Annotated in this window: 54 protein-coding genes, 3 tRNA genes and 1 pseudogene (2 of these 58 cut by a window edge); 30 read left to right on the forward strand and 28 right to left on the reverse strand. The window is 60.8% G+C overall.

Going from position 1 to position 56,700, the window contains the following annotated elements; translation table 11 throughout:
* The 3 genes from ACSQ17_RS04085 to ACSQ17_RS04095 form a co-directional block, all read right to left on the reverse strand.
* Window positions 1-4 carry the 5' portion of a spinster family MFS transporter gene (locus ACSQ17_RS04085; protein WP_436067695.1) on the reverse strand. 1,328 nt of this gene lie to the left of the window's left edge, so the window shows 4 of its 1,332 coding nt (coding positions 1-4); the start codon lies at window positions 2-4; its stop codon lies off the left edge, out of view.
* A 156-nt stretch (window positions 5-160) separates the two neighbouring features.
* Window positions 161-1,183 (reverse strand): ferrochelatase, encoded by a 1,023-nt coding sequence (gene hemH, locus ACSQ17_RS04090; RefSeq protein WP_436067696.1) that lies wholly within the window; start codon window positions 1,181-1,183, stop codon window positions 161-163.
* Window positions 1,184-1,195: 12 nt separating this feature from the next.
* Window positions 1,196-2,098, reverse strand: a complete 903-nt coding sequence (locus ACSQ17_RS04095) for a TIGR01777 family oxidoreductase (protein WP_436067697.1) — start codon at window positions 2,096-2,098, stop codon at window positions 1,196-1,198.
* Between the two features lie 190 nt (window positions 2,099-2,288).
* Between ACSQ17_RS04095 and ACSQ17_RS04100 the strand changes: the two genes are divergently transcribed.
* The 12 genes from ACSQ17_RS04100 (at window position 2,289) to ACSQ17_RS04155 (ending at window position 12,452) form a co-directional block, all read left to right on the forward strand.
* A complete protein-coding gene (locus ACSQ17_RS04100) occupies window positions 2,289-3,281 on the forward strand; it encodes an NAD(P)/FAD-dependent oxidoreductase (protein WP_436067698.1) in 993 nt (330 codons plus the stop codon).
* Window positions 3,278-3,523 (forward strand): TIGR02450 family Trp-rich protein, encoded by a 246-nt coding sequence (locus tag ACSQ17_RS04105; RefSeq protein WP_257778852.1) that lies wholly within the window; start codon window positions 3,278-3,280, stop codon window positions 3,521-3,523. The genes ACSQ17_RS04100 and ACSQ17_RS04105 overlap by 4 nt, the downstream gene beginning before the upstream one ends.
* Window positions 3,524-3,648: 125 nt before the next feature.
* On the forward strand, window positions 3,649-4,614 hold the full coding sequence (locus ACSQ17_RS04110; RefSeq protein WP_436067699.1) for a YbgA family protein: 966 nt from the start codon (window positions 3,649-3,651) through the stop codon (window positions 4,612-4,614).
* Window positions 4,611-5,552, forward strand: coding sequence for a MerR family transcriptional regulator (locus ACSQ17_RS04115; RefSeq protein ID WP_233686383.1), 942 nt, complete (start codon window positions 4,611-4,613; stop codon window positions 5,550-5,552). The genes ACSQ17_RS04110 and ACSQ17_RS04115 overlap by 4 nt, the downstream gene beginning before the upstream one ends.
* Before the next feature lie 14 nt (window positions 5,553-5,566).
* Window positions 5,567-7,006, forward strand: coding sequence for a deoxyribodipyrimidine photo-lyase (gene phrB / locus ACSQ17_RS04120; RefSeq protein ID WP_436070426.1), 1,440 nt, complete (start codon window positions 5,567-5,569; stop codon window positions 7,004-7,006).
* Window positions 7,003-7,425, forward strand: a complete 423-nt coding sequence (locus ACSQ17_RS04125; RefSeq protein WP_436067700.1) for a nuclear transport factor 2 family protein — start codon at window positions 7,003-7,005, stop codon at window positions 7,423-7,425. The genes phrB and ACSQ17_RS04125 overlap by 4 nt, the downstream gene beginning before the upstream one ends.
* A complete protein-coding gene (locus ACSQ17_RS04130) occupies window positions 7,422-8,189 on the forward strand; it encodes an SDR family NAD(P)-dependent oxidoreductase (RefSeq protein WP_436067701.1) in 768 nt (255 codons plus the stop codon). Before ACSQ17_RS04125 ends, ACSQ17_RS04130 begins: the two co-directional genes overlap by 4 nt.
* 9 nt (window positions 8,190-8,198) lie before the next feature.
* Window positions 8,199-9,446, forward strand: coding sequence for an NAD(P)/FAD-dependent oxidoreductase (locus ACSQ17_RS04135; RefSeq protein WP_436067702.1), 1,248 nt, complete (start codon window positions 8,199-8,201; stop codon window positions 9,444-9,446).
* A 17-nt stretch (window positions 9,447-9,463) separates the two neighbouring features.
* Window positions 9,464-10,264, forward strand: coding sequence for a DUF1365 domain-containing protein (locus tag ACSQ17_RS04140; protein WP_233686409.1), 801 nt, complete (start codon window positions 9,464-9,466; stop codon window positions 10,262-10,264).
* On the forward strand, window positions 10,251-11,525 hold the full coding sequence (locus ACSQ17_RS04145; protein ID WP_436067703.1) for a class I SAM-dependent methyltransferase: 1,275 nt from the start codon (window positions 10,251-10,253) through the stop codon (window positions 11,523-11,525). Before ACSQ17_RS04140 ends, ACSQ17_RS04145 begins: the two co-directional genes overlap by 14 nt.
* Entirely contained in the window at window positions 11,518-12,045 is a 528-nt protein-coding gene (locus ACSQ17_RS04150; RefSeq protein WP_436067704.1) for a DUF2878 domain-containing protein, read from the forward strand. The genes ACSQ17_RS04145 and ACSQ17_RS04150 overlap by 8 nt, the downstream gene beginning before the upstream one ends.
* A gap of 95 nt (window positions 12,046-12,140) precedes the next feature.
* Window positions 12,141-12,452: a YkgJ family cysteine cluster protein gene (locus tag ACSQ17_RS04155; RefSeq protein WP_392540339.1), complete on the forward strand. Its 312-nt coding sequence runs from the start codon at window positions 12,141-12,143 to the stop codon at window positions 12,450-12,452.
* A gap of 110 nt (window positions 12,453-12,562) precedes the next feature.
* Here the strand turns inward: ACSQ17_RS04155 and ACSQ17_RS04160 are convergent, their stop codons facing one another.
* The 6 genes from ACSQ17_RS04160 to hemA form a co-directional block, all read right to left on the reverse strand.
* Window positions 12,563-13,078, reverse strand: a complete 516-nt coding sequence (locus ACSQ17_RS04160) for an acyloxyacyl hydrolase (protein WP_436067705.1) — start codon at window positions 13,076-13,078, stop codon at window positions 12,563-12,565.
* Window positions 13,079-13,177: 99 nt separating this feature from the next.
* The gene (murI, locus tag ACSQ17_RS04165) at window positions 13,178-13,966 is read right to left on the reverse strand and encodes a glutamate racemase (RefSeq protein ID WP_436067706.1); all 789 of its coding nucleotides are present in this window, start codon (window positions 13,964-13,966) and stop codon (window positions 13,178-13,180) included.
* Entirely contained in the window at window positions 13,959-14,717 is a 759-nt protein-coding gene (locus ACSQ17_RS04170) for a molybdopterin-synthase adenylyltransferase MoeB (protein WP_436070427.1), read from the reverse strand. Before ACSQ17_RS04170 ends, murI begins: the two co-directional genes overlap by 8 nt.
* A gap of 19 nt (window positions 14,718-14,736) precedes the next feature.
* Window positions 14,737-15,570, reverse strand: coding sequence for a peptide chain release factor N(5)-glutamine methyltransferase (prmC, locus tag ACSQ17_RS04175; RefSeq protein ID WP_436067707.1), 834 nt, complete (start codon window positions 15,568-15,570; stop codon window positions 14,737-14,739).
* 118 nt (window positions 15,571-15,688) lie between these two features.
* A complete protein-coding gene (prfA, locus tag ACSQ17_RS04180; protein WP_436067708.1) occupies window positions 15,689-16,771 on the reverse strand; it encodes a peptide chain release factor 1 in 1,083 nt (360 codons plus the stop codon).
* Between the two features lie 9 nt (window positions 16,772-16,780).
* A complete protein-coding gene (gene hemA, locus ACSQ17_RS04185; protein WP_436067709.1) occupies window positions 16,781-18,076 on the reverse strand; it encodes a glutamyl-tRNA reductase in 1,296 nt (431 codons plus the stop codon).
* Between the two features lie 185 nt (window positions 18,077-18,261).
* On the opposite strand from hemA, the gene ACSQ17_RS04190 reads away from it, so the two are divergent.
* The 11 genes from ACSQ17_RS04190 to ACSQ17_RS04240 all read left to right on the forward strand — a co-directional run bounded on the left by ACSQ17_RS04190 (window position 18,262) and on the right by ACSQ17_RS04240 (window position 26,778).
* Window positions 18,262-19,992 carry a tetratricopeptide repeat protein gene (locus tag ACSQ17_RS04190; RefSeq protein WP_436067710.1) on the forward strand — a complete coding sequence of 577 codons (1,731 nt, stop codon included), beginning with the start codon at window positions 18,262-18,264 and terminating at the stop codon, window positions 19,990-19,992.
* Window positions 19,989-20,609, forward strand: a complete 621-nt coding sequence (gene lolB, locus ACSQ17_RS04195) for a lipoprotein insertase outer membrane protein LolB (protein WP_436067711.1) — start codon at window positions 19,989-19,991, stop codon at window positions 20,607-20,609. Before ACSQ17_RS04190 ends, lolB begins: the two co-directional genes overlap by 4 nt.
* Window positions 20,606-21,481, forward strand: a complete 876-nt coding sequence (ispE, locus tag ACSQ17_RS04200) for a 4-(cytidine 5'-diphospho)-2-C-methyl-D-erythritol kinase (protein ID WP_436067712.1) — start codon at window positions 20,606-20,608, stop codon at window positions 21,479-21,481. The genes lolB and ispE overlap by 4 nt, the downstream gene beginning before the upstream one ends.
* Before the next feature lie 42 nt (window positions 21,482-21,523).
* Window positions 21,524-21,598: transfer RNA gene (locus ACSQ17_RS04205), tRNA-Gln, on the forward strand.
* Between the two features lie 51 nt (window positions 21,599-21,649).
* Window positions 21,650-21,724, forward strand: a tRNA-Gln gene (locus ACSQ17_RS04210).
* Between the two features lie 46 nt (window positions 21,725-21,770).
* Window positions 21,771-22,712 (forward strand): ribose-phosphate pyrophosphokinase, encoded by a 942-nt coding sequence (locus ACSQ17_RS04215; RefSeq protein WP_090251437.1) that lies wholly within the window; start codon window positions 21,771-21,773, stop codon window positions 22,710-22,712.
* Between the two features lie 114 nt (window positions 22,713-22,826).
* On the forward strand, window positions 22,827-23,429 hold the full coding sequence (locus tag ACSQ17_RS04220; RefSeq protein WP_436067713.1) for a 50S ribosomal protein L25/general stress protein Ctc: 603 nt from the start codon (window positions 22,827-22,829) through the stop codon (window positions 23,427-23,429).
* A gap of 69 nt (window positions 23,430-23,498) precedes the next feature.
* Entirely contained in the window at window positions 23,499-24,089 is a 591-nt protein-coding gene (pth, locus tag ACSQ17_RS04225) for an aminoacyl-tRNA hydrolase (RefSeq protein ID WP_436067714.1), read from the forward strand.
* Between the two features lie 31 nt (window positions 24,090-24,120).
* On the forward strand, window positions 24,121-25,221 hold the full coding sequence (ychF, locus tag ACSQ17_RS04230; RefSeq protein WP_436067715.1) for a redox-regulated ATPase YchF: 1,101 nt from the start codon (window positions 24,121-24,123) through the stop codon (window positions 25,219-25,221).
* A gap of 77 nt (window positions 25,222-25,298) precedes the next feature.
* Window positions 25,299-25,375 (forward strand) — tRNA-Met (locus ACSQ17_RS04235).
* A 167-nt stretch (window positions 25,376-25,542) separates the two neighbouring features.
* Entirely contained in the window at window positions 25,543-26,778 is a 1,236-nt protein-coding gene (locus ACSQ17_RS04240) for a tyrosine-type recombinase/integrase (RefSeq protein ID WP_436067716.1), read from the forward strand.
* Between the two features lie 147 nt (window positions 26,779-26,925).
* On the opposite strand, the gene ACSQ17_RS04245 is transcribed toward ACSQ17_RS04240, so the two are convergent.
* A protein-coding gene (locus ACSQ17_RS04245) for an IS3 family transposase (RefSeq protein WP_436067717.1) occupies window positions 26,926-28,076 on the reverse strand; the annotation gives its coding sequence in 2 pieces (ribosomal slippage) (window positions 26,926-27,833 and window positions 27,833-28,076; 1,152 coding nt in all).
* 62 nt (window positions 28,077-28,138) lie between these two features.
* A pseudogene (locus tag ACSQ17_RS04250) lies at window positions 28,139-28,729 on the reverse strand (type I restriction-modification system subunit M N-terminal domain-containing protein); the annotation flags it as partial.
* Window positions 28,730-28,975: 246 nt separating this feature from the next.
* On the opposite strand from ACSQ17_RS04250, the gene ACSQ17_RS04255 reads away from it, so the two are divergent.
* Genes ACSQ17_RS04255 through ACSQ17_RS04270 form a run of 4 tightly spaced genes read left to right on the forward strand, consistent with a single transcriptional unit; the run spans window position 28,976 to window position 30,577 of the window.
* Window positions 28,976-29,182, forward strand: coding sequence for a hypothetical protein (locus tag ACSQ17_RS04255; protein WP_436067718.1), 207 nt, complete (start codon window positions 28,976-28,978; stop codon window positions 29,180-29,182).
* 48 nt (window positions 29,183-29,230) lie between these two features.
* Window positions 29,231-29,560 (forward strand): hypothetical protein, encoded by a 330-nt coding sequence (locus ACSQ17_RS04260; protein ID WP_233686595.1) that lies wholly within the window; start codon window positions 29,231-29,233, stop codon window positions 29,558-29,560.
* Window positions 29,561-29,597: 37 nt separating this feature from the next.
* Complete coding sequence (locus ACSQ17_RS04265) at window positions 29,598-30,050, forward strand: hypothetical protein (protein ID WP_436067719.1); 453 nt, start codon at window positions 29,598-29,600, stop codon at window positions 30,048-30,050.
* Entirely contained in the window at window positions 30,047-30,577 is a 531-nt protein-coding gene (locus ACSQ17_RS04270) for a hypothetical protein (protein ID WP_436067720.1), read from the forward strand. The genes ACSQ17_RS04265 and ACSQ17_RS04270 overlap by 4 nt, the downstream gene beginning before the upstream one ends.
* A 299-nt stretch (window positions 30,578-30,876) precedes the next feature.
* Here the strand turns inward: ACSQ17_RS04270 and ACSQ17_RS04275 are convergent, their stop codons facing one another.
* From ACSQ17_RS04275 to ACSQ17_RS04340, 14 genes are all read right to left on the reverse strand, one after another.
* Entirely contained in the window at window positions 30,877-31,785 is a 909-nt protein-coding gene (locus tag ACSQ17_RS04275) for a DMT family transporter (protein ID WP_436067721.1), read from the reverse strand.
* A 3-nt stretch (window positions 31,786-31,788) separates the two neighbouring features.
* Window positions 31,789-32,433 carry a carbonate dehydratase gene (gene can, locus ACSQ17_RS04280; protein WP_436067722.1) on the reverse strand — a complete coding sequence of 215 codons (645 nt, stop codon included), beginning with the start codon at window positions 32,431-32,433 and terminating at the stop codon, window positions 31,789-31,791.
* Between the two features lie 61 nt (window positions 32,434-32,494).
* On the reverse strand, window positions 32,495-33,739 hold the full coding sequence (locus tag ACSQ17_RS04285) for a C69 family dipeptidase (protein WP_436067723.1): 1,245 nt from the start codon (window positions 33,737-33,739) through the stop codon (window positions 32,495-32,497).
* Window positions 33,740-33,757: 18 nt separating this feature from the next.
* Window positions 33,758-35,674: a bifunctional metallophosphatase/5'-nucleotidase gene (locus tag ACSQ17_RS04290; protein WP_436067724.1), complete on the reverse strand. Its 1,917-nt coding sequence runs from the start codon at window positions 35,672-35,674 to the stop codon at window positions 33,758-33,760.
* Between the two features lie 91 nt (window positions 35,675-35,765).
* Window positions 35,766-37,103 (reverse strand): flavin monoamine oxidase family protein, encoded by a 1,338-nt coding sequence (locus ACSQ17_RS04295; protein WP_436067725.1) that lies wholly within the window; start codon window positions 37,101-37,103, stop codon window positions 35,766-35,768.
* Window positions 37,104-37,211: 108 nt separating this feature from the next.
* Window positions 37,212-37,664, reverse strand: coding sequence for a ribosomal protein S18-alanine N-acetyltransferase (gene rimI, locus ACSQ17_RS04300; protein ID WP_436067726.1), 453 nt, complete (start codon window positions 37,662-37,664; stop codon window positions 37,212-37,214).
* A gap of 56 nt (window positions 37,665-37,720) precedes the next feature.
* The gene (locus ACSQ17_RS04305) at window positions 37,721-38,536 is read right to left on the reverse strand and encodes an energy transducer TonB (RefSeq protein ID WP_436067727.1); all 816 of its coding nucleotides are present in this window, start codon (window positions 38,534-38,536) and stop codon (window positions 37,721-37,723) included.
* Complete coding sequence (locus ACSQ17_RS04310) at window positions 38,533-40,080, reverse strand: 2-isopropylmalate synthase (RefSeq protein ID WP_436067728.1); 1,548 nt, start codon at window positions 40,078-40,080, stop codon at window positions 38,533-38,535. The genes ACSQ17_RS04305 and ACSQ17_RS04310 overlap by 4 nt, the downstream gene beginning before the upstream one ends.
* 258 nt (window positions 40,081-40,338) lie before the next feature.
* Window positions 40,339-41,583, reverse strand: a complete 1,245-nt coding sequence (locus ACSQ17_RS04315; RefSeq protein ID WP_436067729.1) for a saccharopine dehydrogenase family protein — start codon at window positions 41,581-41,583, stop codon at window positions 40,339-40,341.
* A gap of 135 nt (window positions 41,584-41,718) precedes the next feature.
* Window positions 41,719-42,816 carry a carboxynorspermidine decarboxylase gene (locus ACSQ17_RS04320; RefSeq protein ID WP_436067730.1) on the reverse strand — a complete coding sequence of 366 codons (1,098 nt, stop codon included), beginning with the start codon at window positions 42,814-42,816 and terminating at the stop codon, window positions 41,719-41,721.
* Window positions 42,817-43,067: 251 nt separating this feature from the next.
* Window positions 43,068-45,389 carry a DUF6160 family protein gene (locus ACSQ17_RS04325; protein WP_436067731.1) on the reverse strand — a complete coding sequence of 774 codons (2,322 nt, stop codon included), beginning with the start codon at window positions 45,387-45,389 and terminating at the stop codon, window positions 43,068-43,070.
* 11 nt (window positions 45,390-45,400) lie between these two features.
* Entirely contained in the window at window positions 45,401-46,006 is a 606-nt protein-coding gene (locus ACSQ17_RS04330) for a DUF6160 family protein (protein WP_436067732.1), read from the reverse strand.
* Window positions 45,996-47,042 (reverse strand): hypothetical protein, encoded by a 1,047-nt coding sequence (locus ACSQ17_RS04335; RefSeq protein ID WP_436067733.1) that lies wholly within the window; start codon window positions 47,040-47,042, stop codon window positions 45,996-45,998. The genes ACSQ17_RS04330 and ACSQ17_RS04335 overlap by 11 nt, the downstream gene beginning before the upstream one ends.
* Before the next feature lie 2 nt (window positions 47,043-47,044).
* Complete coding sequence (locus tag ACSQ17_RS04340) at window positions 47,045-48,103, reverse strand: DUF6160 family protein (protein WP_436067734.1); 1,059 nt, start codon at window positions 48,101-48,103, stop codon at window positions 47,045-47,047.
* A gap of 277 nt (window positions 48,104-48,380) precedes the next feature.
* Here ACSQ17_RS04340 and mksB point away from each other — a divergent pair, with 277 nt between their 5' ends.
* The 3 genes from mksB to mksF are packed head-to-tail and all read left to right on the forward strand — an operon-like array spanning window position 48,381 to window position 53,151.
* Window positions 48,381-49,628 carry an Mks condensin complex protein MksB gene (mksB, locus tag ACSQ17_RS04345; RefSeq protein ID WP_436067735.1) on the forward strand — a complete coding sequence of 416 codons (1,248 nt, stop codon included), beginning with the start codon at window positions 48,381-48,383 and terminating at the stop codon, window positions 49,626-49,628.
* Window positions 49,625-50,320 carry an Mks condensin complex protein MksE gene (gene mksE / locus ACSQ17_RS04350; RefSeq protein WP_436067736.1) on the forward strand — a complete coding sequence of 232 codons (696 nt, stop codon included), beginning with the start codon at window positions 49,625-49,627 and terminating at the stop codon, window positions 50,318-50,320. The genes mksB and mksE overlap by 4 nt, the downstream gene beginning before the upstream one ends.
* Complete coding sequence (mksF, locus tag ACSQ17_RS04355) at window positions 50,317-53,151, forward strand: Mks condensin complex protein MksF (protein ID WP_436067737.1); 2,835 nt, start codon at window positions 50,317-50,319, stop codon at window positions 53,149-53,151. Before mksE ends, mksF begins: the two co-directional genes overlap by 4 nt.
* 52 nt (window positions 53,152-53,203) lie before the next feature.
* Here mksF and ACSQ17_RS04360 read toward each other — a convergent pair whose 3' ends face one another.
* The 3 genes in view from ACSQ17_RS04360 to ACSQ17_RS04370 are tightly spaced (each overlapping or abutting the next) and all read right to left on the reverse strand, a layout consistent with a single transcriptional unit that may run on beyond the window.
* On the reverse strand, window positions 53,204-55,507 hold the full coding sequence (locus ACSQ17_RS04360) for an MlaD family protein (protein ID WP_436067738.1): 2,304 nt from the start codon (window positions 55,505-55,507) through the stop codon (window positions 53,204-53,206).
* The gene (locus tag ACSQ17_RS04365; RefSeq protein WP_422910068.1) at window positions 55,500-56,123 is read right to left on the reverse strand and encodes a paraquat-inducible protein A; all 624 of its coding nucleotides are present in this window, start codon (window positions 56,121-56,123) and stop codon (window positions 55,500-55,502) included. The genes ACSQ17_RS04360 and ACSQ17_RS04365 overlap by 8 nt, the downstream gene beginning before the upstream one ends.
* Window positions 56,110-56,700, reverse strand: the 3' portion of a protein-coding gene (locus ACSQ17_RS04370) for a paraquat-inducible protein A (protein ID WP_436067739.1). Its footprint extends 69 nt past the window's final position; the window shows 591 of its 660 coding nt (coding positions 70-660); its start codon lies beyond the right edge, outside the window; its stop codon occupies window positions 56,110-56,112. The genes ACSQ17_RS04365 and ACSQ17_RS04370 overlap by 14 nt, the downstream gene beginning before the upstream one ends.

Below are 56,700 nucleotides of genomic sequence, written 5' to 3' on the forward strand. Positions count from 1 at the left end.
GCACTGGCAGTCTCCTCGGCACCGCTGGTGCGGTGCACGACGGTTGAAAGAGCTGCCAGCTTAGGCCGAGTTGCAGGGTGCTGAGTATCGCTCGTAGGTGTTATCAGTCAGGCGAATGCGCGGCATCCTTTTGGGCGAATAACCGTCACAGCATATTTCTCTAGAGCTGCAGCGGCGCACGTTCGCTGAGGGTTTTCAGGGCAGCGACCCAACTGGGATGATCATTCAGACACGGCACCAGCTGCAGGCTTTCGCCGCCAGACTCAACAAACTGCTCGCGGCCACGGTCGCCGATTTCTTCCAGGGTTTCGATGCAGTCGGCGACAAAAGCCGGGCACATCACCAGGAGCTTCTTCACGCCCTGTTTGGCCAGCTCATCCAGGCGCGTTTCGGTGTAGGGCTCGATCCACTTGGCGCGACCCAGGCGCGACTGGAACGACACTGACCACTGCTCGGGCTTGAGGCCCATACGTTCGGCAAACAACTCGGCGCTGCGCAGGCACTGAGCGCGGTAACAGCTTGCGAGCACTTCGGGCGAGGCCGTACGGCAGCAATCGTCACCCTTCAGACAATGGCCAGTGGCGTCCAGCTTATGCAGGTGACGCTCCGGCAGACCGTGGAAACTCAGCAGCAGGTGGTCGAATTCCTGCTCAAGATAAGGCTTGGCGCTGTCGACCAAGGCATCCAGGTATTCCGGCTGATCGTAGAACGGCGGCAGGATGGAAAAGCGAATGGGCAGCTGTTGCTCACGCACCACACGCTTGGCCTCTTCAATCACCGTGGTGGTGGTGCTATCGGCAAACTGCGGATACAGCGGCGCCAGGGTGACTTGCTTGATGCCCTGCTCAGCCAGGCGGGTCAGTACGGTTTGCAGTGACGGCTCGCCATAGCGCATCGCCAGTTCCACCGGGCCGTGGGTCCAGGACGCCTGCATCGCCTTGTGCAGGCGCTTGCTCAATACCACCAGCGGCGAGCCGTCTTCCCACCAGATCGAGGCATAGGCATGCGCCGACGCCGCCGGGCGTTTGATCAGAATCAGCGAAACCAGCAGACGCCGCAGCGGCCAGGGCAAGTCGATGACGTAGGGGTCCATCAGAAACTGATTGAGATAACGGCGCACATCGGCGACTTCAGTAGAGGCTGGCGAACCCAGGTTAACCAGCAGCAATGCGTGATCGGTCATGCAAAGTCCTAATCAGTGATGGCCCAGCAGGTCTGCCAGGGCCACATCCAAATGAGTAAAACGAAAACTGAAGCCAGCCTCCTGCAAGCGCGTCGGCATCGCCCGCTGGCCACCAAGCAGCAGCACCGACAGCTCACCCAGCAGCACGCGCAGGGCAAACGCCGGGGCCGGCATAAAGGTCGGACGGTGCAGCTCGCGGCCCAGAGCCTGGCTGAAGGCGCGGTTACGCTCCGGCGTCGGCGCGCAGGCATTATAAGGACCGCGCGCGGCGTCCTGCTGCAGGAGAAAATCAATCAGGGCGATTTGGTCAGCCAGATGAATCCATGGCATCCACTGCCGACCATCGCCCAGCGGCCCACCCAAACCGAGCTTGAACGGCAGCAGCAGACGCTTGAGCAACCCGCCGTCACTTGCCAGCACCAGCCCGGTACGCAGCAGCACCACACGGATGCCCAGCTCTTCGGCGCGCAGAGCGGTTTCTTCCCAGGCGCCGCACAGCTGCGCGGCGAAATCCTCACTCACCGGCGGCGAGTCTTCATGCAACTCGCGCTCGCCACTGTCGCCATACCAGCCTACCGCCGAGCCGGACAAAAGCACATGCGGCTTATCCGCGCGGCGCTCCAGCCAGGCCAGCAGTTGTTCCGTCAGACCGATCCGGCTGGCCCACAGCAGCGCCTTGCGTTTGCGCGTCCAGGGGCGGTCGGCAATTGGCGCGCCGGCCAGGTTGACCACAGCATCCAGCGGCTCTTCAGCCAGCTCATCGAGCCGACCAATACCGCGCACCGCGTCGCCACAGAGGGCCGTGACCTGTTCAGGCCGACGGCTCCACACTGTCAGCTGATGGCCTTGCTGCAGCCAGTGCCGACACAGTGCGCGCCCGATCAAACCCGTTCCACCGGTCAGAAGAATGTGCATGCGCCTGTCCTCATATGTGCCCTGGTTAAATCGCCGCCCATTGATTTGTGCCTGTGTGGCTTCAATCCGGCTGCAGGTTGTCTTAACTATAGAAAGGCAGGATCGACTCCGACATAGCTTATACACAAAAACAATATTGTATAGCTTTTGTCTAAAGCGTAGCCTAACGCTTGAAAACACGAGGTAGACCATGACCACTCTTCACCCCATCGCCATCATCGGCACCGGCATCGCCGGGCTGTCTGCCGCTCAGGCGCTGCATGCCGCCGGCCACCCGGTGCAACTGTTCGACAAGAGCCGCGGCAGTGGCGGCCGCATGGCCAGCAAACGCAGTGATGCCGGCGCGCTGGACCATGGCGCGCAATACTTCACCGCTCGCGACCGCCGCTTTGTCGAGGTGGTGCAGCAGTGGCAAGCGCGTGGCTGGGTCGCCGAATGGACGCCCAGCCTCTACAACTTCAATAACGGCCAGCTCAGTGCCTCGCCGGATGAACAGGTGCGCTGGGTCGGCAGCCCGCGCATGAGTGCGATCACCCGCGCCATGCTCGGCGCACTGCCGGTGACCTTCTCCTGCCGCATCACCGAAGTGTTTCGCGGCGAGCAGCACTGGCACCTGCAGGACGCCGAAGGCAACAGCCACGGCCCGTTCAGCCATGTGATCGTCGCCACCCCGGCGCCGCAAGCCACAGCACTGCTCTCCAGCGCACCCAAGCTGGCCGGCGCGGCAGCGAGCGTGGCCATGGACCCGACCTGGGCCGTCGCCCTGGCCTTCAACAACCCACTAGAAACCCGTGTCGAAGGTTGCTTCGTGCAGGACAGCCCGCTCGACTGGCTGGCACGTAATCGCAGCAAACCCGGACGCGACACCCAACTCGACACCTGGGTGCTGCATGCCACCAGCCAGTGGACCAAGCAGCACTTGGATATGCCCAAGGAAGCGGTGATCGAACACCTGCTCGGTGCCTTCGCTGAACTGATCGGCTGCGCTGTGCCGGCCCCGGCTTTCAGCCTGGCGCACCGCTGGCTCTACGCGCGCCCCGCCAGCGCGCACCAGTGGGGCGTGTTGGCCGATGCTGACCTGGGTATCTATGCCTGCGGCGACTGGTGTCTGTCGGGTCGGGTTGAAGGCGCCTGGCTCAGCGGCCAGGAAGCCGCCCGCCGCCTGCTTGAGCACCTGCAATGAGCGCGCCTGCGCACAAAGCACCTGGCAGGCATCGGCTTAATCCGCGCAAGCTGCTGCTGTCAAAGTGGACGGCGACAAAGCCGCAGAATCGCGAGAAGCACTTTCTCGTCACCGAACTGTTCTGCGATGAAGAAGGCACGGTACTGCAGATCGAACTGCAGGCCGTGCTCAGCCAACGCTGCCAACGGCTGGACTGGCGCGCACTGGAAAACCCCGAGCAGTGGCGCATGGGCTGGACGTAACACCCTCACACACAAAGCCATACAGTAGTTGTACAAAAATATTGACTTGTACAATTACAAACCTATGATGAACTCAAGTTGTACATCCACCAGGATCTGTACAAGTCGTACATCAGAGGTTATCCATGAGCCCATCCGCCAACGCCGTCGCTAAACCCAAACTGGGTATCAGTGCCTGCCTGCTGGGCAATGAGGTGCGCTACAACGGCGGGCACAAGGAATCGCGCCTGTGCAGCCGTATCCTCAGCGAGCATTTCGACTTCGCCCCGGTGTGCCCGGAAGTGGCCATTGGCATGGGCACGCCGCGTGAGCCGATCCGCCTGGTTGGTGATCCGCAAGCGCCGCGCGCCGTCGGCACGGTTAACCGTGCCGTGGATGTGACCGCGCCGCTGGCTGCATATGGCGAGCAGATGGCCGCTGAACTGACCGATATCTGCGGCTACATCTTTATGCAGCAGTCGCCGTCCTGCGGCCTGCATCGGGTCAAGGTCTACCAGGACAACGGCCGCCCCAGCGAGCCGGGCCGCGGCCTCTTTGCTCAGGCCTTCTGCGCCCGCCACCCGAACCTGCCGGTAGAAGAAGACGGCCGCCTGAACGACCCGATCCTGCGCGAAAATTTCATTACCCGCGTATTCGCCTATTCCCAGTGGCAACATCTGCTGCGTGATGGCCTGACGCGCAAAAGCCTGATCGACTTCCACTCGCGCTACAAATACCTGCTGATGGCCACCAACCCCATGCAGTACAAGCTGCTCGGGCGCATGCTCGGCAACCTGGGCCAGCACGACATCAACGAACTGGCGCCGCGCTACTTCAGCGAGCTGATGAGTGCACTGAAAAGCTGCGCCACACGCCGCACCCACAGCAACGTGTTGCAGCACCTCAGCGGTTACCTCAAACAATCGCTGAGCAGCGAAGAGAAACAGGAAATGCAGCAACTGATCGGCCAGTACCGCCATGGCGTGGTGCCGCTGGTGGTGCCCATGACCCTGCTCAAACACCACTTCCGCCGTCATCCCGACCGTTACATCGCGCAGCAGGTCTACCTGCAGCCGCACCCGGAAAACCTCAGCCTGCGAAATGCCCTATGAGCCTTGAACCGATCAGTGACAGCCAGGCCGCCGACGACTATCAAGCCGCGATCGCCCAGGGCTTTATGCCGATTCGCGATGTGGCGCGCATCACCGGGGTCAACGCCGTCACCCTGCGTGCCTGGGAACGCCGCTATGGGCTGATCGTGCCGCACCGCACGCCCAAAGGTCATCGTCTGTATTCCGAGGAACATGTCACGCGCATCCAGGCGATTCTGACCTGGCTGGACCGTGGCGTGTCGGTGAGCCAGGTCAAGGGCCTGCTGCGCTCCAATCAACCGGCCTTTGCCGAAGCCAGCTCGCAGTGGGAGAGCAAACGCCAGCAGTTGCAGGAAGCCATCTGCAACCTCAACGAGCGGCGTCTGGACGATTGCTTCAACAGCGAGCTGGCACTCTACCCGCCGCATACTCTGTGCCAGCAACTGCTGCTGCCACTGCTCAGCGAGCTTGATCTGCGCTGGCGCAACCAGTTCGGCGCGCAGGCCGAGCGGGTGTTCTTCTACTCCTGGCTGCGCAGCAAACTCGGTGCCCGCCTGTACCACAACAATCGCCAGTACAACGGCGCGCCGCTGCTGCTGATCAACGTTTCCGACCTGCCGATGGCCCCCGGTCTGTGGCTCACGGCCTGGCTGGCGAGCAGCGCCGGCAGCCCGGTGGACGTCTTCGACTGGCCACTGCCGCCCACCGAACTGGCCCTGGCGGTTGAACACATCCAGCCGCGCGCGGTACTGCTGTATTCCAGTCAGGCATTGAACAGCAACCACCTGCAACGCCTGCTTGGTGGTTACGACTGCCCCTGCCTGCTGGTCGGGCAAGTGGTGCAGATCCACGCCAACGAGCTGCAGAACATCACCGCACAGAATGCCGAACTGAGCCTGGCCGCCGACCCACTGGCCGCCCTGCACAGCCTCACCGACCTCAACCTGCTGCACAGCTAACAGGATTCAACATGCTGCAATTGATGTGGTTCCGCACCGACCTGCGGGTACAGGACAACAGCGCCCTGGCAGCCGCCATGCGCAGTGGTCCGACCGTGGCGTTGTTCCTGCTCAGCCCCGGCCAGTGGTTGACCCATGATGACGCGCCAAGCAAAGTCGACTTCTGGCTGCGCAACCTCAAAGAACTGGCCACTGAACTGGGCAAGCTCAACGTACCGCTGCTGGTGCGTGAGGCCGACGACTGGAGCGCCGCATCGCAGGTGATCGCTGAGCTGTGCCAGCAACTGCAGATCGGCAGCGTGCAGGTGAATGAAGAATACGGCGTGCATGAAAGCCGCCGTGATCAGGCCGTGGCGCAAACCCTTGATGGTCTGGGGGTGAATTTTCACAGCCACCTGGATCAACTGTTCTTCAAGCCCGGTAGCGTGCTGACCAAATCCGGAGGTTACTTTCAGGTCTACAGCCAGTTCCGCAAGGTCTGCTACCAGCGCCTGCACAGTGCCCTGCCCGCACTGATCGCCACACCCAAAGCGCAGGCGCCGCTGACGATCCAAGGCGATGCCATACCTGAACAGGTCAGCGGTTTTGCTCTGCCCCCAGCAGCCCTGCGTGAATTGTGGCCGGCCGGTGAAGCCGAAGCCGCACGGCGTCTGGGTGATTTCGCCGCGCAACAGATCGACTTCTACCAAAGCGCCCGCGATTTCCCCGCACAGCCCGGCACCAGCCAGCTGTCCGCCTACCTGGCCGCCGGAGTGATCTCGCCGCGCCAATGCCTGCACGCGGCACTGTCGGTCAACCAGGGTGAATTCGACAGCGGCAATACCGGTGTGGTGACCTGGATCAACGAGCTGCTCTGGCGTGAGTTCTACAAGCACATCCTGGTCGGCTACCCGCGCGTGTCCATGCACCGCGCCTTCCGCCCGGAAACCGAAGCCGTGGCCTGGCGTGATGCGCCGCTGGAACTGAAAGCCTGGCAACAAGGCCGTACCGGCTTCCCGATTGTCGATGCAGCGATGCGTCAGCTGCTGGCCACCGGCTGGATGCACAATCGCCTGCGCATGATCGTGGCGATGTTTCTGACCAAGAATCTGCTGATCGACTGGCGTGAAGGCGAGCGCTTCTTTATGCGCCACCTGATCGACGGTGACCTGGCGGCGAACAACGGCGGCTGGCAGTGGAGTTCATCGACAGGCACCGATTCGGCGCCGTATTTCCGCATCTTCAACCCGTTGAGCCAATCGCAGAAATTCGACCCGGACGGGCGTTTTATCCGCCAGTGGCTGCCCGAACTGGTCGGTTTGAACAAAACCAATATTCATAACCCGGCAGCCATGGGCGGCCTGTTCGGCATCGCCGACTACCCCGCACCGATTGTCGACCTGAGTAAAAGCCGTACGCGTGCCCTCGCCGCATTCAAAAGCCTGCCGCACTTTGCCGGGGAGGAGGTGCTGTGAGCGACTTTCTGCGCCAGTTCGCCCAGGACTTTGCCGGGCTGAACAAGGACAACCTCGACCACCTCGGCCAGCTCTACAGCGACGATGCGTTGTTCTGTGACCCGCTGCACGAGGTGCGTGGGCTGGCCAATATGCAGCGTTACTTCGGCGAGATGTACACCAACGTCAGCGAGCTGCGCTTCGACTTCTACGGCTTCGATCAGGTACGCGACGGCGAAGGCTACCTGCGCTGGACCATGAGCTACCGCCATCCGCGCCTGGCCGGCGGCCAACTGATCCGCGTGGAAGGCTGCTCGCACCTGTTGTGGCACGACAAAGTCTATCGTCACCGTGACTATTTCGACGCCGGCAGCCTGCTCTACGAGCACCTGCCCTTACTCGGCGCAGCAATCCGCTGGCTGAAACGGAGGTTGGCATGAACGCGAACGCACGACGTATCTGGCTCACCGGCGCCAGCAGCGGTATTGGCGCGGCACTGGCCGAACAGCTGCTCGAGCAAGGCCATCGCCTGGCCCTCAGTGCGCGCAGCGTCGAACCGCTGCAAGCCTTGGCCAAACGCTACCCACTGCAAGTGCTGGTGGTGGCCGGCGACCTCAGTGATGCCGCGCAAGTGCGTAGCATCGGTGAGCACATCGCTCAGGTTTGGGGCGCGCTGGACTGCGCCATCCTCAATGCCGGCACCTGCGAATACGTTGAAGTGCGCAGCTTCGAGGCGGCCATGGTCGAACGGGTGATGCGCGCCAACCTGTTCTCGGCCAGCTACTGCATCGAAGCCGCCCTGCCCCTGCTGCGCCTGGGTAATCGCCCGCACCTGGTGGGCGTCGGCAGCTCGGTGACCTTTATGCCGTTGCCGCGCGCCGAAGCCTACGGTGCCTCCAAGGCCGCCATGCGCTACCTGCTGGAAGCCCTGCGCATCGACCTGCACGCGGAAAACATTGCCGTCACCCTGGTCAGCCCCGGGTTTGTCGACACTCCGCTGACACAGAAAAACGACTTCTCCATGCCCATGCGCTGGCCGGTGGACAAAGCCGCCGCTTACATCGCTCAGCGTCTGGAAAAGCAGCCCTTTGAAATCGCTTTCCCTGGCCCGTTTATTGCCATTCTCAAACTGCTCGGGCGCCTGCCCAAAGGCCTGCAGGTTGCCCTCGGCGCCCGCATGGCCCGCACCGAAGCCAAGACCTAAGGACAGTCCATGAAAATTGCCATTATCGGCAGCGGCATTGCCGGCCTCACCAGCGCTTATCTGCTCAACCGCCGTCACGACATCACGGTGTTTGAGGCCAGCGACTGGATCGGCGGTCACACCCACACCGTTGATGTTGAGGTGAAGGGGCAGCGGTATGCCGTGGACACCGGTTTTATCGTGTTCAACGACTGGACCTACCCGAACTTTATCCGCCTGCTCAGCCAGCTGGGGGTGGGGTTCAAGGACACCGAGATGAGCTTCTCGGTCAGCGACCCGCTAAGCGGCGTGGAATACAACGGGCACAACCTCAATACCCTGTTCGCCCAACGCAGCAATCTGGTGTCGCCGAAATTCATCGGCATGGTGCGCGACATTCTGCGTTTCAACCGCGAGGCGCTGCAGGACCTCAACAACCAGCGCATCGGCGCCGACATGACCCTGGGCGATTACCTCAAGACCAATGGTTACAGCGAGCGGTTTATCCAGCACTACATCGTGCCCATGGGCGCGGCGATCTGGTCGATGTCGCTGAATGACATGCTCGGCTTCCCGCTGCAGTTCTTTGTGCGTTTCTTCAAGAACCACGGCCTGCTGTCAGTCAGTGATCGTCCACAGTGGTGCGTGATCGAAGGCGGCTCCAGCAGCTATGTAGCGCCGCTGACCGAATCGTTCAAACAACACATCCGCCTCAACTGCGCGGTGAACCGGGTTGAGCGCGATGGCGACGGCGTGACTGTGCACAGCGCTGCCGGTAGCGAGCGTTTCGACAAAGTGGTGTTTGCCTGCCACAGCGACCAGGCTCTGGCACTGCTGGCTGCACCGACACCGACCGAACAGGCCATCCTCGGTGCGCTGCCCTATGCCGACAATGACGTGGTGCTGCATACCGACACCCGCTTGCTGCCGAAACGACCACTGGCCTGGGCCAGCTGGAACTACCGCCTCGGCGGTCCGGTGGATCAGCCGGCAGCGGTGACCTATGACATGAATATCCTGCAGGGCATTCAGAGCGAGACCACCTTCTGCGTCAGCCTGAACCAGACTGCCGCCATCGACCCGAGTAAGATTCTCGCCCGCTACACCTACGCCCACCCGCAATACAGCCTGGCCGGCATGGCCGCGCAGGCGCGCTGGGAAGAACTGCTCGGCGCTAACCACAGCTACTTCTGCGGCGCTTACTGGGCCAATGGCTTTCATGAAGATGGCGTGGTCAGCGCGCTGCGCGTGGCCCGTGAATTTGGTGAGGCGCTGTAGTGAACAGCCCAACGGCACTGAACAGCGCCCTCTACAGCGGCTGGGTGCAGCACCGGCGTTTTGCCCCACGGCTGCACAACTTCCGCTACCGCATGGGCCTGCTCTATCTCGACCTGAGCGAGCAGGACGCCGTGCTCGCGCTGTCGCCCCTGGCTGGGCGTGGCCGCTTTGCGCCTTTTGCCTTTCGTGAAACCGATTACCTGCCACAGTTCACCGGGGCCGGTACCCACTTGATCGATGCCGTACGCCAGCGCGTGACGGAAGCGCTGGGCCGCACGCCACTGGGCCGCATCTGCCTGCTGACCCAGCCGCGCAGCTGGGGGCTGAGCTTCAACCCGGCGAGCTTCTTTTACTGCCATGAGGCCGATGGCCGTCTGGCGGCGATTCTCTGCGAAGTGAGCAATACACCCTGGCGTGAACGCTATCACTACGTATTACCCGCCGAGGGCGAGGGACACCTGCACGTCGCAGTGGCCAAGGCCTTTCACGTCTCACCCTTTCTGCCGCGCGAGCTGGAATACCGCATGAGTTTCAGCCCGGCCGGCGAGCGCCTGGGTATTCACATGGCCGACTGGCAGGGCGAGGACAAACTCTTCGATGCCAGCCTCAGCCTGCAACGCACCGAGCTCAACCGCGCCAGCCTGCATCGCTATTTGCTGCAATTTCCCTGGATGACCGGCAAGACCGTGGCCGCCATTTACTGGCAAGCCCTGCGTCTGCTGCTCAAACGTATTCCCCTGTTCACCCATCGGGCCGCTGAAGGTGATTTCCGCGTCGCCCGCCCCGCATCAAAGGACGCCATCCATGAAAAGCTCTAGCCTGACCTCCGCCAAACATGTGGTGCGCGCCGGCAGCGGCATTGGTGCCAGCCTGCTGCGCCGTGCGGTACTGCGCCAGCTGAAACAGCTGCGCCACGGCCAACTGGTGATCATTGAAGGTGACGAGCGCATGGAGTTCGGCGATGTCCACTCCAGCCTGAGTGCCGAGATCCGGGTGCAGGATGGTGCCGTCTGGGGGTTGGTGGCCGGCAACGGCTCAATCGGTTCGGGCGAAGCCTATATCCACGGTTACTGGACCACCCCGGACCTGACGGCGGTGATTCGCGTATTCGTCAGCAACCTCGACGTACTCGACGCCATGGAAAGCGGCCTGGCCCAGCTGGGCCGTCCGCTGATTCAGGGTCTGCACTGGCTCAATCGCAACACCCGCAAAGGCTCGCGCAAGAACATCTCTGCCCACTATGACCTGGGCAACGAGCTGTTCGAGCAGTTTCTCGACCCGACCATGATGTACTCGGCCGCCATGTTCCGCAGCGCCAACGACAGCCTGGAGCAGGCGCAGCTGAACAAGCTCGAACGCATCTGCCAGAAGCTGGCGCTAAAACCCAGCGACCACCTACTGGAAATCGGCACCGGCTGGGGCAGCATGGCGATCTACGCCGCCACTCATTACGGCTGCAAGGTGACCACCACCACGCTGTCACGCGAGCAGTTTGCCTACACCCAGCAGCGCATCCAGGAACAAGGCCTGCAAGGGCAGATCACCCTGCTGCTGGAGGATTACCGCGACCTCGCCGGACAATTCGACAAGCTGGTGTCGATCGAGATGATCGAGGCGGTGGGCCATCGTTTCCTGCCCACCTACTTCCAGCAATGCGCCAGCCTGCTCAAGCCAGACGGGCTGATGCTGCTGCAAGCCATCACCATCCGCGATCAGCGCTATGAACAGGCGAAAAATGCCGTGGACTTTATCCAGCGCTACATTTTCCCCGGCGGTGCCCTGCCCTCGGTGAACAAGATGCTGGAGATCATCAGCGCCAAGACCGACATGAACCTGCACCATATGGAGGACTTCGGCCTGCATTACGCCCGCACCCTGCGCATCTGGCACGACAACCTGCGCCAGGCACGGCACAAGCTGGAGCAGCAGGGCTACGACGACTACTTCTTCCGCCTGTGGGAGTTCTACCTGTGCTATTGCGAGGGTGGTTTTATCGAGCGCACCATCGGCACCGCGCAATTGCTGCTGGCCAAGCCAGCCGCCCGTCCGGCACCGCTTCTGGGAAATCTCGATGGCTAAGCTGCTCGTCAACACCCTGCTGTTTCAGCTCGGTTGGTTCGCCTGCGTCTTCGCTGGCGACAGCCTGTGGCTGCTGGTTGTCGCAGCGGTGCTGGCGGTGCATCTGCTGTGGACCAGCAGTTGGGCAGCCGAAGGCAAGCTGCTGGTCAGCGTGTTTCTGGCGGGCAGCGCGCTGGACAGCTTCCTGCTCAACCTCGGCTTTTTTGACTTCGGCGAGCCACGCACCCTGATCCCACTGTGGCTGGCCAGCCTATGGCTGCTGATGGCCACCACGCTCAATCACTGCCTGGCGTGGACCGCGCAACCCTGGTGGCGCGGCAGCCTGCTCGGCGCGATTGGCGCACCACTGTCCTATTACGGCGGAGCGCAGATCGCCGGCGTCGGCCTGCCCTACGGCACATGGCAAAGCCTGCTGCTGATCGGCGCTATCTGGGCGCTGGTGATGCCCGTGTTGCACGGCTTCGCCAAGCTCTATCGCAGCCAGTACGAACAGCGCCTACGCGCACGCCAATCGGCTTAACCGGCAGGCTCAGCGTAGGGCGGACGCATATAGCTCCCTCCTCCCTGCGTCGGCCATCGCCTCCGGCCTGATGCCGATGGCGTACACTGCAGCGCATGAGCCAACGCATCCCCCACACCCAACTCGCCGACGAACCTGCCATCAGTTGCAGCAACTGCGCCGCCTGCTGCTGCCAACTGGAAGTCATGCTGATCACCGACACCGGCGTGCCGCCGCGCTATATCGACACCGATGACTGGGGTGGCGAAGTCATGCTGCGCCTGGACGACGGCTGGTGCGCCGCGCTGGACCGCGACAGCATGCGCTGCACCATCTACGAAGTGCGCCCACTGATCTGCCGCGAATTCGAAACCGCCTCACCTGAATGCCTGGAAGAGCGCAAAGGTATGAGTAGCATCTATCGCTGAGTACGCGGCTTACTGTCGAGATAAAAACTCATCAGGAACAATCTCTGAGGTTGCCAGCAACGGCCATAAAAAAGCCGGATCGCAATCCGGCTTTTTAACCGCACAAACCGCTAGAAACTCAGGCGGTAATGCAGGCTATAGCTCTCAACACCATCGTTAGGTTGTTTAAGCCCGGCGTTGGAGTAATGCAGGGCGCGCACTCCGACTTCCTGGCCGGCGAAGCGCACACCAAAACCGAGGCGGTCTTCAAACTGAAAGGAAGAACCCAGGTCGTTATCTTCCAACTCAGTGCTGCTGAACGCGGCAATGCCGATACCGGCTTCGATATAGGGTTTGAAGCGCTCACCGGCAAACTCGTAAACAAACACCGGGCTCAGGGACAGGCTGTGGTTACTGGCGGTTTTGTCACCGTCCCAGTAGGTGTAGGCGGCATCCCAGTAGCCGGTCAAACGACCGACATCACTGGCAAACCAGCTCTGGTTGAAGTCGAACTGCGTACCCAGGCGGTAGGTCATGGTCGAATCCCCGGTTTGCCCAATGGCAACACTCAGGTCCATCGCCTGCACGGCACTCACCTGCCCCCAAGCCAAGGCCGCCAGCGCAGCCAAGGTCACGACTTTTCTCATGGCAATTTCCTTGTTCAGCCAATACGGACGTGTGTATAGACGCCGTCTGAGAGTATAGAAATCTTTAGCCGTTGAGAAAGCCCATAGCAAACCGGCGCATCAGGGCAAGCGGCGAACCTGGCTGGCTTCATCCCAGAGCAGCGGCAGCACCCGTTGCATGGCCGCCGGCTCGGCACTGGACCAGAACGCCGTGGGCTGCGCCGGCCCTGCGGCCAGCAACTCATGCGCCGCCAGCAGGCGCTGGACCTGCCGCGCCACCGCTGCTCCGGTGTCGATCAGGCTGATGGATTCCGGCACCAGCGTGCGCAGCAACGGCTTGATAAAGGGGTAATGGGTGCAGCCGAGAATCAAGGTGTCGCAGCCCTCGGCCAATAGCGGCGCAACAAAACCCTCTAGCAACTCGCGGGTGGCAGCGCTCTCCAGCTCACCGGCTTCGATGCGCTCAACCAGACCAGGGCAAGGCTGAGTAATCACCCGCACATCGTTGGCAAAACGGTCGAGCAACGCGGCGAACTTGGCGCTTTTCAGCGTGCCGGTGGTGGCCAGCACGCCGACCACACCGGACTGGGTTGCCGCCGCCGCAGGCTTGACCGCGGGTTCCATGCCCACCAAGGGCAGTTGCGGATACAGCTCACGCAACTCGGCAACACCCGCCACGGTGGCGGTATTGCAAGCCAGCACCAGCGCCTTGGCACCCTGGGCCAAAAGAAACTCAGCCAATACCCGGCAGCGCTCACGGATAAATTCCGGGCTCTTTTCGCCGTAGGGCACATGGCCGCTGTCGGCGACATACAGCAGCGACTCATTAGGCAACAGCGCGCGAATTTCGCGCAGCACCGACAAACCGCCGACGCCGGAATCGAACACACCAATCGGCGCGTTACTCACCGCTGGCCACTCCACACACGCTGCAGCCCGGATCGCGCTTGACCCGCAGTTCACGGAAACGACTGCCGAGGGCATCGATCAGCAGCAGCCGCCCCACCAGCGGCTCACCGAACTGCGCCAGCAGCTTCAGCGCTTCCAATGCTTGCAGGCTGCCGACCAGACCGACCAGCGGGCCGACCACCCCGGCTTCACTGCAGGTCAGCTCGGCCTCGCTGCCGTGGCCGTAGATGCAGTGGTAGCACGGGCTGTCGTCACGCCGTGGATCGAATACCGAGAGCTGGCCTTCCAGGCGGATCGCCGCACCACTGACCAGCGGCACCTTGGCCGCCACGCACGCGGCGTTGACCGCCTCGCGGGTGCCAAAGTTGTCCGAGCAATCCAGCACCAGGTCCACCGCTGCAACAGCCGCAGCCAGGGAGTCGCTGTCTAGCCCCTGGCGGTGCGCTTGCAGGCGCAGTTGCGGGTTGATTGCCAGCAGACGCTGGCTCGCCGAGTCGACCTTGCTCTGGCCGATGCTGGAAGTATCGTGAGCGATCTGCCGCTGCAAGTTAGTCAGATCGACCGTATCGAAATCCGCTAGATGCAGCTCACCGACCCCGGCGGCGGCCAGGTACAGCGCCACCGGCGAACCCAGGCCACCGAGACCGATAATCAGCGCGCGGCTGTTTTTCAGGCGCAGCTGGCCGGCGATATCGATCTGTTGCAAGAGGATCTGCCGGCTGTAGCGCAGCAATTCCTCGTCATTCAGCATGTCGTGCAGGCTCATGGCATCACTCACTTTCGAAGCGTCCCAGACTGATGCGCTCATGGCCGCCCAGGTCACGCCGGCTCTCCACCGCGCTAAAGCCGCGCGCACCGAGCAGCCCGCGCACCGCCGTGGCCTGGTCGAAACCATGCTCCAGCAGCAGCCAGCCGCCTGCTTCAAGATAGTCCGGTGCCTGTTGGATGATCAGGCGAATATCGTCCAGCCCATCCGCGCCGGCCACCAGCGCACTGCTCGGCTCGAAGCGCACATCGCCTTCGGCCAGATGCCGATCATCGACGGCGATATACGGCGGGTTGCTGGCAATCAGCTGATAACGCTGGCCAGCCAAGGCGCTAAACCAGTGGCTTTCTACAAAATTGGCATTGGCCAGTTTAAGGCGTGCGCGGTTGCGTGTAGCCAGAGCCACCGCCTCAGGCACACGGTCGACACCGGTCAATTGCCAGACCGGACGCTCGCTGGCCAGGGCCAGGGCAATCGCACCGGTGCCAGTGCCCAGATCCAGCACCTGCGCAGGTGCGGCCGGCAGCAAGGCGAGAACAGTTTCCACCAGCAGCTCGGTATCCGGCCGTGGAATCAGGGTATGTGACGCCACTTCCAGGTCCAGACTCCAGAAACCCTGCTGGCCGAGAATATAGGCCACCGGTTCGCCAGCCTGACGCCGAACGAGCGCGGCCTGATAGCGCTCAAGTTGCGCGGCATCAAGTTCACGCTCCGGCCAAGTGCGCAGGTAGCTGCGCGGTTTGCCCAGGATATGGGCCAGCAACAGCTCGGCATCCAGGCGCGGGGTGGGCGAGTCGGGTAGCGCGGCGGTGTTAAGCAGGGATTCGATGGTGACCATATTTTTCTCGTAGGGTGGATCGCGCGTTATCGATCCACCGCAGACATCTGGTGGATGAAAAAGCGTCATCCACCCTACGTGGTACATGGCGTAGGGTGCGCCGTGCGCACCACAGGACTCAATCGCCCAGCGCGGCCAACTGGTCAGCCTGATATTCGACCAGCAGCGGTTCGATAATCGCCTCGACACCGCCAGCAATCACCTCGTTAAGCGAATACAGAGTCAGGTTGATACGGTGATCAGTGACCCGCCCTTGCGGGAAGTTATAGGTGCGGATGCGCTCGGAACGGTCGCCGGAGCCCACCAGCAGCTTGCGCGAGTCGGAAATTTCCTTGTGCGCGGCGGCTTCCTGCTGATCCTTGAGCTTGGCCGCCAGCCAGGCCATGGCCTTGGCGCGGTTCTTGTGTTGCGAGCGCTCTTCCTGACATTCCACCACGGTGCCAGTGGGAATGTGGGTGATGCGGATCGCCGAGTCCGTGGTGTTGACGTGCTGACCACCCGCGCCGGAGCTGCGGTAGGTGTCCACGCGCAGGTCGGCCGGGTTGATGTCGATGGCCATCTGCTCATCCGGCTCTGGCAACACAGCGACCGTGCAGGCCGAAGTGTGGATGCGGCCCTGGGACTCGGTTTCCGGCACGCGCTGCACGCGGTGCGCGCCGGACTCGAACTTGAGCTTGCCGTAAACGTTGTCGCCCTCGACCCGGGCAATCACTTCCTTATAGCCGCCATGCTCGCCTTCGCTGGCCGACAGCACTTCCACACGCCAGCCCTGCTTCTCGGCATAGCGCGAATACATACGGAACAGGTCGCCGGAGAAGATCGCCGCCTCGTCGCCACCAGTGCCGGCACGCACTTCAAGAAACACGTTACGGCCGTCATTGGGGTCTTTCGGCAGCAGCATGCGCTGCAAGGTGGCTTCCAGCTCGATCAATTGCGCCTTGGCTTCGGCTACTTCTTCCTCGGCCATCTCGCGCATGTCCGGGTCGCTGTCCTTGAGCAGCGCCTGCGCGCTTTCCAGGTCGGCCTGCACCTTACGGAAGGCACTGAACGCCTGGTACACCGGCTCAAGCTCGGCGTATTCCTTGGAGTAGGCGCGAAACTGCGTCTGGTTGCTGATCACTTCGGCATCACCGAGCAGCGCGGTCAGCTCTTCGAAACGATCCTGCAACAGGTCGAGTTTATTGATCAGTGACGCTTTCATTGCAGACCTTTATTGATTGGCCGAGCCGCTATGAGTAGAAGCAGGCGACGCGCCCTCGTCGAGGGCAAAGAGTTCCTGCGCCACGCCCAACGCATCGACGCGGCCATCGGCAGAGAATTTTTTCAGTTGCACGCTGGGTGCGTGCAACAGTTTGTTGGTCAGGCCGCGAGCCAGTTGCGCCAGCACCTCTTCTGCCGAGCTGCCGTTACTCAACAGCCGCAGAGCCTTGCTCAGTTCTTCATCGCGCAGGCGCTCGGCCTGCTGACGATAGGCCTTGAGCACATCCACCGCCGCCAGCTCGCGCAGGCGCTGCATGAATTCCTGGGCACCGACACTGACCAGTTCTTCGGCGGCCTGGGCCGCGCCCTGACGGCTCTTGAGGTTTTCCGCGATGACCTCGTGCAGGTCATCGACGGTATAGAGGTAGACGTCATCCAGCTCACCGACTTCCGGCTCGATATCGCGCGGCACGGCGATATCGACCATAAAGATCGGCTTGTGCTTGCGCTGTTTCAGCGCCCGCTCCACCGCGCCTTTGCCGAGAATCGGTAGCTGGCTGGCGGTGGAGCTGATGACGATATCGCTGTTGACCAGCTCATCGGGGATTTCCGAGAGCAGCACGGCATGCGCGCCGAACTGTTCGGCCAGGCTGCTGGCGCGCTCCAATGTACGGTTGGCGACGACGATGCGCTTGATGCCCTGATCATGCAGGTGGCGCGCGACCAGGCTGATGGTCTCGCCGGCACCGATCAGCAGCGCCTGGCTGCGATGCAGGTCAGCGAAAATCTGCTTGGCCAGGCTGACGGCGGCAAAGGCCACCGATACCGGGTTTTCACCAATTGCGGTATCGGTGCGCACGGTCTTGGCGGTGCTGAAAGTAGCCTGAAACAGCCGCCCGAGCAGCGGGCCAAGGGTGCCGGCCTCACGGGCCACGGCAAACGCCGATTTCATCTGACCGAGAATCTGCGGCTCGCCCAGCACCATGGAGTCCAGGCCGGAGGCCACGCGCATCATATGCCGCACGGCTTCATCGTCGGCGTGGATATAGGCGCAGGCGCGCAATTCCTCGAGGCTCAGCTGGTGATAATTGGCCAGCCAGGCCAGCACTTCATCGGCACTCAGGCTGTCCTGCTCGAGGTACAGTTCACTGCGGTTGCAAGTCGAGAGAATCGCCGCCTCGCGGCTGCTGGTGCGCTGACAGAGCTGCTGCAAAGCCTCAACCAACTGCTCGGGAGTGAATGCCACGCGTTCGCGGACATCCACCGAGGCGGTCTTATGGTTGATACCGAGGGCAATAAAGGCCATGCACGATCGCTGACAGGGAGTGGAAGCCGGCAATTGTCCTACTTCGGCAATGCGAGAACAACCACTGCGGCTTATTGTCCCTATAAGCAGCTTTATCTCTCTCACCGGGATCATGGCAGCCCATGGGCTTGCCCCAGCGCTTGTGTCATGATGCCCAGACCGCAGGTTGGCCACATACTCTTCTTATGAATAGATCCTTTGCCTTGCTGACTGCCGCTGCCTTGTTAAGTGGCTGCCAGACCTTTGCCCCCTCTTCCCCGGATGGCACACCGCCCGTGGAAGACCCGGCCGCCGTTGCCACGCCCGCACAGCCGCAGGTGTATCGCGCGTTCAGCCAGGAAACCCTGCTGGCGCTGCTGACCGCAGAGCTGGCCGGCCAGCGCAACCGTTTTGATATCGCCCTGGAAAACTACGTCCAGCAGGCCAAGGCCACTCAGGATGCCGGCGTCGCCGAACGCGGCTTCCGTATTGCCGAATACCTCGGTGCCGAACAACCCGCCCTGGAAACCAGCCTGCTGTGGGCCAAGACCGCGCCCGAGAACATCGACGCCCAACGTGCTGCCGCCGTGCAACTGGCCCGCGCCGGCCGTTATGACGAATCCATGACATTTATGGAGCAGGTACTGCAGCGTCAGGGCGATACGCATTTCGACTTCCTCGCCCTGTCCGCCGCCGAAACCGACCCGGACACTCGCGCCGGCCTATTGCAGAGTTTTGATCGCCTGCAAGCGAAATACCCGGACAACAGCCAGCTGCAGTTCGGCAAAGCGCTGTTGCTGCAACAGGATGGCCGCCCGCAGGAAGCCCTGGAACTGCTCGAAGAGCAGCCCAGCAAGAACCGCCCGATTGCCTCGATTCTCCTGCATGCGCGCCTGCTGCAAAGCCTGGAGCGCAATGACGACGCCCTGCCGCTGCTGGAAAAAGGCATTGCGCAGAACCCGAACGACAAACGCCTGCGCCTGACTTACGCCCGCCTGCTGGTTGCGGAAAATCGCCTGGACGACGCCAAGGGCGAATTCGCCTCACTGCTGCAGCAATACCCCAACGACGATGACCTGCGTTTCTCCCTGGCCCTGGTCTGCCTGGAAGCCAAGGCCTGGAAAGAAGCCATCATCTACCTGCAAGAACTGATCGAACGCGGCAGCCACAGCGATGCTGCGCATTACAACCTGGCCCGTGCCCATGAAGAACTGGACGACATCCCCAGCGCCCTGATCGAGTACGCCCTGGTTGGCCCCGGCAACGACTACCTGCCAGCCCAGGCCCGACAGAGCGAACTGCTGTTCAAACAGCGGCGCGGTGAGGAAGCCGCAGAGCGTCTTAGCCGCGCCCGTGAAAGCCAGCCCGACTACGCCATCCAACTGTACCTGCTCGAAGCCGAAGCCTGGTCCAAACAACGCAACAGCGAGCGTGCCTGGCAAGTCATTGAACAAGCCCTGGAACAGTTCCCGGAAGACCTCAACCTGCTCTACACCCGCGCCATGCTGGCGGAAAAACGCGGCGACCTGGCCCTGCTGGAAGAGGACCTGCGCTTTATTCTGGAGCGCGAACCCGACAACGCCATGGCCCTCAATGCCCTGGGTTACACACTGGCCGACCGCACCACCCGCTACGCCGAAGCTAAACAGCTGATCGAACAGGCCTACCAGCTCAACCCTGGCGATCCAGCCATTCTCGACAGCCTCGGCTGGGTCAATTACCGCCTGGGCAACCTGGATGAAGCCGAGCGCCTGCTGCGCAAGGCCATGCAGGAGTTTCCCGACCACGAAGTCGCCGCCCATCTGGGCGAGGTACTGTGGGTTCAGGGCAAACAGAAGGAAGCGCGCAAACTCTGGCGCGAAGCCCTGAAACAACAACCCGACAGTGACATTCTGCGCAGCACCTTACTGCGCCTGACCGGAGCCGAAACGCTGTGAAGCTTGTCCGCCACCTGCTGGTTTTCAGTCTTATCGCCTTACTCACAGGCTGCGCCGGCCTGACCTCGAAAGAAGCCCTGGAAGGCCAGGGCGACGCACAAAGCTGGCAAGCCCACAAACAGCGCATCAGCAGCCTGGATGCCTGGCAAATCAATGGCAAGGTTGGCATCCGCGCACCGAAAGACTCCGGCAGCGGCACCCTGTTCTGGTTGCAACGTCAGGACTACTACGACATTCGCCTCTCCGGCCCACTCGGTCGCGGTGCCGCGCGTCTCACCGGCCGACCGGGCGAAATCCTTCTGGAAGTGGCGAATCAAGGCCGCTATCAAGCCGCCTCACCGGAGCAGCTGCTGCAAGACCAGCTTGGCCTCAACCTGCCGGTCTCCCATCTGCTCTGGTGGATTCGTGGCCTACCCTCACCGGACAGTAAAAGCCGTCTGAACCTCGACGGCCAGAGCCACCTGGCACAGCTAAGTCAGGATGGCTGGTACGTCGAATACCTGAGTTACGCGGAGCAAAATGGTTTCTGGCTGCCGGAACGCATCAAGCTCAGCGGTTATGACCTGCAAGTCACCCTGGTGATCAAGGACTGGCAACCGCGCCAGCTCGGTCAATGAGCGCATCCGCAATACCCGCCGCTGCCGAATTGACTCTGCCGGCACCGGCCAAGCTCAACCTGATGCTGCACATCCTCGGTCGTCGCGCCGACGGTTACCACGAGCTACAAACGCTGTTTCAGTTTCTCGATTTCGGCGACGAGCTGGGTTTTGCCCTGCGCAGTGACGGCGAAATCTGCCTGCATACCCCAGTCGACGGCGTACCCCATGACAGCAACCTGATCGTCCGCGCCGCCCGCCTGCTCCAGCAGCAGACCGGCTGCACCCTGGGCGCCGACATCTGGTTGGACAAACGCCTGCCCATGGGTGGCGGCATTGGCGGCGGCAGCTCGGATGCTGCCACCACTCTGCTTGGCCTCAACCACCTGTGGCAGCTGCACTGCTCCGAAGATCAGCTGGCAGCGCTGGGACTGAGCCTGGGCGCCGATGTGCCGGTGTTCGTGCGTGGCCACGCGGCCTTCGCCGAGGGGGTTGGGGAAAAGCTGCAGCCGGTAACCCTGAGCGAACCCTGGTTTCTCGTGGCGATTCCGCAAGTGCTTGTCAGCACTGCGGAAATTTTCTCCGACCCCGAGTTGACACGGGATACGCCGCCCATTAAAGTTCGCAGCCTTCTTGAGGGGGGTGGTCGTAATGACTGCCAGCCGGTGGTCCAGAAGCGTTATCCAGAAGTTCATAACGCTTTGATCCTGTTGAACAAATTTGTTCCAACTCGATTAACCGGCACTGGAGCTTGTGTGTTTGGGAGCTTCCCAAACCAGGACGATGCTGATAAAGTCGCCCGCCAACTTCCAGCCACTTTGCCAAGTTTTATCGCCCAAGGCCGCAACGTCTCAATGTTGCACCGCAAGCTCGAAACATTGGTCAGGAAGTAAATGCATGCTCTGCAGTTAAATAGAGCAACGGGTTGTACATGTAGGGGCGTCGCCAAGCGGTAAGGCAGCAGGTTTTGATCCTGCCATGCGTTGGTTCGAATCCAGCCGCCCCTGCCATTCCGCCCTGGAGCGGATACACAACTCAAAGCATTTGGTTACACAGGATACAGGGGCGTCGCCAAGCGGTAAGGCAGCAGGTTTTGATCCTGCCATGCGTTGGTTCGAATCCAGCCGCCCCTGCCATTTTCTGTACTCACCCAGGTATACCCTCAGCCGGCAGGTACTGCGCGTGTCCAAGATGATGGTCTTTACGGGGAACGCTAACCCCGATCTGGCGCGACGTATCGTACGTCAGCTGCACATTCCCCTCGGTGATGCTTCTGTCGGTAAATTCTCCGACGGCGAGATCATGATTGAAATCAACGAAAACGTCCGCGGTAAAGACGTCTTCCTGATTCAACCGACATGCGCGCCAACCAACGACAACCTGATGGAACTGGTGGTGATGGCCGACGCCTTCCGCCGCTCCTCAGCGACCCGAATTACTGCAGTTATCCCCTACTTCGGCTATGCCCGCCAGGATCGCCGCCCGCGTTCCGCTCGCGTGGCCATCAGCGCCAAAGTTGTGGCTGACATGCTTACCGTCGTCGGTATCGACCGTGTACTCACCGTCGACCTGCACGCGGATCAGATCCAGGGCTTCTTCGATATCCCGGTAGACAACATCTACGGCTCCCCAGTACTGGTGGACGATATCGAAGACCAGCGCTTTGAAAACCTGATGATCGTTTCCCCGGATATCGGCGGTGTGGTGCGTGCTCGCGCCGTGGCCAAGTCCCTGGGTGTTGACCTGGCGATCATCGACAAGCGCCGCGAGAAAGCCAACCATTCCGAAGTAATGCACATCATCGGTGATGTCGAAGGCCGTACCTGCATTCTGGTCGACGACATGGTTGATACCGCCGGCACCCTGTGCCACGCGGCCAAAGCACTGAAAGAACACGGTGCCTCGAAAGTCTTCGCCTACGCCACACACGCCGTACTGTCTGGCCGTGCGATCGAGAACATCGAAAAATCCGTACTTGACGAGCTGGTGGTGACCAACACCATTCCGCTGTCTGCTGCCGCGCAATCCTGTTCGCGTATTCGCCAACTGGATATCGCCCCGGTAGTCGCTGAAGCGGTTCGCCGCATCAGCAATGAAGAATCGATCAGCGCGATGTTCCGTTAATTCGGAGCACGCCCTGAGCGCAAACGCCCTGCCCTGAAGGCAAGGCCTTTCAACCAACCGTCCCGTCGCTGGTCGCAAGCGTAACGGACGGTTTGGTTATTTTGGAGAAGTGAAATGACTGATTTTGCCCTGAATGCCGAAGTGCGTTCCGACCTGGGGAAAGGTGCGAGCCGCCGCCTGCGTCGTAACGTTGCCATGGTTCCTGCCGTAATTTACGGCGGCGAAAAAGCCCCACAATCGATCAGCCTGCTGGCCAAAGATTTCGCCAAACTGCTGGAAAACGAAGCAGCCTACAGCCACGTGCTGAGCCTGAACGTTGCCGGCAGCAACGAAAGCGTGATCATCAAGGCCCTGCAGCGCCACCCAGCCAAAGGCTACGTACTGCACGCTGACTTCGTTCGCGTCGTTGCTGGCCAGAAACTGACCGCCCACGTACCCCTGCACTTCCTCAACCAGGAAACTTCGGTTGGCGTGAAGCAGCAAGGCGGCGAAGTCTCCCACGTCCTGGCTGAGGTAGAAGTATCCTGCCTGCCGAAAGACCTGCCAGAGTTCATCGAAGTCGACATGGCCAAGGTTGAAGTCGGTCAGATCGTTCACCTGGCTGATCTGAAACTGCCGAAAGGCGTTGAGCTGGTTGCACTGGCTCACGGTAACGACCTGGCTGTGGCTAACATCCACGCCTCTCGCGTTGCTAAAGACGAAGGCGCTGCCGAGTAAACCTCGCAGCGTCGGAAACCAGCTCGGTATGCGATTCTGCCGAGCTATTTCCACAAAAGGGCTCCTGACATGACTGCCGTACAACTGATCGTTGGCTTGGGTAACCCCGGCCCTGAATACGACCAGACCCGGCATAATGCAGGGGCCCTTTTCGTTGAGCGCCTGGCTGACAGTCAGCGTATCAACCTGAGCCTCGACAAAAAGTATTTTGGCTTGGTGGGCAAGTTCACCCATCAAGGCCACGACGTTCGACTGTTGATTCCCACCACCTACATGAACCGCAGCGGCCAGGCCGTCGCGGCACTGGCGAATTTCTTCCGCATTGCGCCGGAAGCCATTCTGGTGGCCCACGACGAACTCGACATGCCTCCCGGCGTCGCCAAACTCAAACAGGGTGGCGGGCATGGTGGGCATAACGGGCTGCGCGACATCATCGCTCAGTTTGGTAATCAGAATAACTTCCACCGCCTGCGGCTTGGCATCGGCCACCCCGGGCACAGCAGCATGGTTTCCAACTTCGTCCTCGGCCGCGCACCGCGCAGCGAGCAGGAACTTCTGGACACCAGTATCGACTTTGCCTTGAGCGTCCTGCCGGAGATTCTCGCCGGCGACTGGACCGTAGCCATGCGCAAACTGCACAGCCAGAAAGCCACCTCTTAACCTTTTATCGCCAGTGCGCGAGGGAACCACCATGGGATTTAACTGCGGCATCGTCGGCCTGCCCAACGTCGGCAAGTCCACCCTGTTCAACGCCCTCACCAAATCCGGGATCGCGGCCGAGAACTTCCCGTTCTGCACCATCGAACCGAACAGCGGCATCGTCCCCATGCCCGATCCACGCCTCGATGCCCTGGCTGAAATCGTCAAACCCGAGCGCGTAATTCCCACCACTATGGAATTCGTCGACATCGCCGGCCTGGTGGAAGGTGCCTCGAAAGGCGAAGGCCTGGGCAACAAATTCCTCGCCAACATCCGCGAAACCGACGCCATCGCCCACGTGGTGCGCTGCTTCCAGGACGACAACGTGATTCACGTCGCCAACAGCGTCGACCCCAAGCGCGACATCGAGATCATCGACCTCGAACTGATCTTCGCCGACCTCGACAGCTGCGAAAAGCAACTGCAGAAGGTCACCCGCAACGCCAAAGGCGGCGACAAAGAAGCCGTAGCCCAGAAAGCCCTGCTGGAAAAACTCATCCCCCACTTCACCGAGGGCAAGCCTGCGCGCACCCTGATGAAGACCCTCGGCGATGACGAGAAGGCCCTGGTACGCGGCTTTCACCTGCTCACCAGCAAGCCGGTGATGTACATCGCCAACGTTGCCGAAGACGGCTTCGAGAACAACCCGCTGCTCGACGTCGTACAAGCCATCGCCGACGCCGAGGGCGCACCCGTGGTTCCGGTGTGCAACAAGATCGAAGCGGAAATCGCCGAACTCGATGACGGCGAAGAAAAGGACATGTTCCTCGAAGCCCTGGGCCTCGAAGAACCCGGCCTCAACCGCGTCATCCGTGCCGGCTACGAGCTGCTCAACCTGCAGACTTACTTCACTGCAGGCGTGAAGGAAGTACGCGCCTGGACCGTCAAGGTCGGTGCCACCGCCCCACAAGCCGCAGCCGTGATCCACACCGACTTCGAGAAAGGCTTTATCCGCGCCGAAGTCATCGCCTACAACGACTTCATCCAATACAAGGGCGAAGCCGGCACCAAAGAAGCCGGCAAATGGCGCCTGGAAGGCAAGGACTACATCGTCAAAGACGGCGACGTCATGCATTTCCGCTTTAACGTGTAAGCGCTTGATCGCGCGCAGAAATTTTCACTCAACAGGGTTGACACCCAACCCCAAGACGCGAATAATGCGCGCCACTCGGCTACGTAGCTCAGTTGGTTAGAGCATAGCATTCATAATGCTGGGGTCCGGGGTTCAAGTCCCTGCGTAGCCACCAAACACCTGTTTCAAGCTGTCTCAAACAGTCCACGAAACACTTCAAGAAGCCCGCCCCGTGCGGGCTTTCTTGTTTATGGCTGTATATCGACATATCCCCCTATACCTTCCCACCGTGTATGCCTCTGTGTATGCTTCAACGAAAGTTGAACTCGAGGCATACAAGCCATGAAACGTAGCGAAATCAAGCGTCGCCCAATGGCAGACACCGTGCTTTCAGGCCTCGAGCCTGAGGCTGTGGCCTACCGTGAACTAGATGGCGCCGGACTTTACTTTAGGGTTAAGCCCAACGGCGGTAAGTCCTGGGAGCTGCGCTACAAGAAACCCGACGGCAAGTGGTCATGGTTAGGCCTTGGTGGCTATCCCGAGGTGAGTGGAGCACTGGCACGGCAGAAAGCTTCTGAACTGAGAGGCGATGCTTCCCTGGGAAAAAACCCACTCACCAGCAAACAAGCTCGCAGGGCCGAGCAACTGGCCGCAGCCGATGACACCTTTGAACACCTGGCGCGGGAGTGGTACGCCTCTCGACTCAGCAACTGGGACGCTGGCACCGCAAAACGAGTAATAGGCGCACTGGAGCGTCATGTGTTCCCCACCCTCGGCAAACGCCCTTACATCGGCATACTTTCGCTGGAGTGGATGGAACTGCTTCGCGGTATGGAGCAGCAAGGCATTCTCGAGCAGATGAGCCGGGTGCGTGCCTACTGCAAAGACGTGTACGACCTCGCGCGGGTAACCGGCCGCGCCATCAACAATCCCCTGGATGGCGTGCACAAGTTCCTCTCAACAGGCAAAGCCCAAAACTATCCCCACGTCTCGGCTGATGAGTTGCCCGCCCTCCTCCGTGCCATTCGCTCATATCCTCACGCCAAAGATGTTCAGATAGGCTTGCGCCTGCTGACCCTGCTTGCAGTCCGCCCAAGTGAACTTCGGGAAGCCCAATGGTCAGAGTTCGACTTTGACAAGAAGCTATGGACGATTCCGGTTGAACGCAAAGGCCGCAAGAAGGGGCGCGAACACCTGGTGCCGCTCTGCCGCCAAGCCATAGCACTACTGGAAGAACTGCACCCCATTACCGGAGCTTACGCGCTGCTGTTCCCAGGGCGTAGCGACCGCACCAAACCACGCAGCGATACCGTGTTTTTAATGGCACTACGCCGCCTCGGTTATGAAGGCCGACAGACTGGCCACGGCTTCCGCCATATCGCCAGCACCATCCTGAACGAGCACGGCTTTATCGCTGACCATATCGAAGCCCAGTTGAGCCACAAGGCACCTGGCGTTCGTGGCATCTACAACAAAGCTCAGTACATCGAACAACGCACGACCATGCTGCAATGGTACGCCGACCATCTAGACAAGCTCGCCGCCAGTAACGTGGTAGACATCAAGCGACAGGCCTAGATGTGCTGACACAAAAATTCGCGCCTTTATGTCACTGGCTAGCAAGCTGCAATAGCTGAAACGCAAAAATTAGCCAAGAACAGCGCAGAAAAGATGAGCCTCGGGCTTTCAATCCCTTTAAACGCAGTCTGAATCGCCCCGGATTTCCTAGACACTTTCCAGGCTCAGTAAATGTCGCTTCTCAAACTCTACCGGTGACAGCTGGTTGTTGAAACCATGTCGGCGTTTTGGGTTGTAAAACATCTCGATGTAGTCGAACACATCAGCGCGAGCATCCTGCCTAGTGCTATAGATCTTTCGCCTGACCCGCTCCCGTTTCAGCAGCTGGAAAAAGCTTTCCGCTACCGCATTGTCATGGCAGTTGCCACGTCGGCTCATGCTGCCAAGCAAGTTGTTGGCTTTCAGGAAACTCTGCCAGTCGCCGCTGCTGAACTGGCTACCCTGATCTGAGTGAATCATTACTTCCAGCTTGGGCTTACGCCGCCAAACCGCCATCAGCAATGCATCAATAGCCAGGTCGCTGGTCATCTGCGGCTTCATTGACCAGCCAATTACCTGCCGCGAAAACAGGTCGAGCACCACCGCCAAATACAACCAGCCCTCATAGGTGCGGATGTAGGTTATGTCCGTAACCCAGACCTTGTTGGGTTCGGTGACATTGAATCGACGCTCAAGATGATTCGGAGAGGCCACTGGAGGCTTACCACCATAACGGCCCGGTCGACGCCGATACCCTGTCTGCGAGCGCAGTCCTTCCTGGCGCATTAATCGAGCAACGCGATGCCTGCCGCACTGTTCTCCCAGCTCACGCAGGTCGTCATGGATTTTGCGGTAACCATAGACGCCACCGCTTTCTAACCAGGAGTGCTTGATCAAACCCAGCAGACGCTGATCATCCTTAGCTCGTGCCGACTTCGGCTCAGACAGCCAGGCGTAGTAACCGCTGGCATGTACTTTCAGGGTCAGGCACAGACGGCGAACCGAATAGTCTGCGGATAGCTGACTGATGAAGGCGTACTTCAGCCGCACTCCTTGGCAAAGTACGCGGCGGCCTTTTTTAGGATGTCTCGCTCTTCGGTCACGCGCTTGAGTTCAGCACGCAGGCGACGTAACTCAGCGTGTTGATCGTCTTCTTGTGCCCGCTGCTTTTGGGGCTTGCTGTAGCGCTTCACCCAGGCATACAGACTGTGTGTCGACATGCCCAAGCGAGCAGCTACCTCAGCCACCGGCAGACCCCGTTCGGTCACCTGCTTGACTGCTTCGATTTTGAATTCTTCGGGATAACGCGGGTTACTCATGGCACCTCCTAATGGGCCGTATTATGAGGCCTGGAGGTGTCTACGAAACTAGGGGCGATTCAGTCGTCCTGCCCGGTGATTACCAGTGAGGTGGTCAGGTGCACGATATCGCGCGGGGTGAAGTGTTCCCCGGCGGTTTCGTTGGAGCTTTCCGCGAACTTGCGGATCAGCTCTTCGAAGATGATACCCATGCCGAAGTTGCTGATGCGCTCGGGGCTCAGGTCGGTGGCGGCAAAGCGCTGCACCACCTGATACAGCAGGTTGGCGGACGAGAGCTGCTGCACGAAGTCTTCAAAGTGGAAGTGCTCGAAGATCTCGCGGGCGTCCTTGCTGAAGGACTGCACATAGCTCATCAGGTCGGCAGCGGTCTGGGTGTCCGACAACGTGCCCAGGGTCAGCTTGGAGGCATTGAAGAACTGCTGCCCGGCGGCACGCAGCAACAGACGCTCACGCACCAGATCCGGCCGGCCCTCCTGCGCATAGGACTCACGGATCACCGCTTCCTTGGTCGGCTCCAGCACGCACTCCATCCGCCGCAGCAGGGTAAACGGCAGGATGATGCGACCGTACTGCGACTGCTTGAAGTCACCGCGCAGCAGGTCGGCAATCGACCAGAGAAAGGCGGCCGTCTGGGAATGGTTTTCCGTGTTCACGCTACTGCTCCTAAAACGGGCAAAAACAAAGGCGCAAGCCTAACCGCTGCAGCGCGACGGGGATAGACTTGCGCACCGCGCCTGGGCCTTGGCATTGCGCCAAGGCTTGACAGGTGCCAGTCGGAACGGGGTGGATTGAGGGCGTGGTTGTTTCTGCCGGATCGTTACCCGCTCAGCATCCCCGAAAAACTTGAGCAGACTTGCCTTTATCCAGGGTAAGCACAAAGACAGAAAAGGTAAGGTCCTATGATTGATGACGTGGAAGAAATCAGAGCCGAGAGGGAAGAACCGGTCAGATACAGAGAGGTGCAAGGAAAATACGCGGGCCTCTGGAAGCAAATCGCAATGGGCATAGTCGCGGCCTACTGCGCTATCGCCCTCCTCACAACCATAGGCTGGATTATCGCTGCGAAGATAATCACTGGCAGCCTCAAGCTGAACATGCCCTGGTAGGCCTTATAAAATAAGCGGCCACCGTCTCAATGGAGTGATTAAAGGCAGATGAAACAGATATTCCTTGCACTGGCCATGGCCACAAGCCCTGCTGTCGCAGAAGAATCAAAACCCTTGGCCACTCAAGCGGGTGACGCTATGCGGCCTGCTGCAGAAGCCTATAGCAACGGCATGCAGCGACTGATTCATGAATTTTTTGCAGGGTCTGATGGCGTGCTGGGCCAGGCAGCACGTTCCAACCTGAAAGCCCAGGACAAGAAAGAACGCGAAACTAATCGCGGGGTTAGACGCACAATGAAGGAATGCATAAAGCCTGGAAATGTCATCGATGATGACGTGAAGGAATGCATGGAAGGCTTGCGAGTAAAAGAGTGGTGAGGCGAGTCACGATTGATACCAGCAGCAGGAGGACTCCGTGACCGCACAACTGAGAGATACCCTGGAATATGCAGGGAACAAGACTGGGATGACCAGCCTGCCCCTGAGCAGCTACTGGACCATGAATGGCTCAAGGCAACCTGGCACCGTCACTAATGCTCGCCACTTTGCCGATATGGGCACCTTTTGTTGGCGGCGCTACACCGCGCAATGGCGCATTGAGCAGGAGCACCTGTATCTCGTGGAAATCAATGCCACTTACCAAGACGGCACGCCGGCTGCGCTGGAAGACTTTTTCCCCGGCTACCCGGAGCGGGTGTTCGCGCACTGGTTCAGTGGTGAGCTGCGCTGCCCCAGGGGCGAGCTGTTGGAGTATGTACATGCCGGTTTTGCCAGCCGCTATGCCGAAACGCTGGTGTTTACTGTTGAGCGTGGCGTGGTGAAAGGCCAGCGTTGCATCGATAACCGCATCCAAGGTGCCAACACATGAGCGCATTCTGGTATTGGCTGGGAGGTTATCTGCTTGCCGGAATTTTGCCGATAGGTTGCGCATACGGCTATTCGAGGCTGATCAGCCGCTCAGCACCCGCCGATGACACGATGACCTGGAAGGAAAGTATCGCGTGCTTTCTGGCGGTATTGATTCTATGGCCGCTGGTGATCGCCATGCTGGCTAACGAATGGATATTCAACCGCCGCCCACCTACCCCGGTATACCGTGAATGGGTCGCAACGCCGGCCAGCCTGACCGAGCCGTTATCACGGGAACGCATCGAGCAACTGGAGATTTACAGCGACCCACTCAATGCAGTGCCTGCCTTGCCTTTCGGCCATCTAAACGACGCCTGGCAACGTTTCTGCCAGCAACTGCAGGAAACCGACCAGCTGTGGGCATTCCGCATTGATGCTGGCCAAGACACAGGGCTCGACTACGACAAACGCTACGGAATCGTTGAAGGCTACGCCCTGCTTCGTGGTGGGGAAATTTGTGGAGAGTTCTACGCGAGGATGGATTGATCCAGGCTGGTCGGGGGCCTGCAGCGGAGTGATAAGCATGCCCGCTCGTCGGCTTTTTAAGCCGCAAAAAGTCAGCTACAGAAGCGCATACACAAGCTACGAAAAGAGGCGGCCAGAAGCCCAGCAGCCGGAGCCATGTATGCCAGCCTGTATGCCTGTAAAAATTCAAAAAATTAAAATCAATATAAAACAGTACTTTAGCTAACCAGTTCAAATGACTGCGTAACAAAACAAGGGTTTAGCGAAAGCTAAGCCCTTTTTTGTTTTCTGGGCAGGCCTACACACAAACCGCCTTCCCTCTAGCGCCCCTTAACCGTCCTCTGCGTACCGAGCAGCAGTCCAGTAAAGATCAGCGTTGCGCCAAGCCAGTGATAGGGCTGCAAGCCCTCCCCCAGCAATAGCCAGCCCAGTACGGCGGTGAAAACTGGCATCAGGTAGTTGGAGAGCGCGGCCTTGGCGGCGCCGATGACGCGGATGGCGTGGTTCCAGGCGAGGTAGGCGAGCAGTGAAGCGAAGATGGCGGTATAGCCGATGGCGGCCAAGTTGTGCGGCGTCACGCTGAAGTGTGCGCCCTGAGTCAGTTCGTAAAGGTAGAACGGCAGAATCAGCGGCACGCCCAGCAAGATCAGCATGCCCAACAATGCCAGTGGTGGGATTGGCAGCAGGTAGTGGGCCCAACGCCGCAGCAGCAGTGAGTAGAGCGCCCAGTCCGCCACTGCCAGCAACATGATCAGATCGCCCTTGTTGAATGCCAGACCGGCGATACTGGCCCAGCTGCCTTTGCTGATCAGCACCAGCAAACCGCCGGCCGCCACCGCCATGCCCCACCACGCGCGGCGCTGTGGCCACTCACCGAGCAGCAGGCCAGCACCGATAAAGGTCATCAGCGGCAGGCAGGTGTTGACCAGGGTGATGTTGATCGCCGCCGTGGTTTGCGCGGCGGCGTAGAGCAGGCTGTTGTAACCGGCAATACCGAGGCCAGCAAGCACCAGCAAACGCCAGCCGGCGGCACGCAGCGCGGTACGATGTTGCCACAGTGGTTTGGCCACAAAGGGCAGCAACAGCACCAGGGCCAGGCTCCAGCGCCAGAATGACAACGCGAATGGCGGGATTTCTCCAGCAAACGCCCTTGCCACCAGGGCATTACCGGACCAGCAAAGAGTTGCCAGCAGCAGACCGGCCAGCGCGACACGTACGGAAGATTGCATGCCTCAGTTCTGGCCGAGCGGGCGCAGGCGGTATTGCGGCGGCAGCTGCTCCATGCCGCTGACAGTGACGTTGAGGTTCTTCCAGCGGCCATCCTTGATGCCGTAGATGCAACCGTGCACCGCCAGCGGCTGACCACGGTGCCAGGCGTTCTGCACGATGGTGGTGTGGCTGACGTTGGCCACCTGCTGGATCACATTGAGTTCGCACAGGCGGTCGACCTGCTCTTCCTCAGTTGGGAGTTGCGCCAGGTGCTCACGGTGCTCGTAGTAGAGATCACGGATGCTGCGCAGCCAGCCGTCGATCAGGCCGAACTGGGTATCCTGCATGGACGCCCGCACCCCGCCGCAACCGTAGTGCCCGGTGACCAGGATATGTTTGACCTTGAGCACATCAACCGCGTACTGGATCACCGACAGGCAGTTGAGGTCGGTGTGCAGCACCACGTTGGCGACGTTGCGGTGGACGAACAGGTCGCCCGGCAGCAGGCCGACAATCTCGTTGGCCGGCACCCGCGCATCGGAACAGCCGATCCACAAGTACTCGGGCACTTGCTGCTGAGCCAGTTTGGCGAAGAACTGCGGATCTTCTTCCTTAATCGCTTCGGCCCAACGCGCGTTGTTGTCGAAGAGGTGCTGTAAATCGCTCATGGTCACTCCGTATTCGTCGATGCGCACCATAGGAGCGCCACCGGCTTTTGACAAGCGGGCTTTACAGCTGCGCCTGACGCCGCCACCAGCGATTGAGCGACACGCTGCCCTGCAGGGCCTGACTGTGCCAGTCGCGATGCCAGTTACGGGCCTGGGCCGCCAGCTGCGGCCAAGGCACTTGTGGTTGCTGCAATGCCAACCACAGCTGCGTCTCCAGCGCGTTACGGCTGTTACGCAGGCCCTGACGAAACGCACGGTCAACCAAGGCCCGCCGATGCACTGGCTCGAAACGCCACCACAAGCTCTGCTCAATCGCGGTCAGGGGATCCCCGAGCACCGCCGTACCCGACTCGGCAGACAGGCTCAATGGCTGAAACAGGCTCAGGCACGGCGCGGAGGTGCCGGTTGCCGCCAGCACACTGGCCGGCCCCTGTAACTGGGCCACCAGGCTGGCGGTGGTTTGCGACGGCCGCCAGAAGCTGCCGGCATGCAAACAGACCTGACGGTTGTTATGCCGCTGAAAGTCATCACCGGCCTGACCATGGCTGCGCAGGGCGCTGAACAGATTGGCAAAACCAGGCGCCCCGCTGCACTGCGTCAGCCATTGCTGGTTGTGCGCACGACGCTTGTGTGCACCACCAATCCAGGGCAGCAGCCGGGTATCGAAGGCCTGGGCAAAGTGCAGGTCGCCCTTACCATCCCAGCACTGCAAGCGCCGAGCCTGGTCATGCAGCCCAGGACTGTGCAGGTCGAACTCATACCCCAGGGTCAGCGCGTTGGAAATCGCCCAGCTGTCGACGCGCTTGGCCGCCCACAAGTGCCCGGCCGTCTCCAGCACCCAGGCTTCGTCGGCATCGGCCAGGAGAAAGCTGTTGTCGTAACGAAAGCTCTTGTCGCGATAGCCCGCCGCCCCGCCCTGACCAAACGCCTGCAGGTGTTCGGTAATCACCGTCAAGGCCTCACGGGCACTGCCGCCACGCTCCAGGCCCAGACGCAGCAGGTCCATGCCCAGCAGCGCATCACCCTGGCGCAGCGTCAGGCGAGTGAATACCGCTTCGTTGCCAATCGCCACCCCACGGTCATTCACCCCCATTTCACCGCCCCACAACCAGCTTGGCTGGCTGAGGATCAAGCCGTGGCGATCCGCCGTCTGCGGCACCTCGATATAGCTGGTGAGCACCCGAGGGCTACGATCCCCGCGCACCGCCGGCAAGCGAATCAGCCGCTGTGGCTCGGCCGCTTCGCGATCACTGTTTTTGGCAAACCAGGTCTGTCCATGACTGCGCAGCACCAGGGTGTCGCACATGCTCACCTCTTCTTGTTATCAACGCCGGCGCACGTGCCGACGACGCAGCAACCAGACGATCAGCAGCACGCCAGCCAACAGCACCAGGCTCACGCCCCACTGCAATGGCCCGGCATAGCGATACAGTTCGGCGGGGTGCAGGCTCGCCTCACGGCGCATGCGCTGCTCGGCCGCCGCGCCCTGAGTGGGGATATCGGCCAGGCCATCACCATCTTGATCGGGCAGGCTGCGGATATGGTCCAGCAGGCCCTGCCATTCCTTGTACTCCTGCACACCAGGCTGCTGCGGGTCGGCATCAATGATCGCCGCTTTGAGCTGGGTCAGGGGCTGGCCCTGAGCATCCTTGGGCTGCACGCTGAGCAGGCCTTTGGTCAGGTCGCTGACCAGCCAGGTAAAGCTGCCGACATAGCTGGTCGCACCGATGCTATAGAGCCGCGTATCAGCCAGATCCAGTGGCGTGTGGCCCTTGATCGGGTCGCCCAGTTCAATCTGGCTGACTCGGTCAAACGGCACACGCCAGGGGTTATAGGCAAAGCGCAGGCCCGACACGCGCGGGTAATAGCTCTTGCTCTCGCGCAACTGATAGGCCAGCAACAGTACTTCCAGCAGGTTCTTCAGTTCCTGGCCGGTGACATACACCTTGATCAGCGGGTAACCCGGCGCATCGTCCATCTCGCCAATACCCAGCGGCGCAATGCGGAACAAATCAGACACCGCCTGCACGCCCTGCCGGCCCTTGATCAGGTTGTCGCGAATGGTGCCATTGCCGGTGAACGACACATCGCTGCCAGTGGCTTGGCGTAACGCATCGGTAACCAGGTTGCCGAGAATCGGATCGTCATAGGCCCGCGTGAGGGTCTTGTCGACCTTGGCCAGCGGCTGATCGAAGGCATAGCCTTTGGGTGCCAGCATCTGCGCGCTAACCACCTGCTTGAAGTCCTCGACCTGAGCGGTCACGGCTGCATCGCCAGCGATCTGGTCATTGATCGGGTGCAGCTGATATCCGAGCACCTGCGGCTTGCCGTTGGCATCCAGGCGCATATGCAACTCGCCCAGATGCTGGATCTCGGAACCGGCCTGCATCACCGGCGTGCGTCCATTGACCAGTACAGGCTGCGCCAGCGCGGTGTGCGAGTGGCCACCGACGACGATGTCGATGCCCGGCACCTGTTCGACCAACTCGACCTCTTCACCGCGCCAGCTGCCATCGTCCTGCTGCACCACGCCCATGTGCGAAAGCAGGATCACCACCTCGGCGCCCTCCTCGCGCAATTTGGCGACCGTAGCCTGGGCGGTCGCAATCGGGTCAGCAAAACGCGCCGGCTTGATCATCGGGCTGACCGCCACGGCGTTATTGCCGAGCAAGCCGAACAGGCCAAAACGAATGCCGCCTTTGTCGATCAGCTTGTAAGGCGCGATGCGCCCGGCGTCGTAGTGCGCCTGCAGGCTGTCATCTTCTGGGCGCTCAGGGTCGAAGCCGAGGTTGCTCGAGAGCAGCGGCATCAGGGCATCGCCCTTGGCCTTGTGCGCCGCGCTGATCATCGCAGCCAACCCGGCCGGGCGAAAATCGAACTCGTGGTTACCCAGAGTCGCGGCGTCGTAACCCAGCTCGGTCATCAAGCGCAGCTCGCCTCCAGTTTCCCGGGTCACGGTATGAAACAGCGTGCCCATGCTGAAGTCGCCGCCATCGAGCAGCAGCACCGGCTGCTCGCCGGCAGCAGCGCGACGCTGCTCAAGCAGGGAGGCCAGCCGCGCCACGCCGCCGACGGTATCGTCATCAGCCACACTGGCCGGGGTGTATTCGTTATTCGGGCCAAAGCCGAGCAGCCGAGACTGCCAGTCGTTGGTGTGCAGGATGGTAAAGCTGCGCTCGGCGGCCAGCGTCAGGCTGGAGCTGCACAGGCAGAGGGCAAACAGGCTACAAAGCAAACGCATGACGACATCCTTGAGCAAACGATGCGGCAGTATGGCCGCGTAGATTCACAAGTGCAGCGACCGATAAGGCCGCAGGCACTCGCCAATCGGGTCAACTGTTCAGCACTTCAGCGGCAGCGCGCTCGCCTGCCTGCACCGCTCCGTCGAAGTAACCCATCCAGCGGGTGGCGGTTTCCGTCCCGGCAAAGTGCACACGGCCCAGCGGCTCGCGCAAACGCGCCGCACCATTGCTCCACAACCCTGGTGGAAACAATGCGGCGTAACAACCACGGGCAAAGGGTTCATCCATCCAGCTCTTATCGACGTACTCGAGCGGCTGCAACGCCTGCGCTCCGAAGTAACGGGCAAAGCATTCCAGCACCACCACCTGGCGTTGATCGGCCGGTTGATCATTCCAGTGGCGCGCCTCATCACCTTCGATAAAGCCCATCAGCACACCGCGCGGCGAACCTGGCAGGCTGTTATCGAAGGTCAGGCGCACCGGTCCGCTTTCGCTAGTGGCCTGGCCGGACAAACCGCGCTCACGCCAGAACGGCGTGGCGTAGTGAGCCATGCATTTGACCACCGCACCCTGTGGCTGGCGTTGCAGCAACTGGTCACGCCAGCCGGGCAGCAACGGCTCCTGGGTGATGCGCAGCAGCATGGTTGGCGGCACGGCGAAGATCACCCGGCGTGCCTTGTGGCTGCCGCTGTCGGTGATCAGTTCAACCTGCTCGGCCTGCTGACGCAGGGCGCATACCGGCTGCTCCAGCTGCACGGCATCGCCCAGACGCGCAGCCAGCTCCTCACAGATGCGCTGGCTGCCGCCAACGATACGATCCTGCTGCGCGCCTTTATCGACGCCGAGCAGGGTGTCCAGATTGGTGCCGCTGTTGATGTAGAACAGCACATGCAAAAACGACAGTTCGCGGGCGTTGGCGGCAAACACCGCGCCGCTGAGCAACTCGAACACCTTACGGCCATGGGTGGTACGCAGGTTACGGGCGATCCACTGGGCAAAGCTCAGGCTGTCCCATTGCGCGGCCTGGGGATGGCGGGCAGGGTCGTCGAGAGGAATCTGTCGGGCCAGGCGATCCAGACGCCATTGCGCCTGGGCAACATCCAACAGCACATGCGGGGCAAAACGCGGGATGGTGCCGCGGTAGGGTTTCAGCACGCCGCCGAACAGGGTCAGGTTGTCGCCCTGGTTCCACAGCGGGAAGGTGTGCAGGTTCAACTCGGCGAGCAGCGCCAGGATGCGCTCCTGGGTCGGCCCGACCCATTGCCCGCCGACCTCGACCACATCACCCGAGGCAAACCGGTGATTGAGCGTACGCCCGCCTACCCGTGCGTTGGCCTCCAGCACCTTGACCCGCTTGCCGACCTGGGCCAGCCGCCAGGCCGCCGTCAGCCCGGAAATCCCCGCCCCCACTACGATCACATCGTGCATGTGTCGCCCTTCTGCTGGTTATGCCGCAGAGGGTACGTGATCACAGCAGCGAGCCCCAAAGCCGAACGCGCCAGAATCACCGACAAAGCGGTCACCCTGCGCGCAGTGTCAGTCAAACAGGGGGCAAACCATCACCAGCGCATCTTCGCGGCCACCCACAGCAGGGTAGTAATCGCGACGCCGGCCGACTTCGTTGAAGCCGTAGCGCTCGTACAGGCGGTAGGCCACCTGATTGCTCGCACGCACTTCCAGAAAGCAGTCCTTGGCTCCCTGGGCTTGCGCCTCGTGCATCAGGTGTTCGAGCAGTTTCAGGCCCAGACCACGGCCCTGGCTTTCCGCCTTGACGGTGATATTGAGCAGGTGCGCCTCGTCCATGATCACCTGGATCACGCCATGACCGACCTGCTGCTGACCTTCAAACATCACCCAGCAGTTATAGGAGGTCAGGCTGTCGGTAAAGATGCCACGCGTCCAGGGATGGCTGAAGGCGGCGTATTCAATCTTCAACACGGTATCGAGATCCGCCGCGGTCATCGGGCGGAAGCTGATTGCATCACTCATTCAGGTTGACTCGGCAAGCAGTAGAAACCTCAGCCAAGCGGCCGGGCAAGATGTCTTCAATTGGCAGCCAACCAGCGCTGCCGCACGCGGCGCATGGCTTGCCACAGCTCACGTTTGCGCTCGGGCTCATCCATCAGCAACTCCAGGCCCGGCAGCGCCCAGGCAGCGCCCAGGCCCTCAACCTGCAGCTCGCGGTTATAGGCCTCGGCATCCGCCTCACCGGCAAAGCGAATGGCTGGCAAGCCCACCAGCCACAGACAACTGCAGGGTTCCTGCTCTTCCAGCCGTGCGCCAACAAAACTCTGCACATACTCCAGGGCGGCTTGCGGCCCCTGATCAAGTTGCCCGCGCACCAGCAGCGGCCAGCGCACCGGTTCGCCAATCAGTTGTGGGCTGTCCGGCAGGCCGGCGGCGCGCAGCAAGTCCTTGAGCAGCAGATAGGCAGGATCACGCCCTTGCAGCGGCTCGCCCGTGGGCAGTTCGACCAGTACCGCACAAGCGCCAGCGCGCAGCAATTGCAGGGCAAAGCGCGGTGGTGCAACGGACGCTGGCGGGGCAGCGACCTGTGCTTCGGCGTCACCGTCAATCGGTTCAACCGTGGCCATACGCCCCTGAGGCGCTGGACGCGGCACGTCGATCTTGGGCCGAGAGACAGGAGCGGCAATGGGTGTTTCAGCATGCGGTGGCTCATAGGCCGGCGCCGCTTCAGCCACCGCCTGTGGCACGACAGCAACGACCTCAGGCTCGGCCTCAACCAGCGGTTGTAGCAACTCCGGCCGCGAGGGCGCAGCAAACGGCAACTCCACGCGCGGCAGCCAGCTGGCCACCTGCATGGCGCTCAGGTAGGCACGGCGGCGCAGTTCTGCGATCAAACGTCAGCCGCCTGTGGGTGAGCTTTGAGGCCGGCCTGCATGAGGTTCAGCGCATTGATATAGGCCTTGGCCGAGGCCACCAGAATGTCGGTATCGGCACCATTGCCGTTGACGATGCGCCCACCCTTCTCCAGTCGCACGGTCACTTCACCCTGCGAGTCGGTGCCCTGGGTGATGGCATTGACCGAATACAGCTGCAAATTGGCCTCGGAGCTGGCAATCGACTCAATGGCCTTGAAGGTGGCATCCACCGGCCCGGAGCCCTGAGCATTGCCACTGTGCTCGGCTCCCGCAACGCTGACCACAACCTGGGCTTGCGGCACTTCACCGGTCTTGCTCGCCACATCCAGGGTGATCAGTTTGAAGTGTTCGGGCGCTTCCTCGGTCAGGGTGTCGGACACCAGGGCCTGCAGGTCTTCGTCGAAAATTTCGTGCTTCTTGTCCGCCAGTGCCTTGAAGCGGGCAAAGGCCGCATTCAGCTCAGCCTCACCGGCCAGGACAATGCCCAGCTCATCCAGCCGCGAGCGGAACGCGGCGCGACCGGAGTGCTTGCCCATGACCATCTTGTTGGTGTTCCAGCCCACCGACTGCGCGGACATGATCTCGTAGGTCTCGCGGTGCTTGAGCACGCCGTCCTGGTGGATGCCCGACTCGTGGGCAAAGGCGTTGGCACCGACGATGGCCTTGTTCGGCTGCACCGGGAAACCGGTAATGCCCGAGACCATGCGCGAGGTGCTGAGGATATGTGGAGTGTCGATACGGGTGTGCACGCCGAGCAGATCTTCACGGGTCTTGATCGCCATGACGATCTCTTCCAGCGCCGCGTTACCGGCGCGCTCACCGAGGCCATTGATGGTGCACTCGACCTGACGGGCGCCCGCCACCACTGCGGCCAGGGAATTGGCTACGGCCAGGCCCAGGTCGTTGTGGCAATGCACCGAGAACACGGCTTTGTCGGCGTTGGGCACGCGATTGAGCAACTGGCGAATGGTTTCGGCGTACTGATGCGGAATGGCGTAGCCAACCGTATCGGGAATATTGATGGTGCGTGCGCCGGCATCGATAGCCGCTTCGATGATACGGCAGAGGAAATCGATCTCGGAACGGCCGGCATCCTCACAGGAGAACTCGACATCGCTGCACAGGTTGCGTGCGCGCTTGATCGCATGCACGGCCTGCTCAACCACCTGATCCGGCTGCATGCGCAGCTTGTACTGCATGTGGATCGGGCTGGTGGCGATAAAGGTGTGGATACGCCCGCTGTTGGCGCCCTTGAGCGCCTCAGCGGCGCAGTCGATGTCCGCATCCAGGGCGCGCGACAGGCTGCACACGGTGCTGTCCTTGATGTTGTCGGCAATCGCCTTCACCGCCGCGAAGTCGCCCGGGCTGGCGATGGCGAAACCGGCTTCGATCACATCAACGCGCAAACGCTCCAAGGCCTTGGCAATGCGCAGCTTTTCCTCACCGGTCATCGACGCGCCGGGGCTCTGCTCGCCGTCACGCAGGGTGGTATCGAAAATAATGACGCGGTCGTTGCTGCTCATGCTGGTGTCCTCACGGCTATCACGCGGGGTGCCCTCGTGGGGCGACGCTTATCTTGATGATTGTCGCGTGAAACGCCGCAGGCGGGAAGCGCGATGCACGCATGCATACCGTCGCGGCTAAAGCCCCTCCCACGCCCCAGAAAGCAAAACGCCCACCAAAGAGGCGGGCGTTTTGTTGGAATAGCGCCTTTAGCGCTGATGGGTATCGCGCTGCTCAACCCAGCCTACGGCCTGATTGAGCAAGCCAGGCGCACTCAATCAGAGGACCTGATCCCAGGGACGGTCGCCGTTGGCGTCCTTGATCCGGGTCGGCAGCCCCATTACATCAAGCAGCTTGAGGAACGGCTCGGCCGGCAACTCTTCGACGTTGGCCATGCGCGCTACGTCCCAATCGCCACGCGCGACCAGCAGCGCAGCGGCGACCGGCGGTACGCCTGCGGTGTAGGAAATGCCCTGGCTGTCGGTCTCGACATAGGCGTCCTTGTGGTCGGCGACGTTGTAGATAAACAGTTCGGCCGGCTTGCCGTCTTTGCTGCCTTTTACCAGGTCACCGATGCAGGTCTTGCCGCTGTAGCCCGGCGCCAGCGAGGCGGGGTCCGGCAGTACGGCCTTGACCACTTTCAGCGGCACAACTTCCAGGCCTTCGGCAGTTTTGACCGGCTGCTCGGAGAGCAGGCCGAGGTTTTTCAGCACGGTAAACACATTGATGTAGTGCTCACCGAAGCTCATCCAGAAGCGCACATTGGGCACATTCAGGTGTTTGGACAGGGAATGCACTTCGTCATGCCCGGTCAGGTACAGATTCTGTTCGCCGACTACAGGCAGGTCGTCGGTGCGTTTGACTTCAAACATTGTGTTGCTGGTCCACTGGCTGTTCTGCCAGCTCCAGACTTGGCCGGTGAATTCGCGGAAGTTGATTTCCGGATCGAAATTGGTGGCGAAGTACTTGCCGTGAGAACCGGCGTTGACGTCGAGGATGTCGATCGACTCGATGCTGTCGAAGTACTGCTGTTGCGCCAATGCGGCGTATGCATTGACTACACCTGGGTCGAAACCGACGCCGAGGATGGCAGTCACGCCCTTGTCCTGGCATTCGGCCAGGTGCTTCCACTCGTAGTTACCGTACCAAGGCGGCGTTTCGCAAATCTTGCCCGGCTCTTCGTGGATGGCGGTGTCAAGGTAGGCGGCGCCGGTATCGATGCAGGCGCGCAGCACCGACATATTGAGGAAGGCCGAACCCACGTTGATGACGATCTGCGATTCGGTTTCGCGGATCAGTGCTTTGGTTGCTTCAATATCCAGCGCATTGAGGGCAAAGGCCTTGATCTCGGCCGGCTGTTTCAAACTGCCCTTGGCGTTAACGCTGTCGATGATGGCCTGGCATTTGGAGATGTTGCGCGACGCGATAGCAATCCGACCGAGTTCGTCGTTGTGCTGCGCGCACTTGTGGGCCACCACCTTGGCGACACCTCCTGCACCAATGATCAGAACATTCTTCTTCAATTGTTTCACCTCCAGGGTGCTGCGGTTAAGAGACAGGTGTTGCGGTACTACAAACAGGCAGGGTGGACGGCGCTTTACCCGTCCACCCTTCGGCAATCACACAGGTGGATGAAAGAATCCTATCCCCCCGACGGATCAGCTCAGGCTCGACAGGTAATCGTCAAAGCCAAATTCGCGCACCACCTCGACGCTACCATCGAGTTGCTTGACCACGATGGCGGGCATTTTCAGACCGTTGAACCAGTTCTTCTTGACCATGGTGTAACCGGCCGCGTCGATAAACGACAGGCGATCGCCGATGGCCAGCGGCTTGTCGAATTGGTACTCACCGAAGATGTCGCCGGCCAGGCAGGATTTGCCGCAGACCATATAGGTGTGCTTGCCATCGTTGGGCGCCATCTTGGCGTTTAGGCGATAGATCAGCAGATCGAGCATGTGCGCTTCGATGGAGCTGTCGACCACGGCCAGGTGTTTGCCGTTGTAGAGGGTGTCCAGCACCGTGACTTCCAGCGAAGAACTCAGGGTGATCGCTGCCTCGCCCGGCTCCAGATAAACCTGCACACCGAAGCGCTCGGAGAAGGCTTTTAAGCGTGCGCAGAACTGATCAATCGGATAGCCCTCACCGGTGAAGTGAATACCGCCGCCGAGGCTGACCCACTCAACCTGTTGCAACAAGTGGCCGAAACGCTCCTCGATGGTACTGAGCATTTGGTCGAACAGCTCGAAGCTGCCGTTCTCGCAGTTGTTGTGGAACATAAAGCCGCTGATCTTATCCATCACCCCAGCGATCTTCGCCGGATCCCACTCGCCCAGACGGCTAAACGGGCGGGCCGGGTCAGCCAGCAGGTAATCGGAGCTGCTCACCTGCGGGTTAACGCGCAGGCCGCGAATGGTGCCTTCAGTAGCGTCGGCAAAGCGCTCGAGCTGGCCGATGGAGTTGAAGATGATCTTGTCGCAGTTGGCGACCATCTCTTCGATCTCGTCATCCGCCCAGGCCACGCTATAGGCGTGGGTTTCGCCGGCGAACTTCTGCCGACCGAGTTTCAACTCATACAGGGACGATGAAGTCGTGCCGTCCATATATTGCTGCATCAGGTCGAACACCGACCAGGTGGCGAAGCATTTGAGCGCCAGCAACGCCTTGGCACCGGAGTGTTCACGCACGTAGGCGATCTTCTCCAGATTGCCCAGCAGCTTCTGTTTGTCGATCAGGTAGTAAGGCGTTTTGATCATGGCGCTGCCCCTGCAAGGTCGGCTGACGGGAAGCTCAGCAGCCTCCCCCAAAAAGTGGAGGCGAATTGTGCCGACAACCGGCGCATATCGAAAGAGCAACGGGGATATTTCGTCGATTCAGTGACCATCGGCAACGACTGCGCGGCCAACGTGAAACATCCCGCACGTCGGCTGTTGTCGCTACAGCATGGGCAATCAGGATGACAGGGGCATGACGGCATACAGCGCCTGCGCGGCGCTGATGCGTGGACTCAGTTGATCGGTGTGGCCGTCAGGTTGGCGCGGATATCGGCGTTCTGCAGTTTGACCCCGTACATCGAAGTCACCGCACCACCGGTGGGGTGAACGTGCTGAATCCGGTCGATATTCACTTCCTTGAAGTGCACTCGGCCGTTGACCGCAAAGCCCAGCGGATCGGGGCTGACCGGCGTACAACCTGAGCCCGTCTTGCTGCACACCTTGGTCGGTGCCACATCCAGGTTAAGGTCAACGTTGAAACCATAGGCGTTGGCATTCGGGTTAGTCGGGTTGCCGTCGGAGGTGTGGAAGTTATCCACCACTAACTGGCTACCCGTGCCATTCACGCCGTTGACCCGTCCGGTTTCAATGATGATCTGGTTGCGCTTCTCGTTGCTTGAAACCGCATTGGCCGGGTTACCGGAGGTATCGCGCACGAACACGTTTTTCAGCTTGACCGAGATGCCCTCATCACCGCGGTCTTCCCAACGTCCGCCACTCGCTGCGCAGGCACTGGAGGTGCTACCGCTGCCACCGACGCACAACGCACCGGCACCGCCGGAACTGAGCGCCAGGGTCGAACCCTGTTCATAACGCTTGAGCACCAGCCGCCCGATGCTGCTGCCGGTCTGCCGGTCGCCCCAGCGCACATTGCCCACATCCAGCTTCGACCAGTAGGTGCCTTTACGCAGCTCGACGCCGTTATTGCTGACATCCAGCGAACCGTCGCGAAAATGCATGTCATAGCTGCTACCTGACAGCCACAGGCCACGACCATTCTCATCCACGGTAACCGCCGCATTGGCTTCACTGATATAGAAGTCGGCGTTATAGCGCAGGCCATCGCCCACCGCGCCGCCCGCCCTGAGGGTGATTTGTCCATTGAGGGTGAAATCGTAAGCCGGGAAGATTTCCATCAATACCAGTAATTCGGTACCACCTTGCAGCGGCGCGTTGGCCGCACCGACTCGCAGCCCATCGAAGCTGTAACTGCCGACAACATTCTTGAAGCCCAGGCGCATGCCATCGAAATGGCCGTTGTAACCACCGCTGTTCATATCGCTGTTGGTCCCGGCATAGCAGCCGGTGCTTACGCCGGCGGCGCAGCTCTTGGTCAGGTCAAAGGTGAATTGACCGGTGCCATGGGTGCGCAGGCCACTGAACCACATGGTATTACCGTTGTCGGTGAGGGCCAGTGAACTGTTGACCATGTTCCAGCTGAGGTCAGCACTGATGCCCTTCTGCCCGGAGTTGGGATCGCCGCCCGGACGTAATTTCAGCCAGTTCTGCCGTGCGCCCTGATCGAGAAAGTTCAGGTCAACTGCCAGGCCGCCGAGTTTCTGATTGCTTGGGTTGCCCATGATCAGGCCGCCCAGAGTGGCGTTCAGCTTGAGGTCCTGAAAGGCCACTTTGGCATAACTGCCCACGCCGTCCTGCTCCAAATCCAGGGTCAGCCCGGAATTGCTGATCAGGCTGCCGGCAAAATTCTCGGCGCGCAGAATGCCCTCGTCCTGATACTGAAACAGGCTGTTGGCAATGGTGATATTGGGCTTGATACGCAAGCCCTCACCGCTGGCACCACCACCGGCGATGCTGATGCTGCCACCCAGGCGCAGGTCCATGTTCAATTTGCCAAAGCTACGCTGCGCATCGACATCACGCAGATCGGGAGTGCCCGGTGTCACCGCGACACCGGCAGTTGGATCGCCATGAGCCAGGTCCAGACCAATGCCGGCAATCGAGCCGACAAAACGCGAGGTGCCCAGGTCCAGTTTGATTTCCTGGCCACTGCCGCCGCTGACGATATCCAGGTAGGCATTGTTCAGATAGGTGTCGAACGACAGGCCTTTGACAATCAGGTCAAAGCCATTGTCGCGGTAATAGAAGGTGGCCGCGCTCAGCGACAGCTGGCTGTCATCCACCCTAAAACCACTGACACCGCTGGCACCACCGCCGCTCAATTTGAGGCTGCCGCCCAGAGTGAAAAACGCACGAAAGGCCCCAAAACTCTTGTTACTGCCGGCCAGTTCGATGTTGTCGACGCTCAGCACCTGCGCACTGCCGCTGTGTTGCACCTGCAACTGATTACCCACCACATCCAGCGTGGTGGTCGAGCTGCTGCCTGCCATTTGCGGCGTACCGCTGACGCCCTTGAGGCTAAGGGTCTGGCCATCCTGACGGTAATCGACACTGCTCGCCGACCAGCCACCGCCAGTGGTTTGCAGGCTGATGCCATCGCGCCCACTGACGGCCGACAACGCTTGATCATCCAGCACTTGCATGGCCTGCGTAAGCGGGCTGAGAAATGCGAGCAACAACAGCGAATGACGGTGCATGGCCCTGCTCCTCAATTCTGCGGAAAGATCAGCACGTTGCCTTGCATACGAATAGTGCCGTCGATCTTCGCCGAGAAAATATTGGTCTGCTGGTAGGACGGGTTACCGCCATTGGCCACGCTCAGGGATTTGTTCTGCCAGCCGCCCTGATTGGCCACGCCAAAGGCAAAACTGCCGTCCTTGAATTTCATTTCATTGGGCAGACCGAACTCCAGCACATCCTGATTGAAGGCTGCGCCATCGCCGTTGAAACCGCTGTTGATGGTGCGGGTGCGCAGGGTCAGGCCTTCAAAGCTGAACACGCCCTTGAGGTTGTCCAGCACATACCAACCGCCATCGGCCTCGGAGCGAATCGCCACGCGCATGCCGCAGTTTTCCGGCGTACTGGCCCCCGCCGTGGCGCAGCTGCGCTGGCCAGCCGTCCAGGTGCTGGGGTTGTTGCTGGCCGGCTTGCTCCACAGCACGCCGCCATCCTTGTTGATACTGAACTCACCGGACAGATACACCCCGCCCTGACCATTCATGCTGCTCAGGGTGTCATCATCCAACGCCTGCATTTCGGCCAAGGCCGGCATGGCCAATACGGCAACAAATACCACCCCGACTTTAGAGATCACGGCTGGTCACCTTCAGGTAGTTGATGCTGAGCCCCTGGATGGCGTTGTAACCAAAGCTGTAGCCACCGGTAGAAAAGCTGCCTGTTCCAGCTTTGAGGTTGTCGATCACAATATTGGTGCGTGGGGCATTGGCATAGAAGTCACTGGCAATCGCATTGCGCTCAGCAGCCGAACGCGCGCTGCCGTTAGCGGCACGGGTCACCGGGTTGGGCAGTTCCAGCACAAATTGACCGTTACTGCTGACGTCAAACAGCAACGGCTGACTCTTGCCGTAACCCAGCGAAATATTGGCGTAGGCATTGCTCAGCGTCAGGGTGCGAGCAGTCTGCTCCTGAGCCGTGGTGCAATTGGCCGTACCAGCCGCGCAGGACATCAGTTGCAGGCTCTTGGCGAACAGATTCACCCGCGCCTCGCCGACCAACTGCCCACGCGGGTCATCACCCCATAGCCGCAGGTAACTACCGTCCATAACCAGTTCGCTGAAATCAAGATTGATGATGTCAGTTCGCCCGGCAGCGACCTGGAAGTCGAAGCGAATCCCCAAATCAACTCGCTCGGAAGCGCGGCTGGAGCAGTTGCTTCCGGCTGCGGCATATCCGCTGATGCAGGCCTGACCGCCCGCGCCGGTCAGGCGCTCGGGGAACTTGAACTCCAGCACACTGACATTGCTCGGCGTGGTCTGTACCCATTGCCCATCATCACGCAGGGTGCGCAGGGTTTCCCCCTTGGCCAGAGTGATCTCGAAGGGATGGTCCAAACGACCAATCGTCACCGGGTTGAGATTGGCGCCTTTGTTACTACCGGTTGCCCCCAGGTAGAACTCCTTCACCGAAATCGGCACGTTCTGCCCCGAAGCATTGTTGATGTCATTGATGGTGATCACCGCTCCCGAGGCATCCAGCAACACACCATCCAGCACAAAACCGAAACCGGCGCCCTGAACCGCCGAAAGCTCCTGATCATCCAGTGCTTGCAACTCAGCCTGGGCCGCCCCCGTCAGCAGCATCAACGAAGCAACAGCTGTCAGCGCACGCATGATCAGCACCCCGCCGTGGCGGTACCCAGGCAGGTGTCCTGCCGGGGAATACCATTGAAGGCCTGTTCGAAGTCGATATTGATCGGGGCCACCATATTGCCGTTGGCATCACGGTATTTGGGCAGGTTCATAAAGGCCCCTTTCAAGGTATTGATCAGCGCATTGCTGTCCATATCACGCCAGGCCACATCCTGAGTCTGCATGGAAATAAAGAAGCCTTTGGCGGCACCTTCGATCGCAGCGGTTGCAGCGGAGTCATTGACGGCCATATTGCCCACGGGCAGGGACTGGAAGTTGCTCAGCGGAAAGCAGGTGGCCAACGACAGCACTTGGCAGCCGCTTGAAGCAAACAGGCTCAGCAATGCATCAGACAGGCCACCCAGATTACAGCCACTCACACAACTCAAGACTTGGCCATTGACCATACCGGCCTGCGTAGCACGCACCGGGTCAGCCGTCCCGTTGGCCTGTACCAGAGTGGCATCAGCCTCAAGCCGCGTATTGCGTGTAACCCCCGCAATCCCCAACAGAAACTGCTCCCAACCACTGGCCTGATCAAAAACCGGGCCGGCAGTACCCTGAATCTTGATCGGAATATTGCCCGTCAGGCTCTGAATATCACCGGACAAAATGCCTTTGGCCTCACCAAAGCCGATACGCACGCCGACTACCTTGTTCCCCGAATACGCCAATTCCAGAAAAGGATTGGCGATCTTGAACGGGTTGATGGTGTCGTCGGCATTGACCGTACCCAGGGCAAAGTTGTTGATCAGCAGATCAGACGAACCTGCTACTTCACCGGGGCGAGTGGTCGCATCGTTGTATTGCCCCAATTGCAGCTTCTTCATATTCAGCTGGGTTTCGACATTCATGCCGAAATTGATTCGGGTGTAGTTGATCCCCGCGTTGCTATCCGTGGTCAGGTTGATAAAGGCCTGCCCCGTGACTTCCGACAACTCGGTATCCGCCAGTTCAACCATCTTGGCGTTGGCAGTCGAGCTGATTAACCCAGCACAGACCAGAACAAGCGCGGTTCTGGCAAATCCAATAGTTGGACGCATGGCTGATTCCCTGTCGTTCTTATTTGAATGGCAGAGCCCTGCGGACTCCACGCCTTGATTAGCACTATAAAAAGCCGGCCGCCTAAATGTGCCGACCCATAGTCGAGAAAACCCGATAATTCCGTCGCAGACGGCAGCCAGGCTGTTACCCATCGCCACACCCTGGGTTACATCTGCCCGAGCGGCGCGCACAGACGATGACTGACACTCAAGCCTTCGCTGCGGCTTGCAGTACAATCGGCGTTTTTTGCGAAAAGCCCGCGGAGCGGATGCCCCGATGATTGATCCCAAGCGCGTACTGCGCGCCCTTGCCGAACACTGGACGTTGCTGGAGCCGCTGTGCGAGCGCTTCGATGCAGGCACCTTGAGCCTGGTGGAGTTGCGCAACCAACTGGCCGCGCAGTTGCCCGAAGGCACGCCCACCGATGTCACCGCCCTGCTCGATCAGTGGATCCGCCTGGATATCCTGGTGCCAGTGGCCAAGAGCCCGAATCGCTTCGAGCTGAACGCGCAGATTCACGACTTTCTCGCCTACCTGCGCCGCGAACACCGCTTGGGCCTGTGCCTGGAGATCGAAGCCTATCTGCGCCACCTGGAGCGCCTGGCCGGCTATATCAAGGATGCCTTCGAGGTGCGCGATGCCGCCGACCTAGCGCGCCAGCTGCGTTTGCTCGATATGCGCGTGCGCGATGTGCTGAAGAAGCTGGCCAATGACGAGCAGGCGCTGGTCGCCGTAGCCGAACGGGCCAAGACCTCAGATAGACAGATTCCCCTGCGTCAGCGCTACGCCGAAGTGCTGGCCACCTGGGACGAATACGTCGAACCGATGATCCAGCTGGTGGCCGCCGACGGTGCCTTTGAACAAGGCGTGTACCGCGTCGAGCACGTGTTGCTGCGTCTGCTCGGCGAACAGCAGCGCCTCGGCCAACTGGTGGACGACGACCTGCTGCTGCGCACCCATGCGCGCATCCTGGAAATGCAGACCACCACCCAGCTGACCCTGCGCCGTGCCCGCGAGCTGCTGTTGCCGCTGCGTGAAGAAGCACGCCGGCACAACGCCGTGACCCGTGGCGCCGCCCTGGCCCTGGCGACGATTCGCAAGAAGGGCCTGGACGCCGTGCCGCAGGCCTCCATGCCGCTGTTCAGCCGCCCGCAAAGCACCTTTCTCGGCACCGCGTCGCAGGTCGAAGCCTACGTGTATGCACTGGCCCGCTTCGAGCCGAAGCCGGCGCAATTCCCCAAGGCGCACAGCAGCCGCAAGGGCGAAGCGCCCCGCGCCCCGCGCACGGCGCGCGAGATGATCGAGCGCTGCGAACAGGCCCTGCCGCTGCCGGACCTGATGGTCTGGTTGCTGGAACAGGAGCCGGAAGGCGCCACCGACGAATTGCTCTACTGGTTCTCGCGCCTATCCCGCGATGGCCGTTTCCAGCGCGAGCGCCTGGAGCGCCGCGACTACCTCACCCGCGAGCATCAGGTCAGCCTGAGCTCCTTTGCCTTGATCAAGCCGGCCGGGACCACCGTATGAATATCGACCTGAAAGAACTGACCCAGCTCGCCCCGATCTTCCGCGAGCTGTTCAAGGGCTACCACATCAGCCGCAGCAACCCAGAACTCTACAGCCAGCTGGCCAGTCAGCAGGACCAGTACCGCGGCCTGTTCAAGGCCCTGGGCTATGAACTGACCTGCGACAGCCGCGGCTTCTACTACTTCGTTCCCGAGCAGATGGGTGCGCAGGTGAACAAAACCGCGCAGCGCCTGGCGCTGTTCACCTTCATCTTGGTCGAACACCTGGCCGATCAGGGCCGCGACCCGCTGGCCGTACTCGACGGCGGCAGCCTTGGCCGTGACGAGCTGCCCGCCCTAATGGAAAAGTATCGCGACCTGTTCCTCCAGGCCGAAGTCACCACCCAGGAAGAGTTGGAAGAAAAGGTCATGCGCCGCCTGACCCAGCTCGGTTTTGCCAGCGAAGACAACGGCATCTACCGCTTCCTCGCGCCCATGCACCGCTTCCTCGACGTGTGCCTCTCCGTACAGCAGGACCGTGACCTAGCCGCCACCCTGCACAGCAGCCTGCCACTGCCGACGCCGGTGCTGCTGGATGAGGAGGCCGAAGACGAGATCATCAGCCTCGCCGAGGACGATGCCGACGAATCCGAAGAAGACGCCCTGGCCCGCGCCATGGCCGAAGAACGTGACGCCCAGGAGATGGATGCATGAGCCAGGAACGCTACGGCATTCGCCGCTTCGCCCTATTGAATACCGCCGGCTACAGCCTCGGCCTGTTCCCGTTGGAAAACCCGCTGTCGGTTTACGGGGCCAACAACCTGGGTAAATCCGCCTCGATCAACGCCCTGCAGTTCCCGATTCTGGCGCGCATGTCGGACATGAGCTTCGGCAAATACAGCCTGGAGCAATCGCGCAAGTTCTACTTCGCCAGCGATACCAGCTATATCCTCGTCGAAGTCGTACTGCCCCACGGCCCACATGTGATCGGCGTGGCCGGGCGCGGCCCGGGCGGCGGCTTCGGCCACCAGTTCTTCGCCTACCAGGGCACCCTGGATCTGGAGCACTACCAGAAGAACGGCACCTGCCTGCGTCAACGCGAGCTGTTCAACGCTCTAGAACGCGAAGGCATCAAGGCCTATGAGCTGAAACCCGAGGAGCTTCGCCGCCTGCTGGTCGGCGGGCACACCCCGATTCCGCTGGACCTGACCCTAATCCCGCTGCGCTCCACCAGCGAGCAGAGCCTGAAGACCTTCCGCGCGCTGTTTATCAACCTGCTGCATATGCGCGAGATCACCGCGGCAAAGCTTAAGCAGCTGTTCCTCGATGCCTTCGAGCACAGCCTGCGTTCGGGCAGCGTCGACTACATCGCCGCCACCGAAGAAGCCTTCCGCGATGTGCGGCGCATGGAGCAGGACTACCAGGCGCTGGTTACCGCCGGCCCCTTGATCGAAGCCCTGGCAGCCGGTGTGGCCCAGCGTGAGCTGCTGCGCGGCAAGTTGCATCGCCTGTCGCCGCTGCTCGACTCGCTGCTCGGTACCTGGCAGGACTACGCCGGCGCGCGGCGCGAAGAATTGGTGATCCAGGCCGAACACTACCGTGGCGAGCAGGACGGCCTGCAGCACGAGCAACGTGGCGGCACTCAGGAACTGATGCGTATGGAGCGCGAAATCAGCGAAATCCAGCGCTGGCTCGGCGAGCTGTCGGTGCTGAAAAACCGCTTTGCCCTGGTCAACGACGCCAAGGTACTGGAAGAGCAGCTACTGGCCGCCAAGGATGCTCACGACGAACTGGCCGGCGCCTTGGCGCAGTCACGGCAGTTCTCCGCCGAAGACCTGGATGAGCGCCTGCGCGATCTGGAAAAACGCCTGAAGTCGGTGAAACAGCAACTCGAACATGCCGACAACAACAGCTACTCACGCTTGCGCGAAGAGTTCAGCCAGCAGGACGTAGACCGCCTGATGCGCCTGTTTAACGGCCAGCTGTTCAGCCTGCCACTGGGTGAGAAAGGTATCCAGATCGCCGACGGCGATGCCTGGGTCAAATCCCTGGAAGCCATTCTCGACGGTTTTAACGGCGAGCACTTCGAAGTACCCGGCCTGACCATCGACCTCAGCCATATCGAACCGCCGGCCCTGCAGGCACTGGCCGACCGCGCGGCCCTGCGCGACCAGAAGGACCGCCTCGACCGCGAATACAAGCAACTGAAAACCCAGCAGGCGGTAGCCTCCGACCGCGCCGCGAGCAAGGCCCAGGCCGAGCAGTTCTACCAGGCCGTGCTGGATGCGCAGAAAGCCCTGGAAGACTTCCGCCGCAGCCAAACCCTGGCCGTGGAAGAGCCGCAGAAACTGGAGCAGCTGGCGCAGCTGGAGGCCGCTCAGGACGAACTCAAGCGCGCATCCGATGCCTTTACCGAGCGCGTGCAGCAGCTCTCCGCCAAACTGCAACTGGTGGGCCGTCAGCTCGCCGATCTGGAAGCCAAGGAACGCACCTTGGAAGACGCCCTGCGCCGCCGCCAGCTGCTGCCGGCCAACCTGCCGTTCGGCACGCCCTTTACCGACCCGGTGGACGACAGCCTGGACAACCTGCTGCCGCTGCTTAACGACTACCAGGACGCCTGGCAGGGCCTGCAACGCATCGACGGGCAGATCGAGGCGCTGTACGCCCAGGTGCGCCTGAAAGGCGTGGCCAAGTTCGACAGCGAGGATGACGTCGAGCGCCGCCTGCATCTGCTGGTCAACGCCTACGCCCACCGCCAGGACGAAGCCATCACCCTGGCCAAGGCGCGCCGCGCTGCGGTTACCGATATCGCCCGTACCCTGCGCAACATCCGCAGCGACTACGACAACCTGGAACACCAACTGGCATTGTTCAACCGCGAGATCAACAAGCGTCAGGTGTCCAACCTGGAGAGCTTCCGCATCGTTCTCGCACCGAACAAGGACGCGCTCAAACATATCGACCAAATCATCCACAGCGCCGGGCAGTACGAAGAAGGCGAAACCCTCTCGGTGTTCGACCTGCAGCAGAGCAGCGAGCAGGACAGCAAGAACGAGGAAGCCAAGGACTACCTGTCGCGCCTTGTTGCTGCCAACCATAACCAGCTGGGTTTGAAGGATCTGTTCGAGTTGGCCTTCGAAATCACCAAGGTGCATGGCCAACCGGTGATCCACACCGATATCGATGGCGCAGCGTCGAACGGCACCACCATGACCATCAAGGCGCTGACCAACATGTACCTGTTGCTGCACCTGATGGATCGCGACCAGGCCGGCAAGGTGCGGCTGCCTTACTACCTGGACGAGGCCGCAGATATCGACGAGAAGAACCAGCAGGCATTGATCGAAACCAGCTTGCAGCTGGGCTTTGTGCCGATCCTCGCCTCGGTGAAACCGCAGGTCTCGGCTACCGTGGCCATCGACCTGGAAGGCGGCAGCGGGCCGAATGGCATCTATATCGATGAGGCGGATTGGAAATATATCCAGCGCCGTGACAGCGCCAAGAGCAAGGCAGAAACCACAACCGCAGCAACCGAGTCAGCCTAACGCTGGCTCACCCGCCATAAAGCACAAGGGCCGCAACTGCGGCCCTTGTCGGTCATTTCTCCAGCGCGATTTTTGGCGCCCAGCGTAACCACTCTTCCTTGACCTCATCATGCAGGGCAAAAGTCTGTCCAGCCTGTGCCGGGCCGCCCATTTGCGGGTTATCCGGTGAGGCAAAGGCAATCCCACCTTCCAGCAAAGCCTCCAGCGACTCGGTACGCACTTTTACGCCACTGAACAGACCGGCATCCACACCAATGCCGCTGGCATTCCAGAAGCGGCTGCCGGTGCGCACCAAGGGCGCATAACGCGGCTCGATCAGGATGTGGATCAACACGCGATCCGAGGTTGGCCCCAGCTCGAAATCAGTGACTTTGCCCACTGGTACCTCACGGTAACTGACCACCACACCCGGCTTGATCGAACCACGCCGCGCGGCACTCAACACCAGACGCAAGCCCTGCTCGCGTACGCTGGCCTTGGGCGGTGCCTCGGCAGCCATAAAGCTCAGCTGCACAGCGCCTTTCTGCGCCGAGGGCTGCACCTCCAGGTACTGGCCCGTGACCAGCGTTTCCAGGTTGGCGGCACGGGTCAGGCTGACCTCAGGTTTGACCACCCAGAACTGCGTACCGACTCGGGCAATCTGCTGTGTTGCCTGGGTAACCCGCGCATGGAGAATCACCGCCTGCAGATCATCGGTCAGCTCGATACGCTCAACCTTGCCCACATCAAGCCCTTTGTAACGAATCGCCGTGCCTGGATTCAGCCCGTCGCCACGGGGCACGCGGATGGTCAAGGCCACGCCTTTCTCCAACGCCTGCTCCTGGCTGCTGTAGAGGTTAAAGCGCTGCACCCGTTTGTCATCCCTGGCGGCTTTCGGGTCAGGGGTCTCGAAAGCGATACCGCCAGCCAGCAAGGTCTGCAAGGACTCGCTCTTGACCTCAACCCCGGACAACCCACCTTTGAGGGTAATGCCACTGGCATTCCAGAAGCGCGTGCTGTTGTTTACCAGATGGGCATAGTCCGGCTCGATATGCACACCGAACGCCACCTGCTTGTTATCCCGTGACAGCTGATAGCTCTGCACCGAGCCAACCTTGAGTTGCTTGAACAGCACCGGGCTGCCGACCTCCAGCGAGCCACGCACGTCACTGAACAACACCAGATGCAGGCCGGGCGCTGCCAGGTCGAGCGGTGGCGCCTTGGGCCTGGCAACAAAGTCACGCGCCGGTGCGCCGCCCTTCTCACCTGGGCGGATGGCAATGTAGTTGCCTTTGACCAGCGCCTCCAGTCCGGTAATACCGGCCAGGGAAATCGACGGCTTGACCACCCAGAAGTCAGTGCCTTCCACCAGATAGTCTTCGGTGCGCGGATCCAGCATCAACTCGACCCGCGCACCACTGAGGTCATCATCGATTTTGAAGGTCTTCATGTGCCCGACCTGGATGCCCTTGTACATCACCGGCGTGCGCCCAGGCTCCAGGCCGTCAAAGTCATGCAGGGTGAGGTTGACGCGAATACCGGCCTGCGCCGTGTCGAAGTCCTCATACAGACGGAAGGGCAAGGACGGATCGGTCGGCGGGCTGTCCTTGCGGTGCTCCGGGGTGGCAAAGGCAATACCGCCGGCCACGATGCTGGCCAGCGACTCGGTGCGCACTGTCACCCCAGAAAGCCCCGCATCGATGGACACACCACTGGCGTTCCAGAAACGTGTGTGTTTACGCACCAGGGAGGCGAACTCCGGTTGAATAAATACCTTCACCTCAACCTGATTCTGATCCTCGAGCAGCGCGTAGCTTTTAACCCGGCCTACCTGGATCTGCTTGTAAAACACCGGGCTGTCGCGGTTCAGCGAACCCAGGCGCTCGGCCTTTAGGGTCAGGTGCAAGCCAGGCGCGGTATCGGCCAGCGGTGGCGGCTCATTGAGTGCGGTGAACTTGCGCGCAGGCTCACCATCACCCGGGCTGGCGGCAATGTAATTACCCGACACCAGGGTTTCTAAGCCGGTAATCCCGGCCAGCGAAACGCTCGGTTTCACCAGCCAGAAGCGGGTGTTGCTGAGCAGTTGATGCTCAACCCGCTTATCCATTTCCAGGGTCGCCCGTACACCTCGCTGCTCACCGCTGTCATCCAGCTCCAGGGCGGTGAGCTTGCCGATCGACATGCCCTTGTAGATGACTTCGGTCTTGCCGGCCTGCAGGCCTTCACCGGTCTCGAAGGTCACCTGTATCTCGATGCCCGCTTCGTTATAGGCTCGCCATCCCAGCCAGCCGCCGATCAGCAGCGCAATCAGCGGCAGCACCCAAATGGCCGACCAGTTCGAAGCGGGGCGTGCCTTGGCCAACGGCAAATCATTCATGGTCGTCATCCGAATCCGTGTTGTCCCATATCAAGCGGGGGTCAAAGGTTAGAGCGGCCAGCATGGTCAGCACCACCACACTGGCAAAAGCCGTTGCACCATAGCCGGGCTCGATACTGGCCAGGCTGCCGAAGTTGACCACTGCCACCAGTATCGCGATGACAAAGATGTCGAGCATCGACCAGCGGCCAATCCATTCGATAAAGCGATACATCAATATCCGCTGACGCGCCGACATCGGCTGATGGCGTTGCACCGAATAGAGCAACAGAGCGATACCCACCAACTTGAACGTCGGAACCAGAATGCTGGCAATAAAGACCACCGCAGCAATCGGCAGCATGCCGTAGTTCACCAGTTCGATAACACCCGACATGATGGTATCGGACTGCCCCTTGCCCAACGAGTTGACCGTCATGATCGGCAACAGATTGGCCGGGATATACAGCACTGCAGCCGTCAGCAATAACGCCCAGGTACGCACCAGACTGTTGGGCCTGCGCGCATGCAGGCGGCCACCGCAACGTGTGCAGAACTGTTTTCTGCTGTCCGGCTGCTGCGGATTGAGCTGATGGCATTCATGACAAATCAGCAACCCGGCATCAATCGCGCGCATGTTCATCCTCTCCCGACAAGGCTTCCCAGATCTGATGCGGCGACATCGTCACCTCCAGCCATACCTGCACCAGTAGCAGCGCGATAAAACACAGCAGCCCTAAACCGATGCTCAGCTCGGCCAGATCGACCAGTTTCACAATGGCCACCAGAATGCCCATCAGGTAGACCTCAAGCATGCCCCACTCGCGCATATGGTGATAAATGCGGTAGAGCAGCAGGCCATAACCGCGGCCAATATCCAGGCGAATAGTCAGCAACACCGCAAACTGACACAGCAGCTTGAGCAGTGGCACTGCCATGCTGCACAGAAAGACCACAACAGCGACGCCCTGCATGCCGTTGTTATACAACCCGAGCACGCCACTCCAGACTGTATCTTCGGTCGCCTGCCCCAATAAATTAAGACGCATGATCGGCAGGAAATTGGCTGGCACATAAAGCAGCAAAGCAGCAATCACCAACGCCATACTGCGGCGGATAACCTGCGTACGGTTCGTATACAGCTCGTAGCCGCAACGCGGGCATTCGACTCGATCACCGGCAGTAGTCGGTGGCTTACGCAGCAACAGATCGCA

The organism is Pseudomonas sp. LjRoot71 (assembly GCF_964253255.1).
Taxonomy (GTDB): Bacteria; Pseudomonadota; Gammaproteobacteria; order Pseudomonadales; family Pseudomonadaceae; genus Aquipseudomonas.

Excerpts from the sequence above, each read along its gene's own strand:
- ACSQ17_RS04190 (WP_436067710.1), top strand. The coding sequence starts at position 18,262 with ATGAATAGATCCTTTGCCTTGCTGACTGCCGCTGCCTTGTTAAGTGGC.
- ACSQ17_RS04275 (WP_436067721.1), bottom strand. The coding sequence starts at position 31,785 with ATGCAATCTTCCGTACGTGTCGCGCTGGCCGGTCTGCTGCTGGCAACT.
- ACSQ17_RS04290 (WP_436067724.1), bottom strand. The coding sequence starts at position 35,674 with ATGCGTTTGCTTTGTAGCCTGTTTGCCCTCTGCCTGTGCAGCTCCAGC.
- ispE (WP_436067712.1), top strand. The coding sequence starts at position 20,606 with ATGAGCGCATCCGCAATACCCGCCGCTGCCGAATTGACTCTGCCGGCA.
- can (WP_436067722.1), bottom strand. The coding sequence starts at position 32,433 with ATGAGCGATTTACAGCACCTCTTCGACAACAACGCGCGTTGGGCCGAA.
- ACSQ17_RS04365 (WP_422910068.1), bottom strand. The coding sequence starts at position 56,123 with ATGCGCGCGATTGATGCCGGGTTGCTGATTTGTCATGAATGCCATCAG.
- mksE (WP_436067736.1), top strand. The coding sequence starts at position 49,625 with ATGAATATCGACCTGAAAGAACTGACCCAGCTCGCCCCGATCTTCCGC.
- ACSQ17_RS04145 (WP_436067703.1), top strand. The coding sequence starts at position 10,251 with ATGAAAAGCTCTAGCCTGACCTCCGCCAAACATGTGGTGCGCGCCGGC.
- ACSQ17_RS04110 (WP_436067699.1), top strand. The coding sequence starts at position 3,649 with ATGAGCCCATCCGCCAACGCCGTCGCTAAACCCAAACTGGGTATCAGT.
- ACSQ17_RS04295 (WP_436067725.1), bottom strand. The coding sequence starts at position 37,103 with ATGCACGATGTGATCGTAGTGGGGGCGGGGATTTCCGGGCTGACGGCG.
- ACSQ17_RS04270 (WP_436067720.1), top strand. The coding sequence starts at position 30,047 with ATGAGCGCATTCTGGTATTGGCTGGGAGGTTATCTGCTTGCCGGAATT.
- pth (WP_436067714.1), top strand. The coding sequence starts at position 23,499 with ATGACTGCCGTACAACTGATCGTTGGCTTGGGTAACCCCGGCCCTGAA.
- ACSQ17_RS04360 (WP_436067738.1), bottom strand. The coding sequence starts at position 55,507 with ATGAATGATTTGCCGTTGGCCAAGGCACGCCCCGCTTCGAACTGGTCG.
- hemH (WP_436067696.1), bottom strand. The coding sequence starts at position 1,183 with ATGACCGATCACGCATTGCTGCTGGTTAACCTGGGTTCGCCAGCCTCT.
- ACSQ17_RS04335 (WP_436067733.1), bottom strand. The coding sequence starts at position 47,042 with ATGCGTGCGCTGACAGCTGTTGCTTCGTTGATGCTGCTGACGGGGGCG.
- ACSQ17_RS04260 (WP_233686595.1), top strand. The coding sequence starts at position 29,231 with ATGAAACAGATATTCCTTGCACTGGCCATGGCCACAAGCCCTGCTGTC.
- ACSQ17_RS04130 (WP_436067701.1), top strand. The coding sequence starts at position 7,422 with ATGAACGCGAACGCACGACGTATCTGGCTCACCGGCGCCAGCAGCGGT.
- ACSQ17_RS04310 (WP_436067728.1), bottom strand. The coding sequence starts at position 40,080 with ATGAGCAGCAACGACCGCGTCATTATTTTCGATACCACCCTGCGTGAC.
- hemA (WP_436067709.1), bottom strand. The coding sequence starts at position 18,076 with ATGGCCTTTATTGCCCTCGGTATCAACCATAAGACCGCCTCGGTGGAT.
- ACSQ17_RS04095 (WP_436067697.1), bottom strand. The coding sequence starts at position 2,098 with ATGCACATTCTTCTGACCGGTGGAACGGGTTTGATCGGGCGCGCACTG.
- ACSQ17_RS04320 (WP_436067730.1), bottom strand. The coding sequence starts at position 42,816 with ATGATCAAAACGCCTTACTACCTGATCGACAAACAGAAGCTGCTGGGC.
- ACSQ17_RS04100 (WP_436067698.1), top strand. The coding sequence starts at position 2,289 with ATGACCACTCTTCACCCCATCGCCATCATCGGCACCGGCATCGCCGGG.
- ACSQ17_RS04155 (WP_392540339.1), top strand. The coding sequence starts at position 12,141 with ATGAGCCAACGCATCCCCCACACCCAACTCGCCGACGAACCTGCCATC.
- ACSQ17_RS04105 (WP_257778852.1), top strand. The coding sequence starts at position 3,278 with ATGAGCGCGCCTGCGCACAAAGCACCTGGCAGGCATCGGCTTAATCCG.
- prfA (WP_436067708.1), bottom strand. The coding sequence starts at position 16,771 with ATGAAAGCGTCACTGATCAATAAACTCGACCTGTTGCAGGATCGTTTC.
- ACSQ17_RS04285 (WP_436067723.1), bottom strand. The coding sequence starts at position 33,739 with ATGTGCGACACCCTGGTGCTGCGCAGTCATGGACAGACCTGGTTTGCC.
- ACSQ17_RS04170 (WP_436070427.1), bottom strand. The coding sequence starts at position 14,717 with ATGCTGAATGACGAGGAATTGCTGCGCTACAGCCGGCAGATCCTCTTG.
- ACSQ17_RS04135 (WP_436067702.1), top strand. The coding sequence starts at position 8,199 with ATGAAAATTGCCATTATCGGCAGCGGCATTGCCGGCCTCACCAGCGCT.
- ACSQ17_RS04220 (WP_436067713.1), top strand. The coding sequence starts at position 22,827 with ATGACTGATTTTGCCCTGAATGCCGAAGTGCGTTCCGACCTGGGGAAA.
- rimI (WP_436067726.1), bottom strand. The coding sequence starts at position 37,664 with ATGAGTGATGCAATCAGCTTCCGCCCGATGACCGCGGCGGATCTCGAT.
- ACSQ17_RS04115 (WP_233686383.1), top strand. The coding sequence starts at position 4,611 with ATGAGCCTTGAACCGATCAGTGACAGCCAGGCCGCCGACGACTATCAA.
- ACSQ17_RS04150 (WP_436067704.1), top strand. The coding sequence starts at position 11,518 with ATGGCTAAGCTGCTCGTCAACACCCTGCTGTTTCAGCTCGGTTGGTTC.
- ychF (WP_436067715.1), top strand. The coding sequence starts at position 24,121 with ATGGGATTTAACTGCGGCATCGTCGGCCTGCCCAACGTCGGCAAGTCC.
- ACSQ17_RS04255 (WP_436067718.1), top strand. The coding sequence starts at position 28,976 with ATGATTGATGACGTGGAAGAAATCAGAGCCGAGAGGGAAGAACCGGTC.
- prmC (WP_436067707.1), bottom strand. The coding sequence starts at position 15,570 with ATGGTCACCATCGAATCCCTGCTTAACACCGCCGCGCTACCCGACTCG.
- ACSQ17_RS04325 (WP_436067731.1), bottom strand. The coding sequence starts at position 45,389 with ATGCACCGTCATTCGCTGTTGTTGCTCGCATTTCTCAGCCCGCTTACG.
- ACSQ17_RS04240 (WP_436067716.1), top strand. The coding sequence starts at position 25,543 with ATGAAACGTAGCGAAATCAAGCGTCGCCCAATGGCAGACACCGTGCTT.
- ACSQ17_RS04160 (WP_436067705.1), bottom strand. The coding sequence starts at position 13,078 with ATGAGAAAAGTCGTGACCTTGGCTGCGCTGGCGGCCTTGGCTTGGGGG.
- mksB (WP_436067735.1), top strand. The coding sequence starts at position 48,381 with ATGATTGATCCCAAGCGCGTACTGCGCGCCCTTGCCGAACACTGGACG.
- mksF (WP_436067737.1), top strand. The coding sequence starts at position 50,317 with ATGAGCCAGGAACGCTACGGCATTCGCCGCTTCGCCCTATTGAATACC.
- ACSQ17_RS04340 (WP_436067734.1), bottom strand. The coding sequence starts at position 48,103 with ATGCGTCCAACTATTGGATTTGCCAGAACCGCGCTTGTTCTGGTCTGT.